The organism is Halolactibacillus alkaliphilus (genome assembly GCF_900115465.1).
Lineage (GTDB): Bacteria > Bacillota > Bacilli > Bacillales > Amphibacillaceae > Halolactibacillus > Halolactibacillus alkaliphilus.
In genome coordinates this window covers 1-57671 of record NZ_FOWN01000013.1, presented here as the reverse complement: position 1 = coordinate 57671, position 57671 = coordinate 1, and the positions used below count along the sequence as shown (strand labels likewise).

At 37.2% G+C, this 57671-nt stretch carries 55 protein-coding genes, 1 tRNA gene and 1 other annotated feature (1 of these 57 running past the window's edge); of the genes, 15 read left to right on the top strand and 41 right to left on the bottom strand.

Annotated features, from left to right (window positions below):
* Positions 1-808 carry the 5' portion of a DUF1576 domain-containing protein gene (locus tag BM163_RS07070; protein ID WP_218029754.1) on the bottom strand. The gene continues 506 nt to the left of window position 1, outside the view, so only the first 808 of its 1314 coding nucleotides appear in the window; the start codon lies at positions 806-808; the stop codon falls past the left edge of the window.
* Positions 809-1157: 349 nt separating this feature from the next.
* A tRNA-Val gene (locus tag BM163_RS07065) sits at positions 1158-1230 on the bottom strand.
* 178 nt (positions 1231-1408) lie between these two features.
* Here BM163_RS07065 and rodA point away from each other — a divergent pair.
* Genes rodA through BM163_RS07045 form a run of 4 tightly spaced genes read left to right on the top strand, consistent with a single transcriptional unit; the run spans position 1409 to position 4867 of the window.
* On the top strand, positions 1409-2566 hold the full coding sequence (rodA, locus tag BM163_RS07060) for a rod shape-determining protein RodA (protein ID WP_089801617.1): 1158 nt from the start codon (positions 1409-1411) through the stop codon (positions 2564-2566).
* A gap of 11 nt (positions 2567-2577) precedes the next feature.
* Positions 2578-3711 carry a putative lipid II flippase FtsW gene (gene ftsW, locus BM163_RS07055; protein WP_174787622.1) on the top strand — a complete coding sequence of 378 codons (1134 nt, stop codon included), beginning with the start codon at positions 2578-2580 and terminating at the stop codon, positions 3709-3711.
* A gap of 41 nt (positions 3712-3752) precedes the next feature.
* Positions 3753-4175: a GNAT family N-acetyltransferase gene (locus tag BM163_RS07050; RefSeq protein WP_089801613.1), complete on the top strand. Its 423-nt coding sequence runs from the start codon at positions 3753-3755 to the stop codon at positions 4173-4175.
* Between the two features lie 53 nt (positions 4176-4228).
* The gene (locus tag BM163_RS07045) at positions 4229-4867 is read left to right on the top strand and encodes a DUF421 domain-containing protein (RefSeq protein WP_089801611.1); all 639 of its coding nucleotides are present in this window, start codon (positions 4229-4231) and stop codon (positions 4865-4867) included.
* A 25-nt stretch (positions 4868-4892) separates the two neighbouring features.
* On the opposite strand, the gene BM163_RS07040 is transcribed toward BM163_RS07045, so the two are convergent.
* A complete protein-coding gene (locus BM163_RS07040) occupies positions 4893-5165 on the bottom strand; it encodes a hypothetical protein (protein ID WP_089801609.1) in 273 nt (90 codons plus the stop codon).
* 167 nt (positions 5166-5332) lie between these two features.
* On the opposite strand from BM163_RS07040, the gene BM163_RS07035 reads away from it, so the two are divergent.
* Positions 5333-5782: a CotY/CotZ family spore coat protein gene (locus BM163_RS07035; protein WP_089801606.1), complete on the top strand. Its 450-nt coding sequence runs from the start codon at positions 5333-5335 to the stop codon at positions 5780-5782.
* A gap of 33 nt (positions 5783-5815) precedes the next feature.
* Here BM163_RS07035 and BM163_RS07030 read toward each other — a convergent pair whose 3' ends face one another.
* The 5 genes from BM163_RS07030 to BM163_RS07010 all read right to left on the bottom strand — a co-directional run bounded on the left by BM163_RS07030 (position 5816) and on the right by BM163_RS07010 (position 11290).
* A complete protein-coding gene (locus BM163_RS07030) occupies positions 5816-6151 on the bottom strand; it encodes a hypothetical protein (protein ID WP_089801604.1) in 336 nt (111 codons plus the stop codon).
* A gap of 186 nt (positions 6152-6337) precedes the next feature.
* On the bottom strand, positions 6338-7117 hold the full coding sequence (fabI, locus tag BM163_RS07025; protein WP_089801602.1) for an enoyl-ACP reductase FabI: 780 nt from the start codon (positions 7115-7117) through the stop codon (positions 6338-6340).
* Between the two features lie 199 nt (positions 7118-7316).
* Entirely contained in the window at positions 7317-8678 is a 1362-nt protein-coding gene (gene mgtE / locus BM163_RS07020) for a magnesium transporter (protein WP_089801601.1), read from the bottom strand.
* Positions 8679-8875: 197 nt separating this feature from the next.
* Positions 8876-9274 (bottom strand): DUF2177 family protein, encoded by a 399-nt coding sequence (locus tag BM163_RS07015; protein ID WP_089801599.1) that lies wholly within the window; start codon positions 9272-9274, stop codon positions 8876-8878.
* A 246-nt stretch (positions 9275-9520) separates the two neighbouring features.
* Positions 9521-11290, bottom strand: coding sequence for a DegV family protein (locus tag BM163_RS07010; RefSeq protein WP_089801597.1), 1770 nt, complete (start codon positions 11288-11290; stop codon positions 9521-9523).
* A gap of 196 nt (positions 11291-11486) precedes the next feature.
* On the opposite strand from BM163_RS07010, the gene prpE reads away from it, so the two are divergent.
* Positions 11487-12230, top strand: a complete 744-nt coding sequence (gene prpE, locus BM163_RS07005) for a bis(5'-nucleosyl)-tetraphosphatase PrpE (protein ID WP_089801595.1) — start codon at positions 11487-11489, stop codon at positions 12228-12230.
* Between the two features lie 50 nt (positions 12231-12280).
* On the opposite strand, the gene BM163_RS07000 is transcribed toward prpE, so the two are convergent.
* Genes BM163_RS07000 through yjbM form a run of 3 tightly spaced genes read right to left on the bottom strand, consistent with a single transcriptional unit; the run spans position 12281 to position 14619 of the window.
* On the bottom strand, positions 12281-13153 hold the full coding sequence (locus BM163_RS07000; RefSeq protein ID WP_089801593.1) for an RluA family pseudouridine synthase: 873 nt from the start codon (positions 13151-13153) through the stop codon (positions 12281-12283).
* Positions 13154-13162: 9 nt separating this feature from the next.
* Complete coding sequence (locus tag BM163_RS06995; protein ID WP_089801591.1) at positions 13163-13969, bottom strand: NAD kinase; 807 nt, start codon at positions 13967-13969, stop codon at positions 13163-13165.
* Positions 13966-14619: a GTP diphosphokinase gene (gene yjbM / locus BM163_RS06990; protein WP_089801589.1), complete on the bottom strand. Its 654-nt coding sequence runs from the start codon at positions 14617-14619 to the stop codon at positions 13966-13968. The genes BM163_RS06995 and yjbM overlap by 4 nt, the downstream gene beginning before the upstream one ends.
* 124 nt (positions 14620-14743) lie before the next feature.
* Here yjbM and BM163_RS06985 point away from each other — a divergent pair, with 124 nt between their 5' ends.
* Positions 14744-15331 carry a CYTH domain-containing protein gene (locus BM163_RS06985; protein WP_089801587.1) on the top strand — a complete coding sequence of 196 codons (588 nt, stop codon included), beginning with the start codon at positions 14744-14746 and terminating at the stop codon, positions 15329-15331.
* A gap of 93 nt (positions 15332-15424) precedes the next feature.
* Positions 15425-16321: a ClpXP adapter SpxH family protein gene (locus tag BM163_RS06980; protein ID WP_229675527.1), complete on the top strand. Its 897-nt coding sequence runs from the start codon at positions 15425-15427 to the stop codon at positions 16319-16321.
* Positions 16322-17070: 749 nt separating this feature from the next.
* Here BM163_RS06980 and pepF read toward each other — a convergent pair.
* The 8 genes from pepF to BM163_RS06940 all read right to left on the bottom strand — a co-directional run bounded on the left by pepF (position 17071) and on the right by BM163_RS06940 (position 24577).
* Positions 17071-18891: an oligoendopeptidase F gene (gene pepF, locus BM163_RS06975; protein WP_089801585.1), complete on the bottom strand. Its 1821-nt coding sequence runs from the start codon at positions 18889-18891 to the stop codon at positions 17071-17073.
* 124 nt (positions 18892-19015) lie between these two features.
* Positions 19016-19693, bottom strand: a complete 678-nt coding sequence (mecA, locus tag BM163_RS06970) for an adaptor protein MecA (RefSeq protein WP_089801584.1) — start codon at positions 19691-19693, stop codon at positions 19016-19018.
* Positions 19694-19890: 197 nt separating this feature from the next.
* Positions 19891-20286 carry a transcriptional regulator SpxA gene (spxA, locus tag BM163_RS06965; RefSeq protein ID WP_089801581.1) on the bottom strand — a complete coding sequence of 132 codons (396 nt, stop codon included), beginning with the start codon at positions 20284-20286 and terminating at the stop codon, positions 19891-19893.
* 371 nt (positions 20287-20657) lie between these two features.
* Positions 20658-21233: a GNAT family N-acetyltransferase gene (locus BM163_RS06960; protein ID WP_089801579.1), complete on the bottom strand. Its 576-nt coding sequence runs from the start codon at positions 21231-21233 to the stop codon at positions 20658-20660.
* A gap of 197 nt (positions 21234-21430) precedes the next feature.
* A complete protein-coding gene (locus BM163_RS06955) occupies positions 21431-22648 on the bottom strand; it encodes a putative glycoside hydrolase (protein WP_089801577.1) in 1218 nt (405 codons plus the stop codon).
* A 213-nt stretch (positions 22649-22861) separates the two neighbouring features.
* Entirely contained in the window at positions 22862-23101 is a 240-nt protein-coding gene (locus tag BM163_RS06950; protein ID WP_089801575.1) for a thioredoxin family protein, read from the bottom strand.
* Positions 23102-23222: 121 nt separating this feature from the next.
* A complete protein-coding gene (locus BM163_RS06945) occupies positions 23223-24209 on the bottom strand; it encodes a permease (RefSeq protein WP_089801574.1) in 987 nt (328 codons plus the stop codon).
* Entirely contained in the window at positions 24206-24577 is a 372-nt protein-coding gene (locus BM163_RS06940; RefSeq protein ID WP_089801572.1) for an ArsR/SmtB family transcription factor, read from the bottom strand. The genes BM163_RS06945 and BM163_RS06940 overlap by 4 nt, the downstream gene beginning before the upstream one ends.
* A 348-nt stretch (positions 24578-24925) precedes the next feature.
* Positions 24926-25127: a binding site (T-box leader), on the top strand.
* 53 nt (positions 25128-25180) lie between these two features.
* Between BM163_RS06940 and trpS the strand changes: the two genes are divergently transcribed.
* Positions 25181-26179: a tryptophan--tRNA ligase gene (gene trpS, locus BM163_RS06935; RefSeq protein WP_089801569.1), complete on the top strand. Its 999-nt coding sequence runs from the start codon at positions 25181-25183 to the stop codon at positions 26177-26179.
* A 98-nt stretch (positions 26180-26277) separates the two neighbouring features.
* Here trpS and BM163_RS06930 read toward each other — a convergent pair whose 3' ends face one another.
* From BM163_RS06930 to BM163_RS06915, 4 genes are all read right to left on the bottom strand, one after another.
* Positions 26278-27009: a DUF3603 family protein gene (locus tag BM163_RS06930; RefSeq protein ID WP_089801567.1), complete on the bottom strand. Its 732-nt coding sequence runs from the start codon at positions 27007-27009 to the stop codon at positions 26278-26280.
* Between the two features lie 47 nt (positions 27010-27056).
* Positions 27057-27260 (bottom strand): YuzI family membrane protein, encoded by a 204-nt coding sequence (locus BM163_RS06925; RefSeq protein WP_229675526.1) that lies wholly within the window; start codon positions 27258-27260, stop codon positions 27057-27059.
* 223 nt (positions 27261-27483) lie between these two features.
* Positions 27484-28725 (bottom strand): beta-ketoacyl-ACP synthase II, encoded by a 1242-nt coding sequence (gene fabF / locus BM163_RS06920; RefSeq protein WP_089801562.1) that lies wholly within the window; start codon positions 28723-28725, stop codon positions 27484-27486.
* Positions 28726-28830: 105 nt separating this feature from the next.
* Positions 28831-29772 carry a beta-ketoacyl-ACP synthase III gene (locus BM163_RS06915; protein ID WP_089801560.1) on the bottom strand — a complete coding sequence of 314 codons (942 nt, stop codon included), beginning with the start codon at positions 29770-29772 and terminating at the stop codon, positions 28831-28833.
* Positions 29773-29982: 210 nt separating this feature from the next.
* On the opposite strand from BM163_RS06915, the gene BM163_RS06910 reads away from it, so the two are divergent.
* Positions 29983-30150, top strand: a complete 168-nt coding sequence (locus BM163_RS06910) for a DUF2929 family protein (RefSeq protein ID WP_089801558.1) — start codon at positions 29983-29985, stop codon at positions 30148-30150.
* Positions 30151-30205: 55 nt separating this feature from the next.
* On the opposite strand, the gene BM163_RS06905 is transcribed toward BM163_RS06910, so the two are convergent.
* Positions 30206-30574: an LSm family protein gene (locus BM163_RS06905; RefSeq protein ID WP_089801556.1), complete on the bottom strand. Its 369-nt coding sequence runs from the start codon at positions 30572-30574 to the stop codon at positions 30206-30208.
* Between the two features lie 74 nt (positions 30575-30648).
* On the opposite strand from BM163_RS06905, the gene BM163_RS06900 reads away from it, so the two are divergent.
* Positions 30649-31467, top strand: a complete 819-nt coding sequence (locus BM163_RS06900) for an undecaprenyl-diphosphate phosphatase (protein ID WP_089801554.1) — start codon at positions 30649-30651, stop codon at positions 31465-31467.
* A gap of 50 nt (positions 31468-31517) precedes the next feature.
* Positions 31518-32216 (top strand): Crp/Fnr family transcriptional regulator, encoded by a 699-nt coding sequence (locus BM163_RS06895; RefSeq protein WP_089801551.1) that lies wholly within the window; start codon positions 31518-31520, stop codon positions 32214-32216.
* Between the two features lie 84 nt (positions 32217-32300).
* Here the strand turns inward: BM163_RS06895 and BM163_RS06890 are convergent, their stop codons facing one another.
* On the bottom strand, positions 32301-32612 hold the full coding sequence (locus tag BM163_RS06890; protein WP_089801549.1) for a metal-sulfur cluster assembly factor: 312 nt from the start codon (positions 32610-32612) through the stop codon (positions 32301-32303).
* Between the two features lie 163 nt (positions 32613-32775).
* The gene (locus tag BM163_RS06885) at positions 32776-33525 is read right to left on the bottom strand and encodes an alpha/beta fold hydrolase (protein ID WP_089801547.1); all 750 of its coding nucleotides are present in this window, start codon (positions 33523-33525) and stop codon (positions 32776-32778) included.
* A 207-nt stretch (positions 33526-33732) separates the two neighbouring features.
* Here BM163_RS06885 and BM163_RS06880 point away from each other — a divergent pair, with 207 nt between their 5' ends.
* Positions 33733-34548: a Cof-type HAD-IIB family hydrolase gene (locus BM163_RS06880; RefSeq protein WP_089801545.1), complete on the top strand. Its 816-nt coding sequence runs from the start codon at positions 33733-33735 to the stop codon at positions 34546-34548.
* A gap of 11 nt (positions 34549-34559) precedes the next feature.
* Positions 34560-34832 (top strand): NifU N-terminal domain-containing protein, encoded by a 273-nt coding sequence (locus tag BM163_RS06875; protein ID WP_089801542.1) that lies wholly within the window; start codon positions 34560-34562, stop codon positions 34830-34832.
* Positions 34833-34947: 115 nt separating this feature from the next.
* On the opposite strand, the gene BM163_RS06870 is transcribed toward BM163_RS06875, so the two are convergent.
* The 3 genes from BM163_RS06870 to BM163_RS06860 all read right to left on the bottom strand — a co-directional run bounded on the left by BM163_RS06870 (position 34948) and on the right by BM163_RS06860 (position 39050).
* Positions 34948-35595 carry a response regulator transcription factor gene (locus BM163_RS06870; RefSeq protein WP_089801540.1) on the bottom strand — a complete coding sequence of 216 codons (648 nt, stop codon included), beginning with the start codon at positions 35593-35595 and terminating at the stop codon, positions 34948-34950.
* A 10-nt stretch (positions 35596-35605) separates the two neighbouring features.
* Positions 35606-37891 carry an ATP-binding protein gene (locus tag BM163_RS06865; RefSeq protein WP_170243677.1) on the bottom strand — a complete coding sequence of 762 codons (2286 nt, stop codon included), beginning with the start codon at positions 37889-37891 and terminating at the stop codon, positions 35606-35608.
* 304 nt (positions 37892-38195) lie between these two features.
* Entirely contained in the window at positions 38196-39050 is an 855-nt protein-coding gene (locus BM163_RS06860) for a YitT family protein (RefSeq protein WP_089801536.1), read from the bottom strand.
* A 190-nt stretch (positions 39051-39240) separates the two neighbouring features.
* Here BM163_RS06860 and fakB point away from each other — a divergent pair, with 190 nt between their 5' ends.
* Entirely contained in the window at positions 39241-40101 is an 861-nt protein-coding gene (gene fakB, locus BM163_RS06855; RefSeq protein WP_089801534.1) for a DegV family protein, read from the top strand.
* Between the two features lie 853 nt (positions 40102-40954).
* On the opposite strand, the gene BM163_RS14105 is transcribed toward fakB, so the two are convergent.
* From BM163_RS14105 to BM163_RS06795, 12 genes are all read right to left on the bottom strand, one after another.
* On the bottom strand, positions 40955-42187 hold the full coding sequence (locus BM163_RS14105) for a coiled-coil domain-containing protein (protein WP_089801531.1): 1233 nt from the start codon (positions 42185-42187) through the stop codon (positions 40955-40957).
* A gap of 279 nt (positions 42188-42466) precedes the next feature.
* Positions 42467-43201, bottom strand: coding sequence for a type I 3-dehydroquinate dehydratase (gene aroD, locus BM163_RS06845; RefSeq protein WP_170243679.1), 735 nt, complete (start codon positions 43199-43201; stop codon positions 42467-42469).
* Positions 43202-43430: 229 nt separating this feature from the next.
* Complete coding sequence (locus BM163_RS06840) at positions 43431-44876, bottom strand: glycoside hydrolase family 32 protein (protein ID WP_229675525.1); 1446 nt, start codon at positions 44874-44876, stop codon at positions 43431-43433.
* A gap of 60 nt (positions 44877-44936) precedes the next feature.
* The gene (locus BM163_RS06835) at positions 44937-45908 is read right to left on the bottom strand and encodes a carbohydrate kinase family protein (RefSeq protein ID WP_089801525.1); all 972 of its coding nucleotides are present in this window, start codon (positions 45906-45908) and stop codon (positions 44937-44939) included.
* A gap of 195 nt (positions 45909-46103) precedes the next feature.
* The gene (locus tag BM163_RS06830; protein ID WP_089801523.1) at positions 46104-47474 is read right to left on the bottom strand and encodes a PTS transporter subunit EIIC; all 1371 of its coding nucleotides are present in this window, start codon (positions 47472-47474) and stop codon (positions 46104-46106) included.
* A 148-nt stretch (positions 47475-47622) separates the two neighbouring features.
* Positions 47623-48615 (bottom strand): LacI family DNA-binding transcriptional regulator, encoded by a 993-nt coding sequence (locus BM163_RS06825; protein WP_089801521.1) that lies wholly within the window; start codon positions 48613-48615, stop codon positions 47623-47625.
* Positions 48616-49160: 545 nt separating this feature from the next.
* A complete protein-coding gene (locus tag BM163_RS06820; protein ID WP_170243680.1) occupies positions 49161-50603 on the bottom strand; it encodes a glycogen synthase in 1443 nt (480 codons plus the stop codon).
* Positions 50604-50617: 14 nt separating this feature from the next.
* Positions 50618-51730: a glucose-1-phosphate adenylyltransferase subunit GlgD gene (glgD, locus tag BM163_RS06815; RefSeq protein WP_089801518.1), complete on the bottom strand. Its 1113-nt coding sequence runs from the start codon at positions 51728-51730 to the stop codon at positions 50618-50620.
* A complete protein-coding gene (locus tag BM163_RS06810) occupies positions 51727-52839 on the bottom strand; it encodes a glucose-1-phosphate adenylyltransferase (RefSeq protein ID WP_089801515.1) in 1113 nt (370 codons plus the stop codon). The genes glgD and BM163_RS06810 overlap by 4 nt, the downstream gene beginning before the upstream one ends.
* Positions 52840-52877: 38 nt before the next feature.
* On the bottom strand, positions 52878-55034 hold the full coding sequence (glgX, locus tag BM163_RS06805; RefSeq protein ID WP_218029755.1) for a glycogen debranching protein GlgX: 2157 nt from the start codon (positions 55032-55034) through the stop codon (positions 52878-52880).
* 43 nt (positions 55035-55077) lie between these two features.
* A complete protein-coding gene (gene glgB / locus BM163_RS06800; protein ID WP_089801513.1) occupies positions 55078-56994 on the bottom strand; it encodes a 1,4-alpha-glucan branching protein GlgB in 1917 nt (638 codons plus the stop codon).
* Between the two features lie 434 nt (positions 56995-57428).
* Positions 57429-57671: transposase (locus BM163_RS06795; RefSeq protein WP_143088191.1), on the bottom strand; the 243-nt coding region annotated here is incomplete at its 5' end.

Sequence of the window (57671 nt, the reverse complement as noted above, 5' to 3'; positions counted from 1 at the left end):
CTTTCCTAAAGTGATTAAATAATACCCCAATTAATAATAAAAAGAAATAGAAGTAGGAAAAATAAATAAGAAAGATATCATTATGCCCCTCTAAAACTAAATGTACGATGGGTGTATCAAGGTTAAATGAGCGAAAAATCGCCATCATTAACATACCAATCATTCCTGCAGTAAAACCAACATTATATAAGTTAAATCCCTGATGAAACGGAATAAAGTGATTCGCCAAAGGTGGTAAAATGAAACCTGCCAACAAACCAAAACCAATACCTAGTGGCACTGAAAAATAAAGTGGGAAATCAAAGCCAAATGAAAGTTGGCTAACCAGCGGACCCAGTGCTGTTCCAAATAAAGCAGGCAGAAGTAATTTCCCTGGTACCGACTTTTGGTACTTTGCCCTTAAATAAACACCAAGTACGATCGGTATAACGTTATAAAGATTCTTTCCAAAAAAAGCAAAACCCATCACAGTAAAAGCGGCCGCAATAATTGGACCGTTCATATGCACATTATTGCGATATGACACTAAAATAGTTAAAAGCATTAATACGCCTGCATTAAAAAAGCTGGCCCCAATATTACCGACAACCATATAATCTGTTATAAGAATACTCGGACTAACAATAATCGCCTTTAAACCTATATAGATTTCTTCAGGTGTATTAAAGATCAAACTACTAAATAATATGACTAAAGCAAAAAAAGTGATGACGGCATATTTTATTGGATCATCTATCTTCAATCCCCGTTCATGTACCAGTCGATCATTTTTACGCCTCAGCTTTTTAAACCATCCCCAATTCTCCAATCTAAACTCCCCCTATTTAATCTCTCGCCCTATCTCCTATTCTTTATCTTTAAAAAGCTATAAGGCGTATTTTTCACTAGTATACATCGTTTTTCTTCTCAATTACCAGGCAAAAGCTTATAAATTTCTTCTGAGATAATAGATTTTTTTATTAAAAATAGACGAAAAACAATGTCATTAATAACCCCATTGTTAATAACAAAGCACGCACTTAACTTAAAGGAACTCTAAACTAGACCAACTTGTAGTCACTTATTTAAGTATTAGAAAAGCTTTTAAAAAAATCATCCACATATTTTAAAAAACGACAAAAAACGCCTATCTCTTTATAGATAAGCGTTTTTAAGAGTGACTTCGACTGGTCTCGAACCAGCGACCCCCACCCTGTCAAGGTGGTGCTCTCCCAACTGAGCTACGAAGTCATTGTATAAGGTTGGTTAAAATCGTAATTACATCATATATAAAAAGTAGCCTATTTGTCAATAAGTTTTTATCAAAAATGATTCAGAATACACCCCACAAGCTTCTCGTTTTTTGGTATGATAAGATAAGGCTCATTTTTGGGTCACCAGATTCTTTAGAAGAAAATGAGGAATGGTTATGCAAAAAAAATTACCAATCGATTATACGATTGTTTTTATTTTAGGATGTTTATTTGTCATTAGTTTACTTGCTATCTATAGCGGATCAGGTCAGTATGCCTTTGATGATCCTACTTATTTCATTAAGCGTCAATTAGTTTTTATTGTTTTAGGCTTTATCGTTATGATGGTTGTGGCAATGTTTGATTTTGAATTATTAGAGAAATGGACATGGCTTTTTTATATAGCTGGCTTAGGATTACTTGCGCTTGTTGAAGTAATCGGGATTGAACGCAACGGTTCGCAGCGATGGATTGACTTAAAAGTCACAGAAATTCAGCCGTCAGAATTCATGAAAATCTTTCTTGTTTTGCACATCGCTATGATTCTAAGTAAGATTGGTAAATACCGCTTAGACTTTAAAGAGAGTCTTTTTGTATTTATGAAAATCATGGTGTATATGACGATTCCCCTTTACCTCATTTGGCGACAACCAGATTTAGGCACTACGCTTATGATTTTATTTTCAGTCGCAGCGTTATTACTTATTTCTAGCCTCTCACTAAAATTATTAGGGATACTTACAGGTATAGGTCTAACTGGAATGGGTACACTAGTCTACTTATTTATGTATCGACGTGATATTTTAGATGAATTTGTTGCGCCACACCAAATGGCGCGTATATATGGTTGGTTAGATCCCGAAACATATTCACGCGGTTTTGGTTATCAACTCCAACAAGCGCTTCTTGGGATTGGTTCTGGACAATTATCTGGCTCGGGCTATCGGGAAGGCTATCAAGTACAAAGTGGACATATACCTGAGGCACACACAGACTTTATTTTTGCGGTAATCGGTGAAGAATTCGGCTTTATTGGGACAAGTATTCTCGTTGTTTTATTCTTCTTATTAATCTACCGCATTATCACCATTGCCTTACAAGCTAATTCTTTATTTGGCATGTATATATGTGTTGGTGTTATTTCATTGTTAACTTTTCAAGTTTTCCAAAACATCGGTATGACGATTGGGTTAATGCCTATCACAGGACTCGCGTTACCGTTTGTTAGTTACGGCGGGAGTGCTCTATTGACAAATATGATGGCAATTGGCCTAGTAACAAGTGTTCATCTAAGGACGAAGTCTTACATGTTTGGAAACGACGAAGATGAATAGAGGGATTGATGATGCGCGAGCGAATAAAACAATTTGATTATATTTTAATTGGGACAATTCTTGTCTTATGTATTTTCGGCTTAATCATGGTTTACACATCAAGTTATACACTAGGTGTACTTGATTACAACGATGGGTTACATTTCTTTAAACGTCAGCTCGCTTTCCTTGGTATAGGGTTGATTGTTATGACCGTCAGTAGCTTCATCTCACTTAAATTTGCTGGTAGAATGAGTCCACTGCTTATCTTTCTAAGTGGTATTCTACTCATCATGGTTTTAACACCGCAATTTGGAGTAGAACGTAACTCATCACAACGATGGGTTAATTTAGGGATCGTGTTTCAACCGTCTGAAATCGTAAAAATATTTTTAGTTATTTACTTCGCTCGATTTTATTCGAAACGCAAAGAACATTTTGATAGCTTTTTATACGGTGTTTTACCTCCTTTAGTTATATTCGCCGGTATTGCTTTTTTGATTATTTTACAACCCGATTTAGGTACGACCATACACCTGCTTGCTATTTGTGGTGTCATCATTATTTTTAGTGGTGTTAAAAAACTACACATTATTGGGTTAGCCATCACCGGCGCCGGACTTGCTGGTTTTTTAGCTTATATTGAGCCCTATCGATTCAGACGATTAACATCATTTATAGCCCCTTTTGAAGATTTACAAGGTTCCGGCTATCAACTAACGAGTTCATTCGTCTCGATGGCAAGCGGTGGGTTATTTGGTGCCGGTCTTGGTAATAGCGTACAAAAACTAGGCTATTTACCAGAAGCACATACCGATTTTATTATGTCCGTTATTGTTGAAGAATTAGGTGTTATCGGTATGGCGATTGTTATTGGATGTTACTTAGTAATTTTATTTCGAGGCATTAAGATTGCCAATGAAGCCTCGAATGATTATTACCGATTACTTGCGATCGGTATCACTTTCCAGATTATTATTCAAGCCGTTATCAATTTAGGCGCAATGTCTGGCCTCATGCCAATTACAGGAATACCTTTGCCGTTTGTGAGCTATGGTGGAACATCCCTTGTCTTTATGATGCTTGCTTCTGGGATTTTAATAAATGTATCTGGACGAAAGAAACCATCTGTTAATACACAAGCGGGCAGAACGACATATCGCTAAACGATAGGCGTGACTTCCGCTAAAAACTGGAGGGAAATGTTATGGATATTATAAAAGCAACAACACATAAAGAGCGAGAGGATGCATTTTCAGTCAGAGAAGCCGTATTTATCAACGAACAAGGCGTTGATGCTTCAATCGAACGAGATGCGCTTGATGATACCGCTACACACATCATTGGCTACATAAATCAGTCACCGGTAGCATGTTTGAGATTCACATCATACAGTCAAGCAGCTAAAGTTCAACGGATGGCAGTAATAAAAGCACATCGTGAGGAAGGGTTAGGCAAAAAACTGATGTTAGAAGCCGAGGTTCATATGAAACAAGCAGGGTTCACTAAGAGTATTCTACATGCACAAACTCATGCGGCAGGCTTTTATCAACAATTAGGCTATACAAAGGTTTCTAAACCATTCTTAGAAGCAAATATCGCCCATGTGGCGATGGAAAAAAACTTATAATATGTATAAACCCCTCCTGTTTTGGCCATGTTAAATGAACAGGAGGGGTTATTATGCATTCATGGATCGAGCTCTTTTTTAAAACTGTCATAGGCTTTATCTTGCTAATGATTGTTACAAAAGTGCTTGGAAAAACACAAATCCGTCAACTTACTGCTTTTGATTTTATTTCAGCGCTTATCCTCGGTGAATTCGTAGGAAATGCTCTCTATGATAAGGAGACAAATCTTCTACACGTGACTTTTACATTATTCATATGGGGTAGTTTAATGATGATTATTGAAATTACAACGCAGAAATTTAAAGAAACCAGACATTTACTTGAAGGAAAACCAGACATTATCATTGAAAACGGCATCATCGATCGCGAGATGATGAAACGAAACCATTTAGACTTTAACCAGCTACAGCATTTACTTAGAATGAAGGACGTTTTTCAAATAAAAGACGTCAATGTAGCCATACTTGAGACAGACGGAACTATCTCTGTATTAAAAAAATCAGATCCTTTAGAGGCGCTACCTGTCAATTTAATTAATGATGGTGAAATTATTACAAATAATTTAACAGTGATCGGCAAGGATGACGTTTGGTTAAAAGAACAATTAAAAAAACAAAATGCCTCCGATATATCGGCAATCTTCAGCTGTGAATACACAAAAAATGAGCCCTTAGCCATTCAATGGCGCTAGGCTCATTTTTTATATTAATTTTCACCTATACAAATGCATCAATATAGTAACCTTTGCCTGTTAATTCTTGTTGAAGTTTTTGTAAGGGTGACTGTTTTTCTTTAGGCGGTGCCATTGACTTTTCTCTTTTTGATGAATGAAAGAGATGTGAATCAATCGATTGTCCCGAATGATGCTTGGATTCAATTGATGGGACACGCTCAAGTTGGTCAAGCTTAAATGGCTCTACCTCATTGCCGATTACCCGGTTATGATATGCTTGATATACATACTGATCTATCGGAAGTACATAGCCCATGTCCCTTATCTCCTTTCATACGTTCGTTTTTAGGGTTTATCTATTAATATAATTATACCCGTTTTGTTGAAAAAAGAAACCTTCTTGATTGACCTCACACATTCATCTTCTCTTCATATACTATCAGTAACCAAATTGGTTAATTGATAAATGAGAGGAGTTTTCTTATGACTTGTGGATCTTCGTTTGAGGGTAATCATTGCGTCACCAATGTCTTACGCGAGATTGCTGAAGCACAAAAAAAGCTTGGCCCTTGCCAATGTGACTCAAGTTGCGAACAGTCTATTTCTGATTTGTTTGGATCATGTCAAGAAGGCAGCCATTTCGATACAGTACCCGTTTTGCTCTATTGTCGCAATTGCCAACCGTTCAAAGGTTACGGAGCTAAACCAAAAAAAATTGAACAAGTCTTTTCGAGCTACTATTTCCGAGTCAAATCGGTTGATCGTCACTGCTGTATATTAGAACTGTTACGGGATCACTGTCAAGAAGCACTTGACCCAGCATCACCAATCGAACAAAAGACCGGTAAACTACGCGGAACAGGCGTATGTATTACTGTCGACCCTGAGTGTTTTTGCCATATCACCTGTTTACCTGCCATACGTGCCCTATAAGTTAATCTCCCCACAAGCAAGTGACTTGTGGGGTTATTTAATCCCAATAATCTGAAAACTGTCAATATCAGTCATTGATAGCACTGTGTTTTTTCTTCCTGTATCAATTGTTAGCAAATCATCATCACGTTGTACCGGTATGCCTACATAATAGTCCCCTGTTTTTAGTACTACTTTAATTTCATGTCTAATACTAAGCATCGATGGTTTTAGTAAAGCATCGATATCTGTTATTAACGTGTTGCTTGCTAGTAGCGGATCTGATAATGCACGTAACGGAATATCCTCATTTGTTTGCTGTTTATCATTTTGCGATACATACTCTTCTAACGTCTCTAATTTACTTAAAGTTATCTTTCGCTTAGGCATTGAAATCCCTCCTTAGGCTATGTATATGACCAATAAACAATAGATATGACATTTGCTTGTCTTTAACACAAAAAGACTTAACCATTTCTGGTTAAGCCTTTTTGTGTTATATTTCAACGCTTATTTCGCCTAAAACAGCTGCGTTCAGACAGCTTAAAAAAGGATGAAGTCGCTGGAAATTCAAATTTATACTAGCCCTAAAATGCTATAGCCTGAATCAACGTGAATTATCTCACCTGTCACTCCACTTGATAAATCACTTAGTAAGTAATACGCATTTGAACCAACTTCTTCTTGTGTTACTGTCCGTCTTAGCGGTGCTTTAGCTTCGATTTCTTTTAAAATACTATTAAAATCGCCTACCCCTTTCGCTGAAAGGGTACGAATCGGACCAGCAGAAATCGCATTGATTCGAATATTTGCTTTGCCTAAGTCATTTGCTAAGTATTTCATTGAAGCATCTAGACTCGCTTTTGCAACGCCCATAATATTATAATTTTGAACCACACGTTCGCCACCTAAATACGTTAGAGTAACGATACTTCCACCTTCAGTCATGAGTGGTTCAGCTTGACGTGAAACAGCCACTAACGAATACGCGCTAATATTATGTGCTGTTAAGAAACCATCACGGCTTGTATTTTTAAATTCACCTTTTAGATCATCTTTATCCGCAAAGGCAATACAGTGCGCTAATCCATGAATGATGCCAACATCTTCTTTTATTGATGCAAAAGCTTGTTCAATGGATTGATCATCACTTACATCACACTCATAAAAATGCGTTACCTCTTGATTTAAAGTAGCTGCTAAATCACGAACAGACTTTTCAAAACGCGGACTTAAATAGGTGAAAATAAGGTTAGCCCCTGCTTCATCTAACGCTTTAGCAATCCCCCAAGCAAGTGAACGCTTATTGGCTACACCCATAACGACATACGTACGACCTTCTAAAGAAAAATTCATATTCAATAACCTCCGGTTTTATCACTTGTTATTAGTACCTAGTACTATATTAACGAATAAATAAACTTTTGGCAATCTTTTTTTAAAAAACAGAGGCAAGACTGCCTCTGCTTTATCTTTTAATCATATATCATTCATACTATTTTTCGGTTATAGACGTCATTACTCAATCTTTCGTTTGTTTCATTTTCATTAGCAGTTAAATAAGAAACTGCATAAAGGCCGTGGCAAGACCAAAATATATCACAACGGAAATAATATCGTTAATTGTCGTAATAAAAGGCCCTGAAGCAACTGCGGGATCTACTTTAAAGTAATGCATAAGTAGAGGTACTAAGGCTCCTGAGACCGTTGCTACTAATAACGTTGTCATAATAGCTAAACCAACGACAAAACCTAAAAAGAACGTCCCTTGCCAAATATATATTATCCCCCAAATCGATAAACCACACGTTAAACCGATGATGGCGCCTGTTGTTAATTCACGCATCACAATCTTATGAATCCCTTGCGCTTGAAAGTCCCCCGTAGTAATCCCACGAACAGCAACAGCCAATGCTTGCGTACCTGTATTACCAGCCATACCGGCGATAAGTGGTAGGAAGATAGCTAGTAAAGCCACTTGATCTAACGTTTCTTCAAATCGACTAATAATACTGGCAGTGAATAAACCTAAAAACATTAAAATAATCAGCCACGGTAAGCGGTTTTTTGCTGACTGCACTGGTGTTAAATCTGCTGAGTCAACATCGACACCGGCTAGTTTTGAATAGTCATCATTTGCTTCTTCTTCCATTACATCCATAATATCATCAACTGTGATGATACCGAGTAAATGATGTTGAAAATCTACGACTGGTAGAGCTAAGAAATCATAATCTCTAACCATTTGCGCTACTTGAGCTTGATCATCAGCAACTGACACAGATACGACTCGATCACTCATCACATCTTGAATAATTTCTTGTCCATCAGCAATAATTAAATCACGTAATGAAATAACACCAACAAGTTTACGTTCTTGGTCAACAACATAGATATAGTATATAGTTTCTGCATCAGGTGCTTCTTGGCGCAAATGGCGCATGGCTTCTTTGACACTCATATCAGTCGTAACAACTACAAACTCAGTCGTCATTATACTACCAGCTGTTTTTTCTTCATAGTGCAATAAATCTTTAATTTCATCAGCGGCTTCTTCTTCCATAATGGTTAAATAGCTCGCCACTTTATCTTTATCTAAATCATTTAATATATCCACCGCATCATCGGTTGCAACCTCTGAAAGTACCTCAGCTGCATATGTTGGATTCATCTCCGTAATAAATTCACCTACACGATCTTCATTTATATGTTCAATCACATCAGCCATCTCTTCAGGCGATAAGTAACTATATACTAAATGACGTTCATCCTCAAGTAATTCCTCAAATAATTCAGATTGATCATATGGGTGCATTTCTAAAAACTCATCTCTAAAACGATGCATATCTAGACCTGCTAAAGCTTCTTCAACTTCATTATATAATGGTGCCTTTTCTTCTTGATCTAACTTCTCCACAAAAACCCCTCCATCCCTACATTACTTAACACTTTATTTTACCACAAGATAATAGGTATGAAAAATCAGCCTATCTTTTTATTTAGTTTCTCTCCTTAATATTAGCAAGTAATACATCCCTGCATACCTTTGTTTTTTTAATGAACATGAAAAATAGCCATTAGTCAGGCATCATAGCTTGACTAATGGCTTTTTATTCACACGAAAAATTGCGAGAAGAAATAACTAATACTTGCGACTAAGCCTCCTAGAGACGTTCCCCAAATCAAGTCAATGATCGTAATCTTAATTGGCCAACCTTCTAATGTTGCTAGGTTGGTTAAGTCATATGTTGAATAAGTAATAAAACCAAACAACATACCTCTAAGTAGCGCATCAATAATACTTTGCGACTCAAGTGCTGGATTTATTACAAAGTAAACCAAACCAAAAATGAAAATGAGATAAAAGATTATCGCCGCTGTCCAATTAGGCTTTTTACTCATAATAAAACCAATTTGGTCTTGATATAAATTCTTCGCAATAAAGCCAAGCCAAATCAAATCAATCACAATAAATACTACAAAAGTTATAAAATAGACAATTAAAAATTTCATCCTATCCCTCCTTGTATAATAAGTTTATCGTTAAGATCTCGGATTTGATCTTAACTCTTCAATCACTAATTAGTGATTGGAGGACACCCCCACGGGGTGGGAAAATTGGAAATAAGCTCTTTTGTTCCTGGATAATTTCATATAATAACGTCGAAAGTACAAAATAAGCGCGCTCAAATTTCATTGAACATGGAGTAATTCTTTTGACTTAATACCATAATGCTTACTAATTAATTCTAATAACAACTATTCAGTAATATAGGCAACAGCAACGGCACCTTTTCCTGCACCCATTGCGATAATACCTGAACTTTTTGTGACATAAACCGGTGGTTTATTTAACGTTTGTGTGAGTGATTCGCTGAATGCTTGTCCTAATGATGGATCATCAACATAGGTCACAGCGTAATACTTAATTCCTTTTGTACGGTTTAAATTCGCTAAATGCTTTAATATCTTTTTCAGTGCTTTTTCAGGATGGAAGGCAATTTTAAATATACCTCCTTCTCCTTTTTCATCTAATGTCACAATCGGACGTAATCCGACTTTTTTCGCCAATTGCCCCGCCCGAACACTCAACCTTCCAGACGCAATCATATTGTCCAGTGTATTGATTTTTACGAGTATTTTCGAATCACTGATCGATTGGTTTGCTCGTTGAATGAGCGCATCTAACGGTTGATTGTCTTTTAATTGTTGGACAGCTTCCCAAACAATTAAACCTTCCGCAACTGAGTTTTGCTTTGTATCAATAATATGAATTTTATTTTTATCTCTATTAAAACTTTCTGCAGCCTTCATAAATACATTGTATGTGCCACTTAACGCACTAGCGACAGTAAATACGATGATGTGATCATAATAGCTCAATAAATACCGGTAATTGTTTTCTATATGCTTAATTGTCGGTTGTGAAGACGTAGGATGTGTCTGTTTTTCACTCGCTAACTCAAACAAGCGCTCATTCGTAACCGTTAATTTATCTAAATAGGCCTCTTCGCCTACTAGAATAGACAAGTTTACGACATGCACTTGTTCATCATCAATGACCTCTTGAGGTAAATCAGCAATAGAGTCTGTAACAATTACGGTTTGATATTTACGGTTGTGTATTCGGTTATATTGTCCAACCATATCATCAACTTTTTGTTCAAGTATCTTACCGTAGCCACTTAATCGTTTAAACATGTCACTCGGCTCATTTGTATGCACATGAACACGCACCTTATGCTTACCATTTACCTGAACAATTGAATCCCCTAAATCATGGAGCAATTCTTTTAGATCGGGTAAATCTGCGTGTTTTTCAATTAACGCTTCCGTACAGTAACGATAATGAAGCGATTCACCATCCTCGTGATCAATTTCCGGAATAACTTCCTCAGATGTAAGCGCATCATCTGTAATCAACTTACCTTTTAGACCATCTAAAAACCCCTTAACAAAATAAGCAAAACCTTTCGCACCCGAATCAACAACAGATGACTGTTTTAGAATCTTCAATTGATCTGTCGTATGATCAACAGCAATATCTACTTGTTTTAATGCACTCTCAATCAGCGCATCAAATGAAGCGATAGTATGAGCTGCTTCATGAAGCGCATCATGAAATGCCCGCATAATTGTTAACATTGTCCCCTCTACGGGCTTTTCTAGCGCTTGATAAGCATAGTCCATACCAGCTTTACTTGCGAGAATAAAAGATTCTTTTGTTACCAAGGTTTGAGCATCTATCGCTTCACTTAGTCCTTGAAAATATTGCGCGAAAATTAAACCTGAATTACCTCGCGCACCAATAATAGCGGAATCTGCGATTGATTCTAATGTTAATTTTGCATCTTCTTTTAATTCAGCATGATATACGATACTTTGCATGGTCGAAAAGAGATTGCTTCCCGTATCCCCATCCGCAACTGGAAATACATTGATTTTGTTTAAAAACATGCGATTATGCATAACTTCCTTTGCACCATTAATTAAGCTCTGATAAAGTGTTTCATGTGTAATAGTTTCCATATGTGCCCCCCGTAACCTCTTGACATAAAAATATTAACAAAACCATTATATATTGTAAAAACATGTTTGTTAAGTATAGTCGCTTTTCCCTATTTCAATCCTACTTAAACCTAACTTTTGAGCATGACTTATGAATGCTTCATGCTACTCGTGGTAAAATACATGAGAAGTTAATATATTAAAGTGAGGGATCATCATGGCGCTTGATGTAATAGGAGATATCCACGGTTGTTACGAAGAATTAAGTGCACTTATCAAGAAGCTAGGTTACAAAAAGATGCACGGGCATTACAAACATAAAGATCAGCGAAAACTTGCATTTGTTGGTGATTTAACAGATCGAGGTCCCGCTTCTCTCAAAGTGATTGAGCTTGTTTACCAACTCGTCATTGTCGATAAAGTAGCAATCTATGTCCCCGGAAACCACTGCAACAAATTGTACCGGTATTTCCTCGGAAATAATGTAGAGATTAAGCACGGACTAGAAACAACCGTTGCTGAATATTTAAAACAAGACCAAGAAGAGCAACAGATCATTAGAAATAAGTTTATGACATTATATGAGGAAGCACCACTTTACTACCATGATCAAACTCTAAATGTCGTCATCAGCCACGCCGGAATTTTAGATAGTATGATTGGCCAAAATAATAGTCATGTAAAAGCTTTTGTACTCTATGGGCCTAAATCAAAAGAGTATCATCCAGACGGTCGTCCCGTTCGTATTGATTGGACACCATATCATAAGGGACACACCCTTGTTATATATGGTCATACCCCTGTGCTTAAACCGTATAAATCGAATAGTACGATAAACATCGACCTCGGCTGTGTTTTTGGTAATAAACTTATGGCTATTCAAATACCTGAACAGACGGAAGTTAGTGTCCCTTCTAAACAGCCTTATCAACCAGAACGATTCACCGATTTTAAAACGTGAAAATAGCCAATGAGATTTAAATCTCGTTGGCTATTTTTCAAGACATTAAATCATTTAGGAAGTATGGTTTTGATCTCAGGCAAATCTTCCGGCCATGGTGCCATGATACGAATAAATTCTTCTGTATACGGATGCTGAAAAGATAAGTGATAGCAATGTAGCGCTTGACGCTTACTATCAACCTTACGACCACCATAGAGGGTATCCCCTAATAAAGGGTGATTTAAATGACTAAAATGCACCCGAATTTGATGCGTGCGTCCCGTTTTTAATACAATATCCACTAAACTCCTATTTGGTTGTTCCTCTATCACGCGATAATGTGTCTCCGCATACTTTCCTTCTTCCGATACACATCTTTCAATAATTGAGCCTGGCTTTCGCGCAATAGGGGCACGAATGATTCCTGACTTATTCTTAAGTATACCTTCAACGAGTGCAAGGTACTTACGTTCTATTTGCATCGTTCGAAAATACCCATGAGCGAGTTGGTGTTTAGCAATCAGTACAAGACCAGACGTATCTTTATCTAGCCTTGTGACAATATGCGCCGTGTAGGGCAACTGATGTTGATCATAATAATGAATCAATCCATGAGCTAATGTTGGTTCACTGTTACCAATCTTAGGCATGACGGCTAATCCTGCAGGTTTACAAACGACCAGTAAAAAGTCATCCTCATAAAGGATATCTAAAGGCATATCGACAGGATAGAGACTTTCTGCTCGACTTTCTTCCGGCAAATAGACATCTAAAACATCACCAGTTTTTAGCGGGTGACGGACATTGACAACCGACTCGTTCACATGGAGTTTTCCACCATGAAATTTAATTTTCTTCAGTGTCTGTCTGGAAATGTTTTTTTCCAACAACAGATAATCACGAACATTGTAACCATCTTTTTCTACTACAAATCGTATCATTTTACTAGCCTACCGTTCATCAGAGATAAATGAATCATGGACACGTTTCCAGAAAGGAAATGGGCGGAAACGCGCAAATTTTATTTTTTCTTTCGCCACATTAAATTCAAGCAGTTCCACATGATCAACTGATTTTGTAATATGATCAATAGTCATGATAAAACTTTGCGCTTCATTCACCGGCCTAAATTGAACCAAGTGGTGACTCGGGAAAATAAGTGGCGAACCGATTGTTCGATACACTCGGTTGTTAATCGATGACATCTCAGTTAATTGCATCGTAGATAGTGAAGGGTGAATGATTGCACCGCCCAATGCTTTATTATAAGCGGTACTACCTGATGGCGTCGACATGCATAAACCATCCCCTCTAAAACGCTCAAATAACTCTCCGTTAATGTCAATATCCATGACGACAGAACCTTCAATCTTTCTTACTGTCGCTTCATTTAACGCTAAATATCGCTCATAACCTTGAATGTGTTTCTTAAATACTTTTACTTCCAACAACGGATATTCTGCGATATCAAAAGTCTCTTTTGATATTTCTATGACCAATTTCTCAATTTCATCAGGCAACCAATCTGCATAAAAACCTAAATGCCCGGTATGCACACCGATAAAAGCGGTCTCTTTTAAACGATGGAAGTACTGGTGTACAGCATGTAAAAATGTGCCATCTCCTCCCACAGTAATAACTAAATCTGGACTTTCTTCATCCATAATAAAATCAAAATCACTCAAAAACTGATCAAGGATGGTTTTGATTGCATTGGACTTAGCATCACCTTTAGATGTCACAACAAAACGTTTCATCTGTGCTCCCCCACTTCCTTTACTTGCGGACGTATTTGATTAAAAATCCACTGCGCCTCTTGAACTTCATCTTTTATTTTTGCCATTTCTTCGTCTAATTGAAAAGCGGCTTCTGCTGCTCTTTTAAGTCTTTTTTGGATATCCGCCGGTATTTGACCTTTATACTTATAGTTGAGTGAATGCTCATTTGTAGCCCAAAAATTCATCGCAAGTGTCCGAATTTGAATTTCTGCAGTGACATATTTCTTCCCGTGAATCGTTTGTACTGGGTACTTTATGATGACATGATAAGAACGGTAGCCACTTTCCTTTTTGTGTTGTATGTAATCTTTCTCTTCAATAATATCAAAGTCGTCCCGTTTTCTTAACAACTCAACAATGGTATAGATATCATCTACAAACTGACAGACCACCCTTACTCCCGCAATATCTTGTAAGACGTCTTCTATTTCATCGTCGTGTAATTTTTTCCGTCTAGCCTTATCTAACATACTTTGTACAGGTTTCACTCTTCCAGTCACTAATTCTATTGGTGAGTGTTTATTTTCAATTTCAAATTGCTTTCTCATCCCTCTTAATTTCACTTTTAGCTCATCCACTACTTGAGTATATGGAACAAGTGTCTGATACCAATTTAATTCTTCTGTCATGCCCATCACCTCTTCTACAGTATCTCTACCCTTATTGTACCATATTCCATATATTCAAGCTGTAAATCTCGACAGATCGAAAAATATTACTTATACTTAAAAAAAAGCACAAAGGGATGACACGATGCAGGAATTAGAAATTGAACGAAAAAATTTACTAACAAAAAAAGAATATGATTTACTCGTTAAGGAGCTTGGATTAGCTGAAGTAACACCTGTAACACAGGTTAATCATTATTTCGAAACGCCTGACTTTCAATTAAAAGCACACGGGGCTGCGCTGCGCATACGTGAAAAAAACAAGACCTTTACCCTTACATTAAAACAACCGCAGGGTGATGCACTCTTAGAAACACATGCAACGCTTACCCACCAAGAAGCTACACATTTAATCGAGAATCAAGGACAATTAAAAAAACCCATCATTGATGCGCTTGAATCGCTGGGCGTTGATCTAACACAACTAACATTTGGTGGCACACTAAAAACACATCGATTAGAAATTAAACAAGATCATGTGCTACTTGTACTAGATGAGAGCCATTACTTAACTTATATTGATTATGAATTAGAAATTGAAGGGCCAACAGTCGCGATTACTGAAGAGCGATTAGAAAATTTACTAAGCCACTTCTCAATTAGTAAAAAGCCGACACCGAATAAAATTGCCCGCTTTTATGCTGCACTAGAAGAAAAAAACGCGCATGCATAATCATATCAGTTGCCTATCTTTCATTGAGACTGATACAATAAGGTTATTAAACCGTTGCGTTTAGTTAGAACACGAGAGGAAAGGAGAATCGATGTGAGCGTAAACCACACTGGGCCTAAGCTTAACCATACTCAACCGAAAGAGGCACAGTATAGCTTCTTTGATCTCTTAAAGAAACCCATTGAAATATATATGTTTACTGACCCACTTTGCCCAGAGGCTTGGTCACTTGATCCGATTATTCGTAAACTACAATTAGAATACGGTCGTTTTTTCACAATTAGACCCATTCTTACCGGTAAGTGGTCTTATATATATCAAGACGATTTACAAACACCAAAAAAATTAAAAGCACAGTGGGAAAAAACAGCCTGTGTAACAGGTATATGTTGTGATGGTGATTTATGGATTGAAAACCCCGTTAGTTACCCAATCAACGTATCAATTGCCATTAAAACCGCTGAATTACAAGGCATAAAAGCAGGTCGACGCTATTTAAGGCATGTACAGGAGAAATTATTTCTCTACAAAATGGATATCTCCACTGATGACGAATTGATTCAGATTGCCCGAGAAGTCCAGCTAGATATCGAAGAATTTAAACGTGATTTACATTCAGATACAGCTAAAAAAGCATTAAGTTGTGACCTGAAGTTAACGAAAGAAATGGATGTTGATCATACACCTTCACTTGTTTTCTTTAACGAAGATGATGAAGATGAAGGGTTAAAACTATCAGGTGCTTACCCTTATGAAATCTATGTCAAAGTCCTTAAACAACTACTAGAACATGATGTTTATCCGATGGAAAAACCGTCGTTACTTGAATTTATTCATTATTTTAAATTTGTAAGTTCTCTTGAAGTCGCTATTATTTTTGATTGGTCTGTTGAGAGGGCATGTAAAGAAATGAAAAAACTTAAACTCCAGCGCATTGTCGAACATGTACCAGTAAAGCACGGTATGTACTGGCGCTATATTGATAATTAAGACGAACGCCCCTGGCATAAAGTGTACTTTATGCCAGGGGCGTTTTTTGTCGATTCATCTTCTTTAGACAGCTGCAAAAGAAAACTTAAATGCCTTATCAACGATGAAAAAATTATAACTGACATCGCAAAGATGCTCGATTAACCTCTAAAATAGCGTATAAAAAAACGCACACTATGTGTGCGTATGATGCCATGACAATCGTCATGGGGGGATGGGAGAAAGTTTTAGATCAAACAAAGGGGTTTTGTTTGTTAAACATCTCACAAACTACTATATCAACCATTACTTCGTTGTGCAAGCGTTTCTGTTACTTGTCACAAAATTGTCATACTTCTCTTCCCTCTTCATATGATAGCATATACGAGGGAAAGGAGGTCAAACAGTCATGGTCTTGATGATTTTGTTATGCCTCTTACTTTTCACCTTGTTTTTTTACTTTATCAGTTTACTACACATCTTCCCCATAATTATTACCCTACCCATTTTCTTTATTCATAGTTTTGTCATCTTTCTATATTTAAGTCACAAAAGAGGGCGTCAATGGTTTCACTAACCATATCCGACTTTTTTATATAATAATTGAAGGCGAAAAAAAACAACATACAGCTAGCAGTACAGTATGCGAATGACAAAGAGTCCAAAGAAGATATTAATTAAGAAGATTAAAAGCATTGAAAAGCTCCGCTGACTTCTCGTCCAAAAAAGGCGAGGGATAGCGGAGCTTTTCTTATCGATTAGTTTGCTAATTATAATGAAGATTTTTCTACCTTTTCTAACAACTGTTCAAAAGCATCCAGTTTTTCCTCAAATACTTCTAATGCCCGTAAAATAGGTGCTTTTTGCGTCATATCAACACCAGCTTGTTTTAACACATCAATCGGTTCGAGAGAACTACCTGCTTTTAAGAAATTTAAATAACGCTTAACAGCCGGTTCTCCTTCTTTTAAGATCTGGTCGGCCAATGTTTGAGCTGCACTATACCCAGTCGCATACTGGTAGACATAATAGTTATAATAAAAGTGAGGGATCCGAGCCCACTCTTTAGCTATGTAGTCATCATAAACGACCTCATCACCAAAGTATTTGCGATTTAATTGATCGTATTCCTTAGACAAACGTTCGGCTGTTAACACTTCGCCTTGTTGGTCCAACGTATGAATTAAATGTTCAAATTCACTAAACATAGTTTGTCTAAAGACCGTGCCTCTAAAGCCTTCTAAAAAGTGATTAAGCAAGTATAATTGCTGTTTTAAATCATCTGTCTCTTGCAACATATACTCATTAAGTAGTGCTTCGTTACAAGTAGAAGCAACTTCCGCAACAAAAATAGAATAATCTCCGTAGCGATAAGGTTGATTTTCTCTCGTATAATAACTATGCAATGAATGGCCAAATTCATGAGCTAACGTGAAAACATTATTTAAATTGTCTTGCCAATTCATTAACACATACGGATTTGTCCCGTAAGCACCAGAAGAATACGCGCCACTTCGCTTTCCTTTATTCTCATAGACATCGACCCAACGATGATTGAAACCTTCTTTTAATCGCGCCACATACTCTTCTCCCATCGGTTGAAGAGCTTGAATAATGAGTTGTTGAGCATCTTTATAGCTGTACGTTGTTTCTACATCAGACACGAGAGGAGTATATAAATCATACATATGCACCTCATCTAACTTCAACACACGTTTACGTAAACGCACATATCGGTGCAATAAATCAAGTCGTTCATTGACTGCCTCAACAAGTTGATCATAAACAGTTTCTGGAATGTGATTGGCATGTAAGGCTCTTTCTCTTGCTGAATTAAAATGTCTTATCTTGGCATAGACATTATCTTTTTTCACTTGGTTACTAAGTGTGGCACTAAATGTATTAATAAACTTGCCGTAAGTCTCATACATCGCTGTATAAGCGTCTTTTCTTACTTGTTGACTCTCAGACTCTAAAAAGTTAATATAGCGCCCATGCGTCAATTCAACCGCTTCACCGTCTTCATTGATTACTTCAGGAAATGTTAAATCTGCATTGTTTAACATACCAAACGTTTGACTAGCACCATTTGTCACTTCGCTCATTGCGGCTAATAATTTTTCCTCTTCTTCTTTTAGCGTGTGCGGACGCTTTTTGTTTATATCATATAATACCTTTCGGTACCCTTCTAACCCTTGATGATTGTCAATAAAGTAAGCTAGCCTAGTTTCTTCAATCGTTAGTATTTCAGGTACAATAAAGCTGGTCTCACTGATTGTTTTTGTTAATAACATTTGCGCTTTTTGATTTAACTCTTGGTAAAGTGCGTTTGTAGTATCTTGGTCATAACGCATGTGCGCATATGTATACAGTTTACCTAGGCGTTCCGATACCTCATCGTCAAACACCAATAACTGGTACAAGTGTTCCGGTGACTCATTAAGCGTTCCCTTAAACTGACTAAATGTCTTGATTTCTTCGGTCAATGCTTGCCGCTCTTTTTCCCACATCTCGTCCGTTGGAAAAATATCTTCTAGACGCCATGTGTCTTGTTCTTGTTGCTGATCTCTTGTTATTAGTTTATGACTCATCGATTTTCACTCCTTTAATTTCTATCTTATTTTACTATTATAACAAACTTGTCTAGAATTATTCGAGCGAGAACGACCGAAACACCAAAAGAAAAAACAGACCAAGAAAAGGTCTGTTTTAATATTAAAGTGTAAATAAATGTTTGATTTCTGTCAAACCATCTTCTTCAAAGATTGGTTTGCCGTATTCTAAAATCATCGCAATCGATTGTTTCGATTTTGTCGCATACTCTTCAATTTTACTATTTAATCCATCTTGTGCCATATCATCTAAATGAACATCATCAAACGTGTAAATCATAAGATATTTATCATTATAGTGATATATAGCATGGTCTATGAATTCAGCCTCTATGTCATGGCTAAGCGAAATAACGTCCTCAAAATCTTTAAAACTTACGAGATATGGCAACGTTTGATACTCTTCTTGATCGTGAGGATCTTGGTTCGATTGTTCTTCCGAACGATCTTGATCAAGTAAACTTTCAATTTTTTCTTGTATCTGATCTTGTGACACAATCTGATCAACTGGCACTTCAAGATTTTGACCATCTTTCGACATCTGCGCTTTAGTCACAGTAATTTCTAAACCCTTTTCAAGGGCTTGAACTTGAATCCATAATGGCCCTTCAATTTCAAAATCTTCCTCAATGTGATCAGCTTCCTCCATCACCTGCCAGAAGAGCTGCTCACTACGTTCTCTGTTATACCAAATTTCTTCACGGTTAAAACCTCGATCTTCGATGTCCATGTACGTAATATAAAATTTAATCGTATTGTCGTTAATTCTTTCTATTTTCATTATCTCTTCTCTCCCTTCTGAAAAGGTGTTGGTAAAAACATGTCTATATATTACCATACCCGAAAAAAAACTAACATAAGCTTGTTGATTTTACTTATTGAATATCTATTCTATCGCATTTTTACTACATTGTCACCCGATACACACAAAAAACAAGACGCACCAACAAAAAGGTAGCGTCTTGTTAAAACCCTTGATTAATTAACCATTTTTTGTGCTTCACGTAATTGGAACGTTCTTACTTTTCGTGGTAAGAATCGTCTAATTTCATCTTCATTATAACCTACTTGAAGACGCTTTTCATCCAATATAATCGGACGACGTAAAATACCAGGATGATCTTTAATGACATCAATAAGATCCTTTAATGGCATTTGATCAATGTCAACATCAAGTTTTTGAAAAACTTTTGAACGCGTAGAAATAATTTCGTCCGTACCATCTTCTGTCATTCGTAATATCGCCTTAATTTCATCTACAGATAAGTTATCCGAGAAAATATTGCGCTCTTGGTAAGGAATATCATGTTCTTCTAACCATGCTTTTGCTTTACGACAAGAGGTACAGCTTGGTGAGATATATAGTGTTACCATCAACCATCACTCCTCAAATTTATATATTGTCAATCATGTACGTTACAACTACCATTAGATTAAAATCATTATAATCTATCCTCTTGTTTCTAGTATACAATAAAATAACAAGGGTTGGATAGGTTTTTTCCTCACTTTACATGAAAATTACACAAAACCATGTATATTAAATGTATACTGGTATATCTATTCCCAACAATGTGAGCTGTTAAACATATTTTTTTATATACTTTCTTAACCTTTTCTTATTATAAAGGTTTTAGTTGAGAATAGCAAGAAAATATCTTGAATTCAAGGTAAAATGTTTTTTCGGCCATTTTTACTTCTTATAGTTAAACACCTTGTCCATCTAACTGAACAAGGTGTTTGTATTATTTTAAATCCTCAAGTATATTCGGTTTTTTCACATCATCATAGGACAAAACCTCATCTGCCTTTTGATAACTTTTTCCATATATTTCAGCATCTTTGTAAGTATGAATATGTTCATACATATGACGCATTTGCTTATAGATACCTTCTTCATCTTGATTGGACGGTGACCAAAAGAGGATTTCAAGTGGTGCATCTTCGTTTGTCGCAAGTGAACGACGATTGTAGCCAATGGAAGAGGCATGTGTAAAGCCTTCACGCTTGTAAAAATGCAGCCGTTTTTTCGTATCTGTGTCTGAATAATCTACAGGTTCTACTTCTAAAATAATCGGTTTTTGTTTCTCTTTTAATTTATTAATTAACCGCCGACCCACACCTTTTCCTCTTGTATGTCCCGCAACATAAAGGTAATCAATAAAAATGAATTCATCGAACTCTGCATACATCATCACGTGATCATCGGACTCATCTTTATAATAAACATCTCCGCGTTCCTTTAATAAAGTCTCCATATGATCTTTTGATTTCATTTCATGTACTGGAAAATAATCATTTAGTTTTTCAAACCAATCCATAAAAACATCCCCTCTCTACTATGCTTTTGTATTATAACAAAAGCTTTCTCATTTAAAAAATACAGTTTCATTTGATATACCCCGATTAAACGTGAAATATTCACAATGGCAGCAAAAAAGCTCCCTTTCACTTAAGAAAGTAGAGCTTTTCTTTGAATTGCTATTAATTACTTAAAATGACGTTTGACTATAACCGTCTAGTTAAGTGGTGTATAGTCAACACCCTCAGTATAAACGTTGCCTGAATTCCATAACAAGAATTCATCAATACCGTTTTCATTTAGCGCACGAATTTGATCTTCTACTTCTTTTTTACCATAAATAAAAGTAGCACCACTATATAACCAAGGGGCTGAGAAGTCCTGAATCCACGGGCGTGATGTCGGCTGATGATCTAACTGCGCTAATACCTCATTTTCTACCTTACTGTATTCAACGGTTAGGCGATAAGGCTCTTTATCTGGTACAGGAATATCAAAATAGTTATTCGTCCAGTGACTCGGATAAATCATCGATGATATGACATCTACGTGTTCAGAAATTCGACTGAAATTTTGACCAATACCTGGTGTTTCTTCCACCGTCGCTGCATAACCGAAAATATCAACAGAGACATCGACACCATAATCGGCTAATTCATCTTTCGCATACTCTACAAAGTTTGTGACAGCTTCCACACGTTTTTTCACATTATCAAGTTCATGGTTTTCATAATCACCTTGTGAGTATGTTAATTGATCATCCCGACGCTCAAACCCTTCAGGGAACCGCACATAATCAAACTGGATTTCCATAAAGCCCATTTCAACCGCATATTTAGCAATAGCCACATTATACTCCCAAACTTCTTTCATGAACGGGTTAACGAATGCTTCTTGACGATTATTTTTCCATACTTGATTGCCATCTTTAAATGATAAGTCTGGTCGCTTTGTTGCTAGTACAGTATCTTTAAACACAACAATCCGTGCAATCGGATAAATCTCATTTTCTTCTAGAACGGCCATCATTTCTTTTGGATCATTTATATAGTTTTTCGCAATATCGTAAAATGGTGAAGACTCATCCGGTTTAAATGTCAGGTTACCGTGGTCATCCTTCACATCAATAACCATCGCATTTAATTCTGTTTCATTAAGTAAGTTAACAAGCGTCTCAAAACGGCTTCCTCCAGCAGAATGACCAGTTAAATAAATCCCCCGAACAGCATCAGGATAGTTAAATGTATAACCAGAATCAAAACGAAAACGTTTTAAACCAGCTTGCTTGATCGATAAATCGAGCTTAATTGAACGCTTTTCACTAAAGCTTACTGCTAATTGTTCCGAGTCTTCTGCAGCCACTGCATGCCCCATAAACGTCAATGATACTAGTGCACTTAACATTAATACGACAAACCATTTTAATTGTTTCATTATGTATTACCCCCGTATTTTTATTGCTTCTACTCTTTATTCTAGCTGATTCATCTATGAAATGAAACCATTCTTTAAAAATGTTGTAAAAAAAAGTCTAAAGTCTTAGAAATTTTATGCTACTAATCAAATAATGCGTCTACCTGATAAGATAGACGCATTGTTTTCTTTCCTTAATAGTATAAAAACCTAACCATTAGTTGTTTAATCTGTTTAATTTTTAGCTTCAATTAACTTTATAATCGACTTCGCTGCTATGACTTTTCCTTCACTAACAACAACATCATCAATGACGAGCCCTGGCGTTTTAAGTACGCCTAACTTTGCTATTTCACCATAATCTTCGACTTTTTCTAATGTTGCGTCGATACTTAATTCTTTCACAGCTTGTTCAGTATTCTCCATAAGTTTTTTACAGTTTTTACACCCTGGACCTAAGATTTTAATGTGCATCATGTCATTCTCCTTTAATTAATTTATTATATGACCCTATCGCTTATTTTATAAAGCGATGAGGTGAACATGTCTAACTACTCCCACAGCTCAAGCCGTGGTCTTCCTTTGACGAAATTGTTTAAAATGTTAAATAGTTAAATAAATAACCGATGATAATAATGCCTACAAACATAATGGTAACAAAAGCAACCATTAACCTTCCCTTCACTACCTTGCTTAGCATAATAAGTGATGGGAGTGATAATGCAACCACCGACATCATAAAACTTATTACCGTTCCAGCCCCTACTCCTTTTTGTATCAACGCTTCAGCAATGGGTAATGTTCCAAAAATATCAGCATAGATTGGCATGCCAATTAATGTCGCAATAACAACTGAAAATGGATTATCTTCGCCTAATAAAGCAGATATATAACTTTCCGGAATCCAGTTATGAATAAGTGCACCGATTAAGACCCCGCCTAACACATATAACCACACGCGTAAAAAGATTTCCTTTACTTGTTGAAGTGAAAAGTCAAACCGATCTTTCACCGTCAACTCTTCTAACGGTTTATCACGTGTCGTTTCATAGCGCATCACATCTTTACCTAAATTAAAGCGATCAATAATAAATCCTCCAACGACTGCAAGGATGAGTCCTACAATAACGTAAATAGTTGAGAATTTTAAACCAAAGAAACTCATCAACATAATAAATGATGCTAAATCCACCATGGGGGATGAGATAAGGAAACTAAACGTCACCCCAACTGGTAATCCGCTCGATGTAAAACCAATAAATATAGGAATACTCGAACAACTACAAAAAGGCGTTAAAGTACCTAGTAGTGCCCCAGTTATATAACCAAAGAAGCCTTTCACATTTCCCATCAGACGTTTTGTGCGTTCTGGTGGAAAGTAACTTTGAATATAAGAAATAATAAATATAACAACTGTAAGTAAAATAAATATTTTAATCGTGTCATAAATGAAGAAGTGTAAGCTTTCTCCGATGCGCGATGACATTTCTAAGCCAAAAATATTTTCAACCAATAATTCGACTAACTGATATAACCAATCCATTTTAAATAAATGGTTATTTATAAATTGAAAAAAACTCATTTCTTTTCATTCTCCTCGCGCATAAGTAATGTTAGCAATACTTGTACTGTATGTGTATCATTTAACTGATAAACGGTGTATTTCCCTATCTTTTCTTTTTTCACGACATCTCCACGCTCTAGAAGTTTAAGATGGTGGCTTAATGTTGAGTTAGCAACACCTAATGCATCCACCATTTCACATAAACACGCGGGCGCTTGTGTTAAAAAACTTATGAGTTTAAGACGCGTTTCGTCGCCAAACGCCTTAAATACTTCTGCGTAAAGTATACGATCACTATCATTTAAGACCTTCGGTAAAAAATTTAAACCGTTCTGGAACGTCGTATCTAACACGTGCTGATTTCTAATGACATGTTGTTCTTTCATTTACTCATCCCCTCTTTCACTTGTAAATATAACATCATGCGGATGATAACGCAACTACTTTTTTAGTTTTATAGTTTTTTAAACTCTTCTTTTTTATCGTCTTAGAGCGAGAAGACACCTTCCTCAAGAGGCTTTAACAGATGTTGAGCAAATAGGTTTGCGGCGGTTGGAAAGTAGAAAAACCTATGCTTAGTTGAACGAGCATGGGTCCCCTTTAGGGTGCCCTTATGGAATCCCCCACCTAACATTCGTGAGAATGTTAGGTGGGGGTAGTTCAATCACAATGATTTTTCTGTTATTTTCTTTTTAGCGTTCTTATGCTATAATTTTCTTATAAAACAGCATCTAAACAATGTCATGATGAAGTTGGGATATTATCATAAGAATCTAGAGCGAGTCTGAATGGTGAAAGCAGATGTTTCGGGATAATATTATGGGAACTTTTGAACATGTATAACGAAAGTTATACCGTATTTCTGGCGTTAACAGAGAAAGTGATCTCATGCATTAGAGGTAACAAGGGTGGTACCGCGGTTTATCCGTCCCTTGGACTGATAGGCATGTTTTTTTATGGGTATTTTTAAAAAGAAGGGTGAAGATATTATGAAAACTATTTTCTCAGGCATTCAACCGAGTGGCACGCTCACACTAGGTAATTACTTAGGGGCAATGAAGCAATTTGTCGAATTACAGGAAGACTATGACTGTTATTTTTGTATTGTCGATCAGCACGCCATCACTGTTCCACAAGACCGCTTAAAATTGCGTGAAAACATTCGTTCACTCGCAGCGCTTTACCTTGCAAGTGGTATTGATCAAAACAAAGCAACACTGTTTATCCAATCAGAAGTTCCGGCACACACACAACTCGGTTGGATTATGCAAACTCAAAGTTATATTGGTGAACTAGAGCGCATGACACAGTTTAAAGATAAATCAGCAGGTAAAGAGGGTGTCTCATCTGCATTGCTCACATACCCACCATTAATGGCTGCAGATATTCTACTTTATAATACCAACCTTGTACCAGTTGGTAATGATCAAAAGCAACACCTAGAACTCACACGCGATTTAGCCGAGCGTTTTAACCGAAAATTTAATGATGTTTTTACCGTACCTGAAGTCAAAATATCAGAAGTCGGTGCGCGAATTATGTCACTTCAAGAACCAACAAAGAAAATGAGTAAATCTGATGAGAACCAAAAGGCAACTGTTTATATGTTAGATGATCCTAAAAAAATCATTAAGAAGATTAAAAGTGCTGTCACCGATTCTGATGGGATCGTACGTTATGATCCGATAGAGAAACCAGGTGTGTCTAACTTATTAACCATTCTCTCAAGCGCAACAAACACACCGATTAAAACATTGGAAGCTGACTATGTCGGTGTTGGTTATGGTCAATTTAAACAAGACGTCGCAGATGCGGTCGTTAACGTATTGGAACCTATTCAACAACGCTATCAAGAGATTATCGATTCTGAAGAACTGGATGTTATTCTTGATAAAGGTCGTGACGCTGCTAGTATCGTTGCAAATAAAACACTAGCAAAAGCAAAAAAAGCCATGGGTCTTGGTCGTGTAGTAAAACGTAAGAAATAATATACACAAAATAAAGACACCTCTTCTTTTATAAATACAGAAGGTGTGTCTTTTTTGTATAGATATGTGCTGAGCTTTGTTGAACGTCTCTTGCAATATTAGTAGTGCATATAGTTTTCTATCGTTTCATCCGTAATTGCTTCAAAATAAAGCTCTTGATAACAAGCGTCAAGGGGCAGCATATTTTTGATTAGTTCATGATGTGCTTTTGTAAAACCACAGGCAATTGTTTTTAAGAATATCTGGTAGCCACGTTCTACCGGACGATTGATAAGTCGATAATAGACGGTCATAAAATAATCAATCGCTTGATATTGTTTGTTTTTCTCTAACTGTTCAAACATCGACATCAATAAATACTTTAATTCACGTTCTTGTCTCGTTAAACCTATAAGTTGCTGATTGGTTAAAGTATACGGGGTATGTTTTGGTTTGACCACTTTTAATTCACCGTCACATATAGGTAGTGTCTCTGAAATTTTTAACACTTGTTGTTCTTTGATTGGCGTAAGTCGCGATTTAAGCAGTGGAAAATCATAACCTAATGTGTCAATGGCGAGAATAGATTGTTTATCCGTTAAGACAGCACAATAATCATAGCGATGATGATGCTTCATGCTCTTTTGATGCATTTTCAGAAAAAACGTTTGAGGTAAACCTGATAACGTGGATTCAATCATTGAAAAAGTCTCTTTTTCTAGACACAGAATCGGTACCGTTTGATAAGTATCAATAAAATCCCTCTTACGCCATTCATAAAATGGGCAAATGGATAACGTTTCTGTTTCCGTTTCGAACCAATTCACTTTAACATGATGAATACAAGACATCGCTTTATTCCTCCCTTTGACAGTTAGTATCGACAACTTGGAGGTTTTTAATCAATGAAGTAATGTTCTAATCGTTTTATACCAATAAATACAAAGCATACACCGACAACAAATAATTGGCAGGATGTTTGTTTAGTGATAAACGACACATACGTCATGAGATTAAATGGTTGTGGCATGACATTTAAATATAAAATAGCCATCACACCCGCTTGAACCATTAGACCAAAGCCTACTAAGAAAAAAAACACCGTCATGACCCCTTTTTTATTTTTGGCGAGAATAGCAACAAATAGAGAAATCCATCAAGCACTGCTCATTTATTTAACCTTATTTTAGTTTATGTTCAGGTTATGACTCTATGCAAAAGAGCGCCACCTGGCAATGATCCGATAAGTTCGTTTCGACTTTACAGATCAGGTGCCATATGGCGCAGTTAGTGATAATTTATATCAATTTAATTTTAATAAATATTTACTGTTGATATTGTTTAAAGACTAAGCACGCATTATGTCCACCAAAACCTAATGAATTACTCAAAGCATACGTAACAGTATGGTCTCGTTTTACGTTCGCAACATAATCAAGGTCACATTCTGGGTCTGGAGTTTCCAAGTTAATCGTTGGTGGGACAACTTGGTCGGTAATTACCTTAATTGACGCTATCGCTTCAACAGCACCTGCGGCACCAAGTAGATGACCCGTCATCGATTTTGTCGACGAGATAAGCAACGCTTTACTATGTTCCTTAAATACACCTTTAATTGCTTCTGTTTCAAACTTATCATTTAATGGTGTGCTTGTACCGTGAGCATTAATATAGTGAATATCTTCTGGTGTAATACCAGCGTCATTTATTGCTTGAAGCATTGCCCGACCAGCCCCTTCACCATGAGGTGCTGGAGCCGTAATGTGATAAGCATCTGCTGTTGCACCGTAACCGACAATTTCAGCATAGATTTTAGCCCCACGTTTTTCGGCATGCTCTAAGGATTCTAACACCAAGATCCCAGCACCCTCGCCAATAACAAAACCATCACGATTTTGGTCAAATGGACGACTGGCTGTCTTTGGATCTGGATTTGAAGATAAAGCTTTTGCACTCGCAAATCCAGCGACTGCCAAGTTAGTAATCGGTGCTTCTGCACCTCCTGTAACCATAACATCACTATCTCCACGTTCAATGACCTTAAACGCATCACCAATCGAGTTCGTGCCCGTTGCACAAGCCGTTACCGTACACGAGTTAATACCTTTCGCCCCTAAATGGATTGAAATTTGGCCTGCCGCCATATCTGGAATAAGCATAGGTACTAAGAAAGGACTAACACGGCGATAGCCTTTATCCATAAATTTATGAAACTGCTCTTCATATGTTGTTAAACCACCAATACCAGAACCTACCCAAACACCAACGCGTTCAGCATTCGTTTCGTCTATCGATAATTGTGCATCCTCTACAGCCATCTTTGCTGCAGCTAATGCATATTGAGTAAACAAATCCATCCGCTTCGCGTCTTTTTTATCCATATATTGTGTTGGATCAAAATCTTTTAATTCAGCACCTACTTTGGAGGGAAAATCATCTGGGTTTACTTTCGTTAGTGGTCCAACACCACTTACACCAGCAAGTAAATTCGACCATAATACTTCAATCGTTGAGCCAATAGGTGTTACAGCACCCATACCAGTTACTACTACACGTTGTTTTGTCATTGATTACTTCACCCTTTACGTAAATAATATATAGTATAAATTATAAGGACTTATCTTTTTCATTACTTAAAAAATGTCAACTTAGGTTAACGCTATTGCCAGGTTTTATTCACCTTTTCCATAAGTCAATAAGACCGCTCCCCAAGTTAATCCGCCACCGAATCCCACTAAGACAACATTATCTCCAGGTGTAATTTTATTATTCTTTACCTCTTCTGACAAAGCAATTGGTATAGAGGCTGCTGAAGTATTGCCATATTTATTGATTGAATAAGCCATTTTTTCTTTCGGTATATCAAGACGCATCCGCGCTGCTTCCATAATGCGGACATTCGCTTGATGCGGCACAAGAAAGTCTACATCATCTTTCGTTAGCCCAGCTTTTAATACGACATTTTCACTTGATTCTGGCATTTGACGTACCGCAAATTTAAAAACTTCACGACCATTCATCCGTATCAGTTCATTCTCTTGATAAAGAGCCGTATCTCCCGTACCATCGGCACCGAGTTCAAATGATTTAATGCCATACCCATCTGCAACAGGTCCCATCACACATGCCCCAGCACCATCACCAAAGAGTACACACGTATTGCGGTCTGTCCAATCAGTTATTTTAGATAACTTCTCTGCACCTACGACAAGTACTTTTTTATATTCCGCATTCTCAATGAATTGTTGCGCTGTAATCATGCCATACATAAACCCGGCACATGCAGCACCAACGTCCATTGCTGCCGCTTTTTTAGCGCCTAGACGATTTTGCAACTGACAAGCCACCGATGGAAACGCCATGTCTCCAGTAATGGTTGCAACTAATATCAACTCAAGCTCATGCCCTTGAATCCCTGCATCAGCAAGTGCACGCACACTTGCTTCATAAGCTAAATCAGATGTCTCCTCATCATCTCCCGCAATGTGTCGTGTTTCAATGCCTGTGCGTGATTGAATCCATTCATCTGATGTATCCACTATTTTTTCTAAATCTAGATTTGTCATGACCCGTTTCGGCACGTAATGCCCTACCCCTAAAATACCTGCTGCCATATTTATTAACTCCTCGCTTGCTTTTATAATCAAATATTAAGACTTGGTACTAATATATAAAAAAATCATCATTAAATCAAGTCTTTTCCTCATATTCTCGCGATTCTTTTTCGTTTATCTAAAGATAATCGACTTGAAACATTTCAATTTCTTAAAAAATTTGCTAGAATGAATGAGTTGTAACTTAATATTAAATAATGAGGTGAGCACATGCGCGTTGTCATTTTAATCGTCTGGTCATTTTTCATATCGGTTCTCCTTGGTTATGTTTTATCCAGCATGGCAGGCGGTTCATTTGAATGGTGGCCCGTCCTTATACTAACAGCTGTATTTACGCTTGTCGGTTTCTTTATTGGAGAAAATTATATCGAAGAGTAATAATTCTCATAATCATAGTGAAAGGCCAAAGCCACATTGGCTTTGGCCTAGTTGATTAAAACAATAAGCCGATGGCTGTCAGAGCAGCTAGCGGTAATAGAAACGGTGTAAATGGATTTTGTTGGTATGGATAATATGGTGGTCTGCCGTAAGGAGGTCTGCCGTAGGGTGGACGACCGTAAGGTGGGCGACCGTAAGGTGGGCGACCGTAAGGTGGGCGGTGTGGTAATGGCCACGGCTGATATTGAGGTGGACGATTGCTTCGGTCCCACATACTTTGGTTTGCCTCATCCGTCAGAATTAATTGTACATACTGATCATCTACTGAGGCAATATACCCTTGTATCCTTTCACCTTCATTCGTCTCAACCCATACATAACGATTAATATATGGATGCAACTCATTTTTAGAATAGTAATGCATATTTCTTCACTCCTTTCCTATAAGCTAGGATATGGTGTAGAAGAAAACATGTGACAAGATATGGAGGAAAAAATATGTCATTTATTACTTTAGTGTTGTTTTATTTGTTTTTTGGTTTTGTCCAAGGTTTTACTGAGCCTATCCCGATTTCATCGAGTGGCCACTTAGTCATTTTTCAAGATTTATTTAATTTGAAGATGGAAAGTTTAACTTTTGAGGTATTAGTTAATTTTGCTTCATTACTTGCGGTGCTTTTAATTTATCGAAACGATATCATCCGTTTAGCTACTAATGGTCTTAGTTTTGTTTTTTCAAAAGCTAAAAAAACACCAGCCATGAAACAAGATTTTATGTTTATTGTTTATTTAATCATTGCGACCATCCCAGCAGGAATTATCGGTATTTTATTTGAAGATCTAATTGCTGAAACATTTGCCGGCGCAAAAATGGTTGGTATCACGCTTATTATTACAGGTATTGCGTTATTTATTATCCGAAACCTTAAAGGGCAAAAATCAGACCGTGAACTTTCTTTAAAAGATGCCATTATTGTAGGACTTAGTCAGTCTGTTGCACTTATACCTGGGATTAGCCGTTCAGGCGCAACGATTGTTGCAGCTATGCTACTTGGGATGAAACAAGAAACTGCCCTGCGTTTTTCGTTCTTATTGTACATACCAGTCTCTCTAGGTACGTTCTTATTGAAAGTATCAGATATCTTCGATGCTGGTTCCAGTGCGCTTGTTATTCCATATACTGTCGCTTTTATTACAGCGCTTATCGCTACGTATTTCTCATTGCGTTGGTTCATGAACATTATGGAACGAGGTAACTTGATTTATTTCTCTATCTATTGTCTTGTTGTTGGAACATTCGCCTTTCTTATTCTTTAATATCTTAAGCATGGACTTGTTGTGAATATGATATAGAGGAGGCACTTCGTATGGGTAACTTACCAATTAAACATCTAAATGCCACTACAGCTAAATACTTTGCCTCACCAGATTATACGTTAGAGCTTTCAAGAGATCAATTCTTATTTAGGCAAGGCGACCCCGCAACGGACCTTTACCTGATTAAAACTGGACAAGTGTTAATTACTAAAACAACAGCAGATGGCAGGGAATTATCGTTACGCTTCTTAGGACCGGGTGACTTGATTGGTGAAGTGCTTGTGATTGATTCAACGATTCAATATCTCGTTGATGCGAAAGTGATCGAAGATGTGACGCTTTTAGTATTCCGGCAAGATGCATTAAAACAAACATTAAAGACAGATGCTGAGGCATTGCTTGACTTATTAAACTATACTCAACTGATGTACCGAAAAGATCAAACGAAGTTTAGAGACCTTGTCCTTCACGGTAAAAAAGGTGCCCTTTATTCGACGTTGATTCGTTTAAGCAACAGTTATGGCAAGCAAACGACTGAAGGTATCATCATTACTAAAAACTTCACAAACCAAGCGCTTGCAAACTTTTGCGCAACCTCTCGTGAGTCGGTTAATCGTTTGTTGAATGATTTAAAAAAACAACATATCATTAGTTATCATGACCAGCACATTATCATCCATGATCTAAATTATTTAAAGGAAGCCATTAATTGTGATCAATGTCCTATTGTGCTTTGCACTATTAATTAACATGCGAAAAAGAGAAGCCGTAAAAGCTTCTCTTTTTTTGTCCACATAGCGCCAAACGAATGTCGCTGATTATGTTTGTTTCAATCAATCCGGAATACCTAAGGCGATTTTTGCGTAACGCGACATCCGGTCTTTACTCCATGGTGGTGACCAGACAATATTAACTTCTGTTTCTTTTACTTCTGGTAAATCCATCAAAGCCCGCTTCACATCAGCTTCAATATGCCCTGCAAGTGGACATCCCATCGCTGTTAACGTCATAGTAACAATGGCTGTACCCTCATCATTTAAATCAACACCATATACGAGACCTAAGTTGACAATATCAATGCCTAACTCAGGGTCAATTACATTCTCTAATGCACCAATTAAATTTTCTTGTAATGCTTCATCCATATTTAACACCCCTCCATCTTTTTTAACATTTAGTTTTAAAAACCTATTCTTAGTATAAACAATTTCAAGAGAAAGTTAAATGATTTTCATTTATTTATCGTTTTGGACGAAAAAGTCGCTTCCATGTAAAAAAAGAATTTTAGGTAAGGGGTAAAATTATTTCTTATTTGGCTTTAAAAAAAGCACAACATGTATCCTTTGCCAAACGACTTACTCTATGCCCTGTGCCAGGTTCTTTAATGAAGTGCACGTGTCCTTGATAGTCTTTGCTCTGTCTTAATTCTTCTGTAAACTGTTCTGTCAAATGGAACGGGACATAGTTATCCACTTCACCGTGCCAAATGAATAAGTCTCGATGATTTAAAGTGGTCAAATCCTGACTTAGATCAAGCGTTTCGATATGTTCTAACAAACGTGCTTCTTCGGCTTCTGTCAATGGAAAGTCATCTTTTTTCATATCAGCCGTGATATAGTGGTAAAAATCTGTCAGCTTAGCTGTACCCATCAACATCGCCGCTTTTTTAATGTATGGATACTTTTTCACAGCAATTGCTGTTATAATCCCTCCCATACTCGTCCCACCTACGTATAAATGATTGGCAGATGGCGCATAGGTATCCAAATACCACTGATAGATTTTCGATAATTTTTGACTTGTCACATCAATGATTTCAAAAAAACGTCGATTTTGTTCTTCTCTTGATAATCGATCTGATTTGCTGTGGCAATAAGCATCAGGTAAAATCACACGAAATCCAGCTTCAACAAGCTGATACGCGAGCGGGAGCTCATCAATACCCTCACCACCTACACCGTGGTAGTAGACAATCGTCTCTTGCGGTTTTTCATGATTAAGTTCTGGTTCACAAATCGTCAACCATTGGTCATCCAATTTTTGCTTTTTAACTTGCATCCCTCTACCTTCTTTCCTCTAAATTAGTATGTAACATACGCTTCATTTGTTTATTTTAACATTTTAAGTGAATTTCTACCACTACTATGCGCGTTAGGAAGTGGGCGAGAACCCACGCAACGTCAGTCAGGGATCGTCGACATGATGTTTACTTTACATCTCGTCATTTTTTCTTTAAACTTATATCTAGAACTGGAGAGTGAAAACATGAAAAAACATTTAATTGCCTTAGACTTAGATGGCACATTATTAACATCGACTCAAACAATTAGTAAGAGAAATAAAGCGGCTATTAAAAAAGTCCGTGAACTTGGTCATACGGTTGTCATCGCAACAGGGCGTCCACACCGGGCAAGTATTGATTATTATCATGAATTAGCACTTGATACACCTATGGTAAATTTCAACGGGGCGCTCCTGCATCACCCAACCAATCCAAAGTGGCAAGCGTTACATTCACCACTCGGTGTACGTACCGCAAGAAAAATTATTCAGACCTGTTATGAATTTGAAGTAAAGAACATTATGGCAGAAGTTAAAGATGACGTCTTTCTAGATCGCTATGATGAAGAGATTTTGACCATTTTGCACACGCAAAAAGAAGAAGATCCTATTACAATCGGCAGTTTAAAAAATACACTTAAACATGACCCCACATCCTTACTCATTCATCCGAAGGATGAACATGTTGAGGCATTACGTCAAAAACTTGATGATGATCATGCTGATGTAATTGAACATCGTAAGTGGGGTGCTCCTTGGAATATGATTGAAATTGTTCGTGAAGGGATGAATAAAGCTGTTGGTTTAAAGCGTATCGCTCACTACTACCACATCGACCAAGCAAATGTCGTGGCATTTGGTGATGAAGATAATGATTTGGAAATGCTTGACTATGCTGGGGTAGGAGTGAAAATGGCAAACGGCAATGCCTGTCTTGATGCCGTTATTAATGAAACAACGGCGACAAATGATGAGGATGGAGTCGCTAAATTTTTAGAAACATATTTTGATTTTACTTAAGGAGGCTTAACATGACCATTCTAGTTGAACCAACGCCAAACCCACAGGCGAAGAAATTCACTTCTCCTAAACAAATGTTTGCTGGTAATAGTAGTTATCCTTTACACAAAGGGGAGACAAGTAATTACGCTATATTAAATGACTTATTAGTCATAGATGGGGTAGATAATGTCTTTGGTTATCAGTATTTTGTCACCATTATTAAAGACACTCACACATCATGGGAAGACCTGACGCCTAAGGTCAAAAATATAATGACACACTACGGCTATGACCAACTATAAACAACAAAGGAACCGCAAACATCTCCGGATGACTTTTGCAGTTCCTTTGTCATTTTGGGTGATAAGACCTCTTTCTCAAAAATACATACGAATTTTAGACGGCGGTCATTTCATATTAATAGTTTAAATTCACAAGGATTCCTAACCGTTTTCCTTCTGTAATCGCATCCGCTCGAGATGTGACATGTAATTTCTGAAAGATTTTCGTTAAATAACGTTCAACTGTTCGTTTACTCACATGAATTTCAGCAGCAATTTCATCATTCGAATGACCCTTTTCTACATATTGAAGCACCTCATGTTCAACATCTGTTAAGGACACTTGTTGCCCACTACCAATCATAACCTTTTGGTCATCTCGTTTTAGTGTATTTAGCCACTCTTGAGGCACAACAGCTAAGTCATGCAGGGCACACATTACCGCATAAATTAATTGATCATTCGAAAAGTTTTTACTGATGAAGCCAACTGCCCCTAATTGAACAAGTTTATTAAAATACGCCGTCGTATCATAACCTGTGTAAATAAGGATTCGTGCATTTGACTGATACTCTCTAATGTTTTGCGTTAAATCAATGCCATTCATTTTAGGCATATGCAGGTCCACAATAAATAAATCATAGTCATGGGACTTCACTCTCTCAAGCGCCTCCGCACCTGATGATACATAATCTACAGTTAAATCTCCTGATTCCTCTAATAAACGTTTCGTTCCTTGTCCGACAATTTTATGATCATCTACAAGTAAAATCTGATAAGGCATCCTATCACTCCTAACTATATGGAATATAAATATGAATGGTGACCCCTTCACCAATTGCTGATTTAAAATCAAAGCTTCCTTTAATACTTTTCACTCGCTCATTTAAAGCAAACAAACCAAGATGGTGGTCATCATCGGTCGCTTGTTGGGTTATATCCACACCAACCCCATCATCAAAATAATCAATAGTAATCCCTTGTTTCTTATTCATAATATCTAGTTTAACTGTACTCGCTTTCGCATGCTTATTTGCATTGGCTAATAACTCTTGTACAGCACGATAAATTAATAGCTTCATAAACCTTGATTGATGAAAAGACGCATCAATGTTTGTTGTTAAATAGAGTTTACTATTACATTGTAATTCGAATTTTTCAATCAGTTCTTTTATTGCTTCTAAAAGCCCCACCTCATCAAGAATCGTAGGATATAAATGTCTCGTTGTTTCACGAATATCATAGATAACATCTTGCAGGCGCTCTTCTATCGCTAAATAATCGCTACTCGTAGCCGCTTTAGATTTCCTCAACGTTTCTAAATCTCGTTTTAACACAATCAAATCTTGTAAAAACGTATCGTGTAAATCTAACGCCAGTTGCTTTCTTTCAATTTCAGACCATTCAAAAAGCAACCGCGACAGCCACTCCATATTCTCATGGTGCTTTGCTTGTTCTAGCTCTTCTAACAAATCTTCAATACGTGTTCTGTTCTCTAACGCTAAGTTAACAAATTGAACAAGTGTAGAGACATAATTCAATTGATCTTGATTCAATAGTTGTTTTGGCTGAAAGAAGAAAACAAATAATTCCCCTTTATAATTATTTATCGGAATCGCATAAAGACCAAAACGTCCAACTAACTTCCCAACATCCAGTCGATAATGTCCATAGTAGTCTAATAATGGTATATAGCGATCTGGAAGGACTAAACTATTTTTATCAGGCATCAGCATCGCTTGATGCTTAAGTATCTTAAAATGTTCTAAAGGGATAACTTCTTTGACTTCTCTTACAAAACTTTGAATAACATCACCTCGCGTATGATGTGTTTGTAAATGCGTACTGAAACGATAGTAACTGGCTTGAAAATCATTGGTTGAAACGAATAACTGCGGTTTAAAATAATGTTCTATTTGTTTTTTCACAAAGAACAACCCTAAAATGACCATTAAAGTATAAGAAAACAAGCTGAACTCTTTTCTAAATTGAAACGAGCTTTCAAACAACATTAGGTGCAGTAACGTTAACACAGCTGATAAAAAAGTCGAGATAATAAAATAGTAAGGTAACTTTTTAATTTGCACTCTTAATAAATACAGCTGATTAGTTAAAATCATATACATTAAGCCTGCTGGTATAAAGAAGACAAAGATATTCACATACTCAAAAGGAATGATGCCTTCACCAATCACGAAATATGGGATAATGTAAAAAAGGATATACGGCACGACGCCAAGACCAATCGCATAAAACAAACCATATAATGTGTCTTTATCCGATTCTCTTGATAGTTGCGTTAAACCATTAACCATCTGAACAAGAATCCAAAAGACACTGATACTAAAAGCCGGTAAAATCAAATCATTGATATCTAATTGGTCATAGACAAAGAATGAGAAAACAATCGTAATTCCGCTAAATAAATAGAGAGATTGCACCATCCACCAGTTAAACCAAACCGCTTGCTTTTGTTTGAAAAACTCGTAAACAAAATGAAAAAAGAGACTTGGTGCAATTAAAAAACTCGTCACGAGTAAAAATTCAGCTAAAATATTCAACTTAATCTCAAGGCTGGATGCATTATACGCGATGCTAATGACAAACATCGTTAATGTAATTAACACCGTACTTAAGTCATGTTCTTTACGCTTAATATTTAAATAAGCAAACAGTAGACTAATAAGAAAATAAAGTGTTGGAAGAATTAAATAAAAGAAATATTGCAAAAATACGTCCGGAACATAACGCACACGATAAGATAAAAGACGATAACCTCTCTCAACTGTCAGTGTTGAAGCGCCTTCAATCTTCATGTTGCGGATAACCGTTGGAAACTTACTTGTTTCTATGTCATCAATAGAAACAATCACATCTCCTTCTAATATACCAACCGCCCTTGCCCATCCTAGTCGATGTAAATCAGAAACAGCATAAGAATTGCTTATTTCCTGTTGTTCAAGTGTAATACCAATAAACGGATCTAAATTATTAAAAAACAAATAGCTATGTATGATGATCGAAATGATTGTAATCTTTATCATCAACTGAGGATATGTAATTAAAACACGCCTTTTCATATAAATTATCGCTCCAATCACAACGCGTAGTTCTTCTATTATAACGCGTATTAAATGTAATGCAGGTAAAAGATTAAAATAATGCAGAAAAAAAGCTCGGACATTAGCGTCACGAGCTTTTACCTTAACATTACCGAATTGTCGAAATATAGCCATTAGGGGAGGTAATGTTTTTCCTATGTAGTGACATAGTGTTTACTTCTTTTATAGTGTAACATAATCTTTTTTAAGAAGAACCGACAACATGTAATAACATTCCGCCACGTGGTGTCGGTTTACCATTTTATCAATTTTTTAACTCTATTTAATCCAATTGTTCTTTTCTGAAGAAGCCAAAAACGCCGGCTGTTTGAACAATATTCGTAAATGCCTCAGGATCTGTTTCATATATAATCCGTTCTAAATCATATAGCTCATAGCGAGTAATAACGACAACAAGCATAGATTTATCCTCTTTTGTATATGCTCCTCTAGCAGGTAAAATGGTGATGCCCCTTACGACTTGTTGGTGAATGGCCGTTGAGAGTTCCTCTGTCTTCTTTGTCACAATCATTGCGGTAACCTTCTCATGGCGTGTATGAATGCCATCGATGACTCTGGTTGCTACATATAAAGCGAGTAGAGTATAAAGCGCATTTTCTGGTTCATTTAAAACACCCGCGAAGAAGATAATAATACCATTGACGATCATCAAGTAAAGGCCGATTGGACGATCTTTCATCCGAGAAAGTATCATAGCTAGTATATCTGAGCCACCCGTAGACGCCCCCCACTTTAGAGTGATGCCAACAGCAAATCCACCAAGTACTCCTCCAAATACCGCGTTCAACATGATATCATCTGAAAAACTGTACACCGGAATAATTTCTAAGAAAAATGTAGACATACCGACTGATAGCATACTGTATAGGGTGAAATGCTTACCAACTTTAAACCATCCCATCAGAAACACAGGAATATTTAAGAGTAACAGCAAGATACCTGTCGAAATAAAATCAATACCAAAAAATTGACTAAAAACTGTTGATAATAATTGAGCGATACCGGTAAAACCACTCGCATAGACGTCTGCACTAATAAAGAAGAAATTCAGTGCAATCGCATTGATAAGTGCCCCAATTATCACAATCACTATACGTTTAACTTCAAATAAAAACACACGATAACCCCCTAAATAAATATCAATATTAAAAAAGACCTATGGTTATTATACGGTACCCCAAGAAGCCTTTTATTACACATTTGTATCATTCATTGAAAAACCTTTGACGAACACCACCCTACACTATAAACTAGATAGTAATAGGATGCAAATCTTTTTTCATTTGTCCTACAAGGAGGGAATTTATATGACAGTTCACATTATCGCAGACTCTGCCAGTGATTTGAACAAAGAAGATTTTTCATCGCTTGGCATTACACGTGTAAGTTTATCCGTCATACTTGACGATCAAACTTATTCAGACGGTGAAAATATCGAACCAATTTATGTTTATGATGAAATGCGTAGTGGGAAATCCCCAAAAACTTCACAAGTTACACCCGATCAATTTGAACGTGTATTTAAAGACTACGCGAAGAACAACGAACCGTGTCTATACTTAGCGTTTTCTTCTGCTTTATCTGGTACTTATCAATCAGCCACCATTGCTCGCCAAGCTGTCCTTGATGAATATCCAGATGCCGATATTCGCGTTGTTGATACACTCTCTGCTTCTTTTGGCTATGGATTAGTCGTTAGAGAAGCAGCCCGACTCGCTAATGAAGGACATACCCTTGATGAAGTGGTTGCGCAAAGTAGCTATTATGCAGAGCATATGGAGCATATTTTCACGGTAGATGATTTAGAATATCTATACCGCGGTGGCCGTGTTTCTAAAACGGCTGCTTTTATGGGTACCTTACTAAAAATTAAACCGATCTTACATGTCTCAGAAGGAAAATTAATCCCATTGGAAAAAATACGTGGTACTAAAAAAGCGTATAAGCGCTTACTTGATATGATGGAAGAACGCAGTGTAGATTTAAAAGACCAGATCATCGGCATTAGCCACAGTGATTGTTTAGAAAATGCTGAAATGCTTGCTGATGAGATAAAATCACGCTTTCACGTTAAAACAGTGGACATTAGAATGATTGGTGCTGCCATTGGATCACACACGGGTCCTGGTACTATCGCCATCTTTTTCCCTAGCAAACCGATTCACTAGCACTTATTTTCATATTTTATTGACCCTAGCCACGGTGCTAGGGTTTTTCTCTATCCTTTACTCCGTTCATTCTAAGGTATTTCTTGCATGTGATGTCCTTATGAGTATAAGTATAAAATGTTTACTCCTATCGTCCATTGAGCGCTCTAAACAGAAAGAATCGGTCTCAGTCGCACCAATCAACTAGGAGATAAGTAATTTATTTCAGCTATCGGTCTCTCACGCCACCGTATGTATGAGTCCTAATAAGGCGTTTCAGCGATGTAAGTATCTTTTCATTTATGAGCGCGCCTGAATTGACTTGCCTAAAAGTACAGTTTTAAACTTTTCATACCCCATATCCACGACGTTTTCTATATCTCGTTCTCACATGTTTCCAGTCTTTTCTATGATACAGACAGGGATACATCGACCTCTTTGTATTCCAAAGTTGTTATTGTTCAGCCCTTCTGAACTTACGTTTCTACTATGACGGCTGCTGACTTCTCTACCTTCCGTTTCATATCACTATAAAGGTTAAGTATAATGATAGCGACCTTCCCAGGTAAGGGTAGTCACTTTCGATTCACGTCACTGCTTTATATACTCGATGGAATTTCGATGAGTATTGGACTTCACTTTGTTACGTAAGTTTATCCATTCCACCGAGCCTTCATATGAAGTTTCTGTTTGTCAGTGCAAGTGTTTGCGTCCAGCTTCCTTTAGATTCTCCCTCACAGAAGACACCTTTACCATTGGCTAACAGTTCCTGCTGCCAAACCTGCAGTCGACTTTCACCACCAAGTTACTACCTATGCCAGACGCACATTAAAAAACCGTGAGGAAGTATCCTCACGGTAAAATGTCTGTATTGTTAGTTTACACGACGTACGTGACCACTAAATGTGTTTGCCCAGTAGCCTGATGTCATATCTGCGATCGCAACACCAGTAGATGATTGTGAACCAATAAATTTACCATTTCCAACATAGATACCAACATGACCATTTGTTTTGTATGTGTTAAAGAATACTAAATCACCTGGTTGTACTTGGCTATAAGAAATCTTTGTTCCTGTACCAGCTAGTCCTGATGTGCTGCTTGGAATATGGATGCCTTCTTGTCTAAATGCCCAAGAAACATAACCTGAACAGTCGAACAATCCACGCGCGATATCTGATTGAGAGCGTCCGCCCCCAAATTTATATGTTGAATTTCCAATATAACGGTATCCAACTGAAATAATATTGCTCCTATTTCCACTTCCTGCACTTACTGTAGGTGCTGGCGTTGATGATGCATTTGATGAAGATTGTGTGTATTGAGATGGGCTAGATAATGCTGTTGCAGCTGCTGCTGCTTCGCGTTCACGCGCACGGATATCCTCAATCATTTGATTAATTTCACTTGCTTCTAACTGCAACTCACTTACAATAGCTTCACTTTTAGTTTTTTGTTCTTCTAATGTATCAATATTATCTTGATGTTGCTCTTTTTGTTCTTTTAACTGTGCTTGCATTAATTCTAATTCTTCCATTGTAGCTTCGAGTGTTGTTAACTTTTCCTCAACCTCTACTTTTTTAGCTTCTACTTCATTTTGTGCTTCGGCAATTTGCTCAAGTAATCTTTGATCAGATTGGGTAATTTTATTAATCATCGTCACACGATCAATAAAATCTAAGAAACTTTCAGCACCGAAAATAACTTCGATGTAGCTTACAGTTCCACCATTTTTCTGTAAAGCAACTGCACGGTCTTTTAAAATATCACGACGTTTTAAAATATCTTCTTCTAAATCGGCAATTTCTTCTTCTAAAGTGGCGACTTCTGCTTTTGTTTGATCAATCGCTTCTGTCGTTTCTGTGATTGTTGCTTCGTTTGCTTCAATTGCTTCATTCGTACGATCAATTTGATCTTCTAAAGCAACCATTTCTTCTTGAAGTGCTTCTAATTCTTCTCTTTTTTCAGCAAGTTCGGTTTGAACCGCTGCACGCTCTTGTCTTAACTCTTCTTCTGTTTGTGCTGAAACGTCTTCATTTAAGAGAGGTGAAGCAGCAAGTAGACTTGATGAAACAATAAGACTTACAAGGATTTTTTTACCAAACACAGACATTCACTCTTTTCTATTAAGTATTTTTGTGATTTATTTATAGCAGAACCTTTATTTGTAATCGTTACCAAGATTCCTTCATTGATTTTTCCTCAGTGACGCTAGTATAACACTTAAAGGTGTCAGGCAAATTTTAATTGTATTACATTTATGTTACAAAGTTCATGAGCTCCCCTAAATTTTCTGACTATTTGACTAGTTTAAAAGTACTTAAGACACGAAAAATCAAAAAAAGAACCATAAGTGCACACATGAGCGCCACACTTATGGTCCTTTTTAATTATACAATGTATGGATTGTCTCTAACCCCTCAACAAGCGTTTTAACTGCGACTTGTCCTGGAGCTGAAGCAACGGATACCGTTCCAAAAGTAACAACCGAGCCAGACCACTCACCCACTAGTCGACTAAGCGCACCAGTTTTGCCCATGGACATTGTAATGATTGGACAATCCAACTGCGCATTTGCTTCAATAGATATTTGTAATAAACGTAAGACATCTTGTTTTGAATGAGGCATCACCGCAAGTTTTACAATATCTGCGCCTTCAATATGTAACTCTTGTAATATCTCTTTACCATCAGCTAATGTCGGTGTATTGCTAAAGTCATGATAGGAATGAATCACTTTGATTCCTTTTGATTTTGCTCTTACCATGAGATTCTTTTTATTAGGTATGTTTCTTTTGTATTCCAGATCAATTAAATCAATCACACCTGAATCAATCGCACGTTTATAGCTTTTTTCGTAGTCAATTGACTCATATGGCCATTGACCTCCCTCTTCCTTCGTGCGGATCGTGTAAATAACAGGCCTATCCTCTTTTACTAACAAATCAAATACAAGGCTTTGATCATCTTTATAGTAATCTGCTCGCCATTCAATTAAGTCAATACCACCACACTGTGTGTCATTCCATGCGCTGACAAAGTCTTTAAATGTTTCAGCAACGATCGCCACACACACTTTGGGTTGGCTTAACTTTTCAAGCTTTAATCCTTTAATTTCCACTTTAGACGCCTCCCAGCTAATATCGTCTATTAAAAGTTCACTTATCTGCACTGATAGTTCCCACAGCTAAAGCAGTGGGCTTGTTTCGACGGAATTCTGTGACTGTATCATCTGTTTTTGTTTTGATTATTCAGATTTTTAATTATAACATAACTAACTGTAGCATGAACAAAAAAAGCGCTTAATCGACGTCGATTAGCCACTTTTTTTGTCTTATTTTCATGATTTTCTATTTATCGAGTAACCAATGATAAATGATACCTTGTAATTCACCAGTTACTTCTACTTTATCTTCTGTTGGTTCTAGATACATACGCGTTGTCATAACGTATGCACCATCATTTACAAATACTTCTAGTGATGACCGATCAAGAAATAGTTGGAGTTCTGAGAGTTTTTCTAACTTAATTTGACGCTGACCTCTCCCGTGACCTGATGCTCCAAGTGCTAATGTAAGCAGTTGTGTTGTCGTGTCATAACTCAGTGACACGTCTTTACGTATGCTGATTTCCAGTTGCGTAACTGTATCAAACGTGCAGTGCAGTTCCGCTACTTTACCGGTGAAGTACTCATAAGCACCCTCTGTTATATTTACTACCCGCTGCTCTTCATTTTGCCTTAGCTGCTGATAATTAGGATGTGGTCGTTGGATTAAGTTTTGATTCTCTACAGTCAACACACGTGGCAACGTCATCGCATGTTGCCAACCATGGTCTACTGGATTTTGATATTCTGCATCAGGCAACCCCATCCAAGCCCACATTACACGACGACCACTCTCATCTTCAAAGGTCTGTGGCGCATAAAAATCAAAACCACGGTCAAGTTCTATAAAGTCTGATTTGGGATCAAATGTGACATTCTCCCAATCAACATCTCCAATATAATAGCCTGATTGGTAGACGTTTTGGTATTGAAGACCATCCTCGGCAAGCCCTTGAGGTGAGAGAATCAGCACTTCCTGATCATTTAATGAGAAGAAATCCGGACATTCCCACATATATCCCATACCTTCTAGTGGCCCTAAAAATGAACCGTGATACGTCCAGTCGGTTAAATTATCAGAACGGTACATCACAACAAGTCCTTGACTCTTTAAATCTCTAGCGCCCAGTACCATGAAATATTGATCATCGACTTTTCTAACTTTTGGATCTCTTATATGATTACTTAAAAAAGATGGATAAGCGTTTGAATCCATAACAACACGCTTCTTCTCAATGGTCATGCCTCCGTCATAGCTCACGGCGTGCACTGTATTTTGTTCACGACCAGATGTGATATAATCATGTTCCCCTAAATGCTTAACATTTCCCGTGTAGAAATAATGAATCTCTTCTCCTTCAACAAAGGCGCTTCCAGAATATACACCATGTAAGTCATATGGTTGATCTGGTAAGAGTGCTAAACCTTCATCTTTAAAATGAACCAAATCCGTTGATGTATAATGCCCCCAGTATTTTAATCCGCCTAATGCATCATACGGTGAGTATTGATAATATAAGTGATACACACCATCAACTTGACAAGCACCGTTAGGATCATTTAACCAACCTGTAGGTGGCATCACGTGAAAAGCTAAAGCATATGGATCTGTATCATCATGTTGTAAAGACGTCATCATGTCTTCATAGCGTTTTTTCATTTCGTCATGTAAAGGATTCACTTTACTCATCCCCCTTTAATTATTTTCTATATACTTTGTGTCATTTCCCCTATTTCGTAACCAATGACGTCACGCATTATTGTCCATCTTATCAATAAAGACATGTGTGTCGTCAATCGATGGCAACGACTCCACCGCACCATGTTTTGTTGTCGTTAGTGCTGCAAAGGCATTACTAAAGGTAAGCATTTTTCTATAATCTTCTTCAGTTAACACGTCTTGCCTCTCTCTTTTCGTAAGTTGATGTATAAATGAGCCAATAAAAGCATCTCCAGCACCTGTTGTATCTATTGCCTCAACCTTAAACCCACCATGTGAAACAGTGAAGTCTTTTGTTAAAAGCATAGCACCTTTTTTACCTTTAGTATAGATAACCCGATTGACTCTCCCTTGAAATAATGATTGAAGTGCCGCTTCTTCGTCTTCTATTCCTGTAATAAATGTAAGTTCCTCATCCGATACTTTCACAATATCTGCAAGGGGAATAAAGGATTGTATAGTGTCTCGACACGAGGCTTCATCAGGCCAGAGCGGTAGACGAACATTCGGATCAAAACTAATAACAGCCCCATGTCTAACGGCATCCTCAATAACTTGCTTATGTGCATATTTCACTGGTGCTTCAATCAAATCTACCGAACAAAAATGTAATATATCACCCGATTCAAACGGAATGTCTGCCACTTCGTCTTTTGAAAGTAACATATCCGCACTCGGCTTCCGATAAAATGAAAAATCACGTTGACCATCTTTTTTTAATGAAACGAACGCTAGTCCTGTATTGGCTTCAGCGGTTTTAAACACATAGCGTGTATCGACGCCATAAGTTTCTAATTGTTCAGTAATGTGATCTCCAAAAGCATCTCGACCTAATTTAGAAATAAAATGACTCTTTCCACCCAATTTACTTACTGTCATTGCAACATTTGCCGGCGCACCACCCATGACACGCCTAAAGCTAGGTACGTCTTTTAAATCCGAATCTGTCACACTCGGAATAAAATCAATTAACGCTTCACCTATACTATATACTTTTTTCATCTAAGCCACATCCTTACATATCATGTATTTAAAGTTATTTATGCCGATTAAACAATGATTATTCTAAGCTCAAAACCACTGCATTATGCTAATTTATACCCGTATCAGTGCTTTCTTACACATCCTCACATGCAACATAAAACTCAGAAGAAGGGTACAGGGCAAAGGCCCTATACCCTTCTTCAAGCTATGCGATTAGTTAATCTCATTTCTAATACTTTGTGATTGAATCCTTACAAGGATAAACCCTACGGCAAACGCAACAGCAATGACAATGAGGTATTGCGCAAATACCCAGAAACTACTTGTATAAAGTAACAGACCTGGAATAAATGTAATTCCCATACCTGTACCTGCAAGTCCTAGAATGGAAGTCATTAGACCACCCGCTGCCCCGCCAATCATACCAGAAATAAATACTCTGAAATGTCTTAAGTTAACACCGAATAAAAGTGGTTCTGTTATACCAAATAACGTTGATGCTGTAGAAGATAAGGCATTACTTCTTTTAACCTTATTTTTCATAAGTAATGCTGTAGCAATTGCTGCACCAAATTGACCAGCCATACTTGCCGTAATTAATGTATTTATAACGTTTTGCCCTGTATCATTTAGTAAGCTAATTTCAATGATTGATAATGAGTGATGCAATCCAGTAATAACGAGCAACTGTTGGAAAGCAGCAAATATGACGTAACCAATACCAAGTGGTGCTTCAATTAAAAAGATAATTGATTCAATGACACCACGCTCAACAACTTGAAGAATAGGACCTAAAATAAAGAGCATGACAGTAATTGTTACTGTTAAACTTACAAAAGGTGTCACAACTAAATCCATCATCTCTGGAACAACTTTACGTAAGACTTTTTCTAATTTAGAAATCATATAACCTGCGATAATTGCGGGAATAATTGAACCTTGATAACCTACTAAACCTATACCGAAAACTGTCATCGGATCAGCATCGCCACCAGCTACTGCCCAAGCATTAGGAAGTTGAGGCGCTACCATCATTAAACCAACAACAATACCGATAATAGGGTTACCACCGAATTTACGGGTCGCACTATATGCAATAAGTACAGGTAGGAAGGCAAAAGCTGTATCTGTTAACATACCAAAAAGTGCTAAACCGGAATCACCGAACTCTACTCCTAGTTCTAACAATAATCCACGAATCCCCATAAGTAAACCCGTTGTAACTAACGCCGGAATAAGAGGCACTAGAATATCAGCTAACGTTCTAATCACGCGTTGAGCAGGGCTTAAATTTTTATATACATCTTCTTTAAAATCACCACTTGATTGCTCTGAATCTCCCATCACTTTCTTCAAGTCATCATAGACAGCGTTTACTTTACCTGTCCCAAAAATAAATTGATGTTGACCTGTGTTAAAGAAGTAACCTTTTGATTCTGGTATTTCTTCAGCCATTTCTTTTTGCACCTTGCTATCATCTTTTAATATAATACGTAGACGCGTCGCACAGTGCTCATAATTTTTAATGTTATCTTTACCACCAACAACTTCAAATAACTTATCAAGCGTTTGTTGATACTTCATCTCGTTCGCCTCCTAATTTTGTATAAAAATATATGATGACATACTGGGTATTCCCTGGTATGGTTCATCCTAATCCTACTTTTTTCAAAAAACTGAAATCGATTTCACCTTTCGTTAAAAAGAACAGCATGTTCTTTTTAACCACGTACTACCGGATGTTTTTTACCGAAGCACGTTTCTTTAATTCAAATGTCGTCATTAAGCACTCGCCTTTTGTACGTACACGATGTATTAAATCAAACACGACTTCTGCGGCCATCTTCCCACTCGTTTTGAATGTATAGTGGACAGTCGTAAGCGGTGGATTTAAGTATTCAGCTAGTTTTATGTCACCTATACCAACAACAGAGACGTCTTCAGGTACGCGGTAACCTTTATCAAGTAATGCGTGTGTCGCACCAATAGCTAAGTGATCCGTAACGGCATACACTGCTGTTGGTATTTTCTTTTCTAGCACTTTATTCATCATTTGATACCCTGTATCAATATCAAAGTCACCAATCGCCATGAGTTCTTCATCAACTTCAAGCCCATGATCTTTTATACAATCCAAATACCCATTTTTTCTAATTACACCAACCGCTTTATCTTTTTCACTGACACCGATAAATGCGATAGCTTTATGACCTTGACTTATTAAATAGGCTGTCATCTGATAACTAGCTTCATAGTCGTTATGAATAATCGATGTATACCCAAAAACTTCCTGACCTAAAATAACAATTGGCACTGTGAGTTTGTCCATCACTTCCAAATGTCGGTCGGTTATCTCTGTCCCCATCATGACGATGCCGTCCACTGATTTATTAGAAAGAAACTTAAGGTAGTTAATTTCCTCTTCAATATCTAAGTCGGTATTCGCAATAAGTACTTGATAACCATGTGCTTTGGCTACTTCTGTTACACCTGAAACAACACGACTAGCAGTCTCTGTGCTTATTTTAGGCACAATTACACCTAGCATATGAGATTTTTGATTTTTTAATGATTTAGCAATGGAATTCGGCTGATAATCTACCTCTTTAATGACTTTCAGTACCGCTTCTCGTTTCTCATCTTTTACATAGCCATTGTTATTCATTACACGTGATACTGTCGCTGGAGACACCCCTGCTAACTTTGCGATATCTTTAATTCGCATCTGTTTCACCTCTCAAGTTGTCGATTGGTGAAATAACTGAAATCGATTTCACATTCATATTATATCAAATCAATTCTCAGTGTCAATAGGTTTCAACAAAATAATGTATCCGTTTTCATTATTTTTATCGCATTAAGGCGAGAAGACACCTTCCTCAAACATTCGTTAGAATGTTTTGTGGGGGTAGTTCAATTTTAGATTACTTATGATCATACCTCAGAAAAAATAATGCACGATGCATGAGCAAGCCTTCTTGAGTGATCGTTCATTTCTAAGCACACATCGACGAGATCTGACTTAATCCTCCTTACGCGCATGTAGCTCTCGTTACTTTTCCAACATACTCATCCAACGTCAACACCCTCATGACTGAAGTCACGAGGGTCCTCGACTACTACCTAAAGCTATATTCATCAAAAAAAACTATCTTTTTTATCATACGAACAAATCTCGAATGGGATATATGGATTTAAAATTTAAGCAGAGAAACTCTCTCCTTAATTCAATGGCAAAATAAACTTGACCATACCCTTTTAATCACTGATTCATAACATAGAGCCTTTATCCTCATTACTGACATCAACAATTTCATAAATGTGATAATATTCTTTTGATTGTTGTTCCCAATCAAAGTTCGCCAAAAAGGCTTGTTTAACAAACTTTTCAAATCGCTTCGGCTCTTCATCATATATCCGTTTCGCTCGTTTGATTTGTTCGAACATCCGGTGCGCATTGTATTCATTAAAGATAAACCCGTTACCCTCATCTGATCCGTCTTCAATATGGGTAATCGTATCATTTAATCCACCTGTTCGATTCACAACAGGTAATGTACCATATTTAAGGGCAATAATTTGACTTAACCCACACGGTTCCACCCTTGATGGCATTAAGAATAAGTCACTAGCGGCATAGATTCTTGACGCAAGCGCATTACTGAATGCTAAGTGAATAGAGGTTTGATCTGGGTAGCGCGACTGCACATATTTAAAGAACTCCTCGTAATGATAATCTCCTGTACCTAATACAACGAGTTGAATATCAAGCGCCATTAACTCCTCAATCATGCGTTGAACGAGGTCAATTCCTTTTAATTCAACAAGACGTGAAACCATACCGATTGTTAATTTACTTGGATCTAGACCTTGCTCTTTCAGAAAAGCAGCCTTATTTTTCTTTTTACCCTCTATGTCGTTATAAGGAAAAGCTAACGCTTTATCTATCATTGGATCAAAGACATCATAATCGACACCATTTAAAATACCTGTCATTTTCCACTTCACGTCACGAATAACACCATCAAGCCCTTCACCAAAGTAAGCATGCTCTAATTCTTTCGCATACGTTGGTGAAACTGTAGTCACGTAATCTGAGTAGTAAATACCTGCTTTCATAATGTTGATCGCACCATTAAACTCTAATTCTGACGTGATGTCTGCTGGGTATAGACCAAGGATTTCATATAAGGTTTCTACTCCGTAAATCCCTTGATATTTGATATTATGAATTGTCAGTACTGTTTTCACTTGGTGGGCACAACCTGGGTAGCCTTGCTTTTTCAACAGCATTGGGATCGCAGCCGTTTGCCAATCATTACAATGAATAATGTTCGGGCAAAAATCATATTTCGGAATAAACGAAAGAATCGCCTTGGAGAAGAATAAGAAGCGTTCTGCTTCATCAAAATAACCATACAACCCTGGTCGACCAAAATAATAATCGTTTTTAATAAAATACCAAAAAACATTGTCGTGTTTTAAGTAATATAATTCACACTGTTGATGACGCCAGTTTAATTGAACAGTAAAATCGCCAATTTTCTTCATTTTTCGCTTATATTCGTCAGGAATATCTTGATAAAGTGGCATAACCGCTCGAATATCCACATTGTTTTTCCGTAAAGTTTTTGGTAAGGACCCAGCCACATCACCTAATCCACCACTTTTCGCGAAAGGAAAAGCTTCAGATGTTGCATATAATATTTTCAATGTTTTCCCTCCTATTACGCGCGTTTTTGAATTAAGATCGGCTCTTTTGTCGTACTTGTAATAAATTCGCCCCTCTTAACAACAGCATTTTTATCTAAAATGGCATTGACAACAACTGCCTCCGGTTCTACGACAGCACCTTGCATAATGACGCTGTTTTTAATTTTTGCCCCTTCATGAATCGTCGCATTTCGAAATACAATACTATCCTCTACTGTACCATTCACAATCGCACCGCTTGCGACTAAGGCTTTTCTAACGTGGGCATGCTTGCCATACACTGTTGGGTGATTATCTTTGGCTTTTGTATAGACTTTTCGCGTTTGCTTAAACAGTTCTTGATTTACTTCACACTTTAGTAAGTCCATTGAGCATTCGAAATAGGCTTGAATAGAATTAATGATCTTCACATAACCCGGAACATTATAAGCTCTTACACGACAGTCACCCAAACACTGATCGACCAGTTCAACAAAATCTACAAGCCCTCGTTTTTCAGCTTCGTCTAGGATATCCATAAACAATTGGCGATTGATTATGAGTGAATCAATAAATAATTCACCTTTTTTATTTTTCTCATTACCATAGATAATTTCTTTAACATCTTGATTTTCAATCACAAGACGCACTTCTTTGTTTTGAATCTCTCCATCATAATCTTTTTTATATAGTAAGGTAATATCAGCTTTATCAGCTTCGTGTTTAGCTAAAATATCTTTTAAATCAATGTTACTCACAACATTGGTTCCGCTTAATACGATATATTCAACATCGTCTGATAGCTTATTAAAGAATTCACGGTTATCAACGAAATCTTGGATGGAAATTCGACTTACTTGCCCAATTTTCGCTGAACGGTCACCTTGTAGAATGAGTAAGTCATTACTTTTTCTACTCAAATTCCAGTCTTGGCCCTGTTTTAAGTGATCCACAACGGATCGATAATTATATGACCCTATGACACCCACATATAAATCTTGTGCCATATTCACTAAGTTAGAGAGTGGAAAATCAATGAGGCGATATTTACCTCCAATCGGAATCGTATGAATACTTCGATGCCTTACAAGTGCGTCTAAATCGAGTTGATTGGAACTATTGATGATAACACCTGCTATTTTTTTCATGATTGACCCCCTCCAACGTGTAAGGTTATTTTTCCATCTTTTGTTCCGACAGATTCATTTGAAAGTACCGTCACATCATCGGCCACAATGGCACGTCGAATAATGGCCCCACTTTTAACAGTGACATTACCAAAAATAATAGCATCCTCTATAACAGCACCTTCTTCAACAACGACGTCATGAGCAAGAACAGAACGAGATACACGCCCATTAATATAACATCCATCAGCTATTAAACTATTATATATACTTGATTTTTCACCTACAAAGTGCGGGTCACGGTTCTCATTATTTGAAAAGACCCGGAGCCGCTCGCTTGTCAAATCTAAGTCATCTCTCGTATCAAGTAAATCCATGTTGGCTTGATAATAACTTTCAACAGTACCAACATCCCGCCAGTAACCGTCAAATGTATAGGCGTATAGTTTCTTGCCTTCTTCTAATAATGTTGGAATCACGTCATGACCAAAATCTTTCGTAGACTCAGGATTCTGATGATCTTTTTCTAAGGCTTCTTTTAACACAGACCATTTAAAGACATAAATACCCATAGAGGCTAAGTTGCTTTTTGCCTCTTTCGGTTTTTCTTGAAACTCAGTAATTTTAAAGTCAGCATCTGTGTTCATAATACCAAACCGGAATGTTTCTTCCCACGGGACACGACGAACACAGATCATTAAATCAGCATCTTTTTCGCGTGCTTCTTGGATCATAGGACGATAATTCATTTGATAAATATGGTCTCCTGAAAGAATGACGACATATTCTGGATCATACATATCAATGAATTCAAAATTTTGATAAACCGCATCTGCAGTCCCTCGATACCAATCAGAATATGGCGGAAGTATATACGCACCTTGATTCACTTTATCAAGCGCCCAAGCATTGCCGTTACTAATATAACGATTCAATAGAAGCGGTCGATATTGCGTCATAACCCCGACAGTATAAATCTCTGAGTGGAAACAATTACTTAAACTAAAGTCAATAATACGGTATTTACCACCAAACATCACACCTGGTTTAGCATTATGTTGTGTTAAATCTTCTAGTCTTGTTCCCTGTCCTCCAGCGAGTAACATCGCAATTGCATCTGTTTTTTTCATCTGAATTCCTCCCCCGTTATTGAATAAATCTATTTAACTTACTCACCTTCAACACTCGGTCGATAGTGAGCAAATAACACACATACACTTCTTGCTTTTACTTCCAAATGGGTTGATTCTAATACTTCTAGATGTTCTTCCATTACAACAGCCTGATCCGTTATTTTTGCGGTATCGATATGGCATTGCCAGTGATAATCTTTCGGTAAGACAGGCAACTCTAATATATGATCTTCCCAGTGGCTATTAAAGGCAATATAACAATAATCGTCAAGATTATCTTCGGCAGTACGCCCACTAAACATCACCGCAATGACCCGCTCTGACGCCTGGTCTGACAAATACCACGGATTGACACCGTGCTTTGAATATTGTGGATAGCCACTTCTAGGTGGGTTTGTTTGTGAACGCAGAATAGGATGTGCTTTTCTTATTTTGATTAATTTCTGAACAAATGAGACCATGTCGTGATTTTTTTCTAAGTATGTCCAATCTACCCAAGAGATGTCATTATCTTGGCAGTAGGCGTTATTATTTCCTCGTTGCGTTCGTAAAAACTCATCCCCTTGCGATAACATCGGCGTTCCCCTACTCATAAGCAGCAGGGTAAAAGCATTGCGAATCATTTGGTGGCGAAGGTTTAAAACATCAAGATTATCAGTCTCTCCTTCAATGCCGCAATTCCATGAAAGGTTATGGTTATCACCATCTGTGTTATCCCAGCCATTAGCTTCGTTATGCTTTTCGTTATAACTGAATAAATCATAGAGTGTAAACCCATCATGACACGTAATAAAATTAACACTCGGTGAGTTTTCCCTTCGTCTTGGAGAGTATATATCGACAGAACCCGCAATTCGGTCACAAACCGTATGAGCAATTTCCGCATCTCCTTTTAAGAAGCTTCTGATATCATCACGATACTTACCATTCCATTCAGACCAGCGATTCCAATCAGGAAAAGTCCCGACCTGATAGAGCCCCCCCGCATCCCAAGCCTCAGCAATTAATTTCACATTAGCTAATATTGGATCAAATGCTAAGTTTTGTAGAAGTGGCGGATTGTTCATTGGTGAACCATCTTCATTTCTCCCTAAGATGGAAGCTAAATCAAAACGGAAACCGTCGACGCGGTACTCAATCACCCAGTGTCTGAGGCAATCAATAATCATTCGCCTAACAATTGGGTGATTACAATTTAGTGTGTTACCACAACCACTAAAATTGAAATAATGACCATCGGGAGTCAACATATAATAGACACTGTTATCGAATCCTTTTAGATTAATGCTAGGGCCTTGTTCATTTCCTTCAGCTGTATGATTGAATACGACATCTAAAATCACTTCAATCCCATTATCGTGCATTTTTTTTACAAGTTTTTTTAATTCTGTGCCTTCGTGATTATATTCATGACTGGAGTTATAGGCTGTATTAGGTGAGAAAAATGAAACGGGATTATAGCCCCAATAGTCATAGAGTTTTTTCCCATCATGATGACGCATGCCACTCATTTCATCAAATTCAAATATCGGCATCAGTTCTACGGCATTAATACCGAGTGATTTAAGATAAGGAATTTTTTCAGCCAAACCGTTAAAAGTCCCTGGATATTCTACACCTGCGCTTTTATCTTTGGTAAATCCACGCACATGAAGTTCGTAAATGATGAGATCTTCCATTGGAATCATCGGTGCTCGAGACTTTTTCCAATCAAAATCACTCGCAACAACGCGGGCACGGTAGCTCATTCCGTAAGGGGGTTTTTTCCCCCAGTCACTTTGACCGCTCACAGCTTTCGCATAAGGGTCCAGTAACACATTGGTGTCATCAAAAATATGACCTTTTCTAGGGTTGTAAGGCCCGTCAACGTAGTAGGCATATTCAATCTCCTCGATATCTAAACCAAAAACAATCATCGAGTACACATTACCCACCCGATACGACTCTGGAAAAGGCAAAATAACAAAAGGTTCTTCCGCACGACGTTTGTATAAGGCAAGTTTAAAACTGGTCGCATGTTTGGAGTGAACAGTAAAACTCACACCACCTGGAATAACAGTGGCACCATATTCATCGAAAAATCCTGGTCGCACTTTATAGCCATTCACTTCATCAATTGGCCCTAACCTTTTCATATATTGTTCTAGAAAAAGGGAGTAGGGTTCCATTAATTTCATCTTCTTCTTTGTCATCGTGTTGTGCCCCTTCAAATTCGACATATGATTAAGCATGTGTCTATTGCTTTTTTCGTAACGCCTTTTTCTTTTTAATTACTAGACCTTCTAATCCTTCTAAATTGATTGGAAGTGAATAATCTTGTCCATGCATCTTCACCGGCTCTGCTTTAATATAGCTATAACGCTTGATTCGATAAGGTGCATGTTTTGTTGTAAACATTATTCGGTATTCTCCCGGTTCTTCAACACCTACACGAAAATCATTGTATGTGACAGGTGTGAAATTAAGAACCACCGTCAATGCATCATCGGATGATTTTCTCGCATAAACATAAATGCTTTGATCGCGATTATCGGCATCAATCCACTTAAACCCAGATGGGTCATGATCTTTTTGATATAAACTTTTTTCCTGTATATATAGACGATTTAACAAACTGTTAAATTGACGGTGCTCTTCATGTTTTTCATAATCTAGTAAGAACCACTCAACAGGCTCGTAATAACGCCATTCGATAAACTGAGCAAACTCATTGCCCATAAAATTAAGCTTTTTACCTGGATGTGTCATTTGATATAACATCAGTAATTTTAATGTTTTAAACTTATCTTCATATTCACCTGACGGTTTATCTATGAGGGCTTTTTTTCCATGTACAACTTCATCATGCGAAAAAGGTAAAATGAAATTCTCACTGTATCCATAATGCATTGAAAAAGTGATTTTATCGTGACTGCCTTTTCTAAAGAGAGGATCTAATTCAATATAGTCAAGCGTATCGTTCATCCATCCCATCTTCCATTTATAATTGAAGCCAAGGCCCCCAGACTCGATTGGGTGTGTAACCATTGGCCAACTCGATGATTCTTCTGCGGCCATAATCGCAAACGGGTAACGCTTAAATATTTCTAAATTTAATTCTTTAAGAAATTGAATGCCCCATAAATCCTCATCTCCACCCTGTTCATTTTTATATGGACTATGATCAAGGCCAAAATTTAAATGCAAAATAGATGTGACACCATCTACTCTTATACCATCTATATGAAATTTCTCGAATAAGAAACAAGCATTAGAAATAAGGAAATTACGCACTTCACTTTTATAGAAATTAAATTTCTTTGTCCCCCACTGTGGATGGTCAATGTCTCCATATAATTCTGTTCCATCAAAAAACATCAACCCGTGTTCATCACGGCAAAAGTGACCAGGTACCCAGTCAAAAATCACGCCAATACCTGCTTTATGACAAGCATCAATTAAATACATCAAGTCACTTGGGTTCCCGTAACGACTTGTCATACTATAATAACCTGTCACTTGGTACCCCCACGAACCATCAAAGGGATGTTCATGCAGTGGGAGCACTTCAATGTAGTTATAGTGCATCTCTTTTAAATATGGGATCAACTGATCCGCGATTTCACGGTAGTTATAAAAACTTGCGGGATCAACAGACTTGAACGCTTCATTATCAAATTTCCCTACCTCTTTCATTCGCCAAGAACCTAAATGCAATTCATAGATATTGATTGGTTCTTCGTAGGGGGTGAAATGTTGCCTTTTTTCCATCCATTGATTGTCTCCCCATTTATATGTATCTAAATCAAAAACAACCGAGGATGTCTCTGGTCTAACTTCAGAATAAAAAGCATAAGGATCTGCTTTATAGATAGCACGCTTATCAGGTAAAAACAATTTATATTTATACACTTCACCCGTTGTAATCCCTGGGAAAAACCTTCCCCAAACACCAGTAGTTGTAACCTGTTCCATTGGATCGGCTTGGTCATTCCAATAATTAAATGAACCTACAAGCGATACAGCTTCTGCATTAGGTGCCCAGACTAAAAATAGGACACCTTCTTCACCATCATAAGTGAAAGGATGTGCTCCAAAATAGTCATAGCTATTATAAAGCTGGCCAAGATGAAATTGTTCTAACTGCCTTTTTACGTCATTTGATAACTGCATAAGATCCCCTGCTTTCATTTTTCTGTAAATTTTCCACACTTTTAAATCGGTACTCGTTTAAAAAGTTATAAATTTACAACTTATTAAAGCCAAACAGAATAAAACTAAGTAAATAGTCATAATTTATTCCACTTATCTAAATTGTAAAACAATTATGACGTTAAAACAACAATAAGTTGGATATTAAAGTTATTTAAACAAGTATTTAACATACTTTATTTCAAGAATAGTATCCTTTCTCTTAAAACTAACTAAGGTAAAAGAAACTAGTTACTCCTCCCCAAAATCACTTGGACATGTATGAGATTTTAGTATTCTATTCCCGATTAGGTATAAATGAAAACGTTTAAAAAAGGAAGCTGAATCAATTTCATAATTGCTCTTTTTAAAAAATCAAACACGACCAGAATTTCAATATTTGTCTTAAAAATTTTTTATGCTATTTGATATTGCTTTAGGAATGAGCCTAAACGATCTGCTGCTAGTTTTGATGCATTATAAATAAGCGTCACTAAATCAAAGTGAGCTTTTGCACGTTTTCCTGTACGGTAACGAACATTATTAAGCTGGAAAAACTCCTTAAGATAGCCATTTACTCTTTCGACAGAACTGCGACGTTTAGCAATCGTTTTCCATGCCTGCGAACCACGAGCAGGAGCTGAATATTTCCGAAGATC

Excerpts from the sequence above, each read along its gene's own strand:
- rodA (WP_089801617.1), top strand. The coding sequence starts at position 1,409 with ATGCAAAAAAAATTACCAATCGATTATACGATTGTTTTTATTTTAGGA.
- ftsW (WP_174787622.1), top strand. The coding sequence starts at position 2,578 with ATGCGCGAGCGAATAAAACAATTTGATTATATTTTAATTGGGACAATT.
- BM163_RS07050 (WP_089801613.1), top strand. The coding sequence starts at position 3,753 with ATGGATATTATAAAAGCAACAACACATAAAGAGCGAGAGGATGCATTT.
- BM163_RS07045 (WP_089801611.1), top strand. The coding sequence starts at position 4,229 with ATGCATTCATGGATCGAGCTCTTTTTTAAAACTGTCATAGGCTTTATC.
- BM163_RS07040 (WP_089801609.1), bottom strand. The coding sequence starts at position 5,165 with ATGGGCTATGTACTTCCGATAGATCAGTATGTATATCAAGCATATCAT.
- BM163_RS07035 (WP_089801606.1), top strand. The coding sequence starts at position 5,333 with ATGACTTGTGGATCTTCGTTTGAGGGTAATCATTGCGTCACCAATGTC.
- BM163_RS07030 (WP_089801604.1), bottom strand. The coding sequence starts at position 6,151 with ATGCCTAAGCGAAAGATAACTTTAAGTAAATTAGAGACGTTAGAAGAG.
- fabI (WP_089801602.1), bottom strand. The coding sequence starts at position 7,117 with ATGAATTTTTCTTTAGAAGGTCGTACGTATGTCGTTATGGGTGTAGCC.
- BM163_RS07015 (WP_089801599.1), bottom strand. The coding sequence starts at position 9,274 with ATGAAATTTTTAATTGTCTATTTTATAACTTTTGTAGTATTTATTGTG.
- BM163_RS07010 (WP_089801597.1), bottom strand. The coding sequence starts at position 11,290 with ATGGAAACTATTACACATGAAACACTTTATCAGAGCTTAATTAATGGT.
- prpE (WP_089801595.1), top strand. The coding sequence starts at position 11,487 with ATGGCGCTTGATGTAATAGGAGATATCCACGGTTGTTACGAAGAATTA.
- BM163_RS07000 (WP_089801593.1), bottom strand. The coding sequence starts at position 13,153 with ATGATACGATTTGTAGTAGAAAAAGATGGTTACAATGTTCGTGATTAT.
- BM163_RS06995 (WP_089801591.1), bottom strand. The coding sequence starts at position 13,969 with ATGAAACGTTTTGTTGTGACATCTAAAGGTGATGCTAAGTCCAATGCA.
- yjbM (WP_089801589.1), bottom strand. The coding sequence starts at position 14,619 with ATGACAGAAGAATTAAATTGGTATCAGACACTTGTTCCATATACTCAA.
- BM163_RS06985 (WP_089801587.1), top strand. The coding sequence starts at position 14,744 with ATGCAGGAATTAGAAATTGAACGAAAAAATTTACTAACAAAAAAAGAA.
- pepF (WP_089801585.1), bottom strand. The coding sequence starts at position 18,891 with ATGAGTCATAAACTAATAACAAGAGATCAGCAACAAGAACAAGACACA.
- mecA (WP_089801584.1), bottom strand. The coding sequence starts at position 19,693 with ATGAAAATAGAAAGAATTAACGACAATACGATTAAATTTTATATTACG.
- spxA (WP_089801581.1), bottom strand. The coding sequence starts at position 20,286 with ATGGTAACACTATATATCTCACCAAGCTGTACCTCTTGTCGTAAAGCA.
- BM163_RS06960 (WP_089801579.1), bottom strand. The coding sequence starts at position 21,233 with ATGGATTGGTTTGAAAAACTAAATGATTATTTTCCAGTACATGAAATG.
- BM163_RS06955 (WP_089801577.1), bottom strand. The coding sequence starts at position 22,648 with ATGAAACAATTAAAATGGTTTGTCGTATTAATGTTAAGTGCACTAGTA.
- BM163_RS06950 (WP_089801575.1), bottom strand. The coding sequence starts at position 23,101 with ATGCACATTAAAATCTTAGGTCCAGGGTGTAAAAACTGTAAAAAACTT.
- BM163_RS06945 (WP_089801574.1), bottom strand. The coding sequence starts at position 24,209 with ATGAGTTTTTTTCAATTTATAAATAACCATTTATTTAAAATGGATTGG.
- BM163_RS06940 (WP_089801572.1), bottom strand. The coding sequence starts at position 24,577 with ATGAAAGAACAACATGTCATTAGAAATCAGCACGTGTTAGATACGACG.
- trpS (WP_089801569.1), top strand. The coding sequence starts at position 25,181 with ATGAAAACTATTTTCTCAGGCATTCAACCGAGTGGCACGCTCACACTA.
- BM163_RS06930 (WP_089801567.1), bottom strand. The coding sequence starts at position 27,009 with ATGTCTTGTATTCATCATGTTAAAGTGAATTGGTTCGAAACGGAAACA.
- fabF (WP_089801562.1), bottom strand. The coding sequence starts at position 28,725 with ATGACAAAACAACGTGTAGTAGTAACTGGTATGGGTGCTGTAACACCT.
- BM163_RS06915 (WP_089801560.1), bottom strand. The coding sequence starts at position 29,772 with ATGGCAGCAGGTATTTTAGGGGTAGGGCATTACGTGCCGAAACGGGTC.
- BM163_RS06910 (WP_089801558.1), top strand. The coding sequence starts at position 29,983 with ATGCGCGTTGTCATTTTAATCGTCTGGTCATTTTTCATATCGGTTCTC.
- BM163_RS06905 (WP_089801556.1), bottom strand. The coding sequence starts at position 30,574 with ATGCATTACTATTCTAAAAATGAGTTGCATCCATATATTAATCGTTAT.
- BM163_RS06900 (WP_089801554.1), top strand. The coding sequence starts at position 30,649 with ATGTCATTTATTACTTTAGTGTTGTTTTATTTGTTTTTTGGTTTTGTC.
- BM163_RS06895 (WP_089801551.1), top strand. The coding sequence starts at position 31,518 with ATGGGTAACTTACCAATTAAACATCTAAATGCCACTACAGCTAAATAC.
- BM163_RS06890 (WP_089801549.1), bottom strand. The coding sequence starts at position 32,612 with ATGGATGAAGCATTACAAGAAAATTTAATTGGTGCATTAGAGAATGTA.
- BM163_RS06885 (WP_089801547.1), bottom strand. The coding sequence starts at position 33,525 with ATGCAAGTTAAAAAGCAAAAATTGGATGACCAATGGTTGACGATTTGT.
- BM163_RS06880 (WP_089801545.1), top strand. The coding sequence starts at position 33,733 with ATGAAAAAACATTTAATTGCCTTAGACTTAGATGGCACATTATTAACA.
- BM163_RS06875 (WP_089801542.1), top strand. The coding sequence starts at position 34,560 with ATGACCATTCTAGTTGAACCAACGCCAAACCCACAGGCGAAGAAATTC.
- BM163_RS06870 (WP_089801540.1), bottom strand. The coding sequence starts at position 35,595 with ATGCCTTATCAGATTTTACTTGTAGATGATCATAAAATTGTCGGACAA.
- BM163_RS06865 (WP_170243677.1), bottom strand. The coding sequence starts at position 37,891 with ATGAAAAGGCGTGTTTTAATTACATATCCTCAGTTGATGATAAAGATT.
- fakB (WP_089801534.1), top strand. The coding sequence starts at position 39,241 with ATGACAGTTCACATTATCGCAGACTCTGCCAGTGATTTGAACAAAGAA.
- BM163_RS06840 (WP_229675525.1), bottom strand. The coding sequence starts at position 44,876 with ATGAGTAAAGTGAATCCTTTACATGACGAAATGAAAAAACGCTATGAA.
- BM163_RS06835 (WP_089801525.1), bottom strand. The coding sequence starts at position 45,908 with ATGAAAAAAGTATATAGTATAGGTGAAGCGTTAATTGATTTTATTCCG.
- BM163_RS06830 (WP_089801523.1), bottom strand. The coding sequence starts at position 47,474 with ATGAAGTATCAACAAACGCTTGATAAGTTATTTGAAGTTGTTGGTGGT.
- BM163_RS06825 (WP_089801521.1), bottom strand. The coding sequence starts at position 48,615 with ATGCGAATTAAAGATATCGCAAAGTTAGCAGGGGTGTCTCCAGCGACA.
- glgD (WP_089801518.1), bottom strand. The coding sequence starts at position 51,730 with ATGAAAAAAATAGCAGGTGTTATCATCAATAGTTCCAATCAACTCGAT.
- BM163_RS06810 (WP_089801515.1), bottom strand. The coding sequence starts at position 52,839 with ATGAAAAAAACAGATGCAATTGCGATGTTACTCGCTGGAGGACAGGGA.
- glgX (WP_218029755.1), bottom strand. The coding sequence starts at position 55,034 with ATGACAAAGAAGAAGATGAAATTAATGGAACCCTACTCCCTTTTTCTA.
- glgB (WP_089801513.1), bottom strand. The coding sequence starts at position 56,994 with ATGCAGTTATCAAATGACGTAAAAAGGCAGTTAGAACAATTTCATCTT.